Raw genomic sequence first — 57,671 nt, 5'->3', positions numbered from 1 at the left:
GCGTATCGTCTAATATTGAATTTTTAGTGGTTGTTAAATGATTCGAAGGAACGAGTCTCAATGCTACTTACCAATATTTCGATTAAAAATCGGCTGTTGATTTTATGTCTTATCCCGACGTTAATGATTGTCGTGCTTTCGGTAAATGCAGTTCGGGATATTCAAGTTAAGCTCCATAGCAATCATGTTGTTATGGAGAAAATTGAATCGCTGAAATACCTGAAACAGCTGACCAGATATGTGTCTCAAATGCTTGATGGAAGTAATGACAAAAACACCAGAAACAATGGTCAAATTCTTGCGCTAAAATCAGTAAATAAAGTCGCCCAAGTGGCACATACCGAAAAACACAATCATCACGGATTTCATGGCTCCAATGGTACTCTCGCTAACATCAACTCACTTTTACAACTGATACCTGACACTGCTGATCTGGATGATAGCGAGCGCTTGAATAAAGGTCATGACATCTACAACGCCTTATTGTTACTTTACACTTCAGTGCAGTCGATAGAGAGCCACAATTTGGATTTGGATATTCATCAACTTGAATTGGCGATGAGTGATCTCAATTGGTTGTATTTTTGGATGGAACGCGAAGCGTGGCTTGTCCAAGAGATAGAAGTTAACCAACTGACGTATGCACAGTATGTAGAGGACTACTTTAAAATTAGTGAGAGGCAACAATTTTATTTTGAAAGAATTGTCAATCTAAGTGTTCACCTAATTCATACAGAGCCTTTACTGGATGTTTTACCAAAAGTCATGTCACAACGTAGCCAATATTTTGAAAAACGCACTTCGACAAATAGCGAAGGCTTTGTGACGTTTCCCTTTGAGTTGGAAAATCATAATCGAGAAGTAGAAAAACGCCTTGAAGCCTTATCTGACCAGCTTCGTCGTGATTTGATGAGCAACATTAAATGGAATCAATACACTTTGTACTTTTTTGCTACAGTAGGAGCCCTTGTTTTTGCTGCGATGTTTTTCTGGGGGGCGAGTACCTTATACCGTATTAATTCAAAATTGACTGACATTCTTGTGGTATTAGGAGGTTTGTCAAGCAGCAAAAATACCGATTTAGTGTCTGTTGATGGTAAAGATGAGTTTACTCAATTTGCTCAGGGTGTGAATTATATCATCCAAGTGCAGAAAGACTACGAAAAGGCTTTGCTGCTTGCTAAAGAAAGTGCCGAATCAGCAAACCAGACCAAAAGTGCTTTTTTGGCTAATATGTCGCATGAGATTAGAACACCACTCAATGGGATTATCGGGATGACGGAGATTTTATCGGATAGTCATCTCAATTCATCTCAGAGAGAGATCCTATCTGATATTGACGTCTCATCCCAAGCTCTACTGGTACTTATTAATGACATTCTTGATTTATCGAAAATTGAATCAGGAAATCTCGAATTATCTCCAAGTCATACCGATATTCGTGAGGTAACTTTTGAGGTAATGAGCATGGTAAGCACTAAAGCCTTAAAGCAGCAAGTTGAACTGAGCGTCAACTTCGCTTCAAACATACCAGAAAATTTACTTTTGGATGAATTCCGTTTTAAGCAAATTCTTATGAACTTGCTGAGCAATGCGGTTAAATTTACACAAGATGGTAGGGTTTCTGTTGTTGTTGAGCTCTGTAATGAGGATGATCTCTTATTTTTGCACTTTAGAGTCTTGGATACCGGTATTGGAATACAGAATGAAAAATTGGAGGAGATCTTCCAGCCGTTCATTCAACAAGACGAAGGAATTACCCGTCGCTATGGTGGCACAGGGTTAGGCCTGACCATTTGTCGTCAAATCGCCGAACTCATGGGTGGGAAAGTGGCGGTTAACTCGACACTTGGCGAGGGGAGTTGCTTTAGCTTCAAAGTGCCAGCGCACGGCGTTTGTTCTGAGGATAAAGGCAGGCGTATATTTAAGGGCAACGCACTGCTGGTGGTGAATGAAAGTCACTATAGTGCTCTAGTACAAAGTGAAGTTGAGCGTTTTGGTTTGGTATTGGCTAAAGTCTCGAATACACACAGTGCCATCTTGCTTAACGAGCAATTTGATGTGATTTTCTACAGCTACCACCCACAATATAGCTCACGTCAAGATCTTGCTTCATTAAAAGCACATTTTCAGTTTGCAGAGATTATTGGACTTCAACATCACCTGTACATATCATCAGACTACGGGGCCTTAGTATCTTCAAACCTTACTCTTCCATTTTTGGGTCGTCGGCTTGAGTCGGCGATATTCAAAGCAACTCGATCTATAGAGCATAACGCAGCGGATTCAGGGCAGGAGCGAGAGTTAGTCTATCCCACAAGTGGAACAGGTTGTATTTTGATTGTAGAGGACAACTTGATGAATCAGAAAATAGCCAGTTTTTTTCTTGAAAAAATAGGTATCGAGTATCAGATCGCAAGCAATGGGGCTGAAGCCGTTGCAATGGTCCAATCAGAGCAACATTATACGGCAATACTTATGGATTGTATGATGCCAGTTATGGATGGTCTCACAGCGACGAGAAATATTAGGGCTTGGGAAAAGGAATTGGGTAAAAGTCATGTACCTATCGTTGCTCTTACTGCAAGTGTTTTACCGGAAGAAATCGATCGCTGTTTTGAAGCAGGGATGGACGCTTATTTGTCCAAACCCTACAAATCCCAGCAGCTATTTGATGCTCTTGAGCAACTAAATGTCGCTGTGTAGTTCGTTGATAGGTAGCCAATGAACGTCGACACCTGCTTGTAGAAACATTTCTTGACTGACTTTAATTTTATCTCCCCAGCGAGATAGAAAATCTTGGGTTTGCTCAGGACAATAGACAGCGGATATACCTGTTTGAATGATTTTCGCAGCGCAATTAGGGCAAGGGAAATGCGTAACCCAAATCTCGCAGCCATCTAAGTCACGTTTGGCAAACAGAATCGCATTTTCCTCGGCATGGAGAGTCTTAAGGTATTTCATCTCTCGGTCGTCTGTCATTGCACTGTCTGATATACCGTGCGGATAGCCATTGAAGCCGACTGAAACGATTCGATTTTGCTTTGTGATAACCGCCCCGACTTGAGTTGATGGATCTTTACTCCAAGAGCCTACGAGAACGGCCATTTGATAAAATCGCTGCGCCCATTTAGAAATCATGTTGTTGTTCCTCTATGAAAGAAAACCCTATATAGGATAATTAACCGCTTATTCTGAAAGATAATATCCTGTTTTGTCCTGAGTTAGTCCAGAAAAATTCGTTTTGTCGTCAGGTCTTTTGTTTAGTCTTATATTTTGTGTGATTTTGATCGCATTAATCGCTTTGGTAATAATATAGCCTTGTAAGTAAAAGGCTTTGTAGCTTGTGAGATATTTCCTACAAATTCGTAAGCATAGTGATGGTTTTTGATATGATTATAGCCCTGGTTTTATTTTAAGTTGTTGTATAAATTAGAAATTTATATTTTTTAGCTACAAAGGGAGTTAATTGATTTAAAATTCCTCGTTGTTAAATGGCCTCTTTATCATAATCTTAAGTTGTCAGCAGGATGCAGGCATGGAACAGGAAAGACCCACGGATAGGTCATCTTCAGGAAAGAAGATTCGATTGTTTAGGATGAATAATCAGCAGGGAAAGCAAAAAAGGACATTGACTGGACGCAAGTAACTAGGATGGTTACAACAAGGAAAGTTAATGGATGCTTAATGGAACTAGGCAAGAGCTGTCAGGAAGACAGTTTAAAGGACACCGCTTTAGGATAAAGCGAAGAGAGTTAACTAGGAAAGTTAACGAGCTGGACGCTATGGACACCGCTAGGAAGGCGAAGTTAAGGAAAGAGCTGAAGGAATCAGTTTACTATCAGGGAATTGATGCAGGGAGCACTGGTTAGTAGCTGGAATGCTGCGAGTAAGAATAAACCCCATTAGGCGAGAGTCTAGTGGGGTTTTCTTCTATGCAGACTCTACATTTTCCAACCCATCACAAATACAAATTTGAATAAAAAAAGCCAATCTCAAGAAGCGAGATTGGCTTGTAGAATTGTGAACAATGCTCTATTCACTAACAACGTCAGTTGGCTAGGTGACTCTCGACTTACAGAGAGCCACTTTCAATAAAGCATTATATGTGCCAAGTTTTACAGTGCTTAATTGCTTATTTATTGGGCGGTGGTGGTCGCTTTTATATCAATTTTTTGCAAAATAAAAATGCATTTTGCAAATTCGCTTATATTGCTAATAATTTTTGGCAAAGTACTAGCGGAAGATCTATCACCTCACTTTAGATTGAATAAAAATAATATAGCTGTGACTTCATACGTATAATGATGCCTCGTAGCACATCAAGAAAAGCCATAAAGCCGATAGGCTTTTCTGCACTGACCCAAGCCAGACCCACAGAACCAACGGGTATATCGTAACCAAGCGGCTCATCCACCTTTAGGCGTACGAAATGATGTTTGTTTTGTAGATTGTTTCCTGTTGTAAGCCGAACAGAGTCGTCCCAACCGAGCAGATTGCCTTGAGATTCTCCAGTCGCTTCAACGATACCTTCAACATGCGCGGAAAATATTTTTCCTGGATAAACAGAAGACGCGAACTCGGCTACTTGTCCTACTTTGATTTTTCGCAGGGCTTGGTGATTGACGCGCATGAGTACATATTTTTCATTGGTATACATCTGTATTCTAGGTAGCCGAGAGACCAGTTGACCTTCACGAAGAATGAAATTTGTCACGAAGCCATCAATGGGTGCGTATATTTTAGTGCTGTCGAGATCCCACTTGGCTTTCGCAACCTGCTGTTGAGTGGTTTTCAACTGAGTTTGTTTGGTTTTGGCGTTTAATTCAGATGTTTCAATGGCGAGTTTTGCCCTCTCAATATCAATCTGCTGAGTGTTAATCTGTGACTCTATTGTGGTAACATTTTGCTTGGCAAGAGTCATCGCTGTTTCTTGTTTATCGATATCACTGGCCGTAATCGTGTTGTTGACGACTCGGTTTTGCTCACGGTACCGTTTTAGCATTTTGCTTTGCAGTTGGTAATCGGCTTTTGCGGAATTGAGTTCGCTTTCTAAGGTGTCCAACTCTTGAATCACTGCTTGGTATGCGTTTCTGGAAATACTGATATCTTGATAGGCGACATCCAACTCAGCTTGTGCAGAAGCTAGCGTTTGTTGTGCTTGATGATAAGAAATCTCATATTGTGTCGGATCGATTTGGTAAATCAGTTGTCCTTTGTATACGTCTTGATTGGGTGAAATGTGGATTTTTTCTACTTTGCCAGCAACATTGGGAGAATCAGGACGCAGCTGGATGTGCGGAGATTGAACAATCGAACCACCCGATAAATCCATTGGCGCATAATTAATGAGTCCTACCCAGACAAACATCAACCATGAGACACCTCCTAAATACGCGAAAGATTGGGTGAACTTATTCCATGGCATTCCTATCAGTCTGAGGATATAAATGAGTAATGACCAGACAGCGAGACCTTCTAACATTATGCTTCCTCTCGCTCTTGATTAGTTTTTGGTGCGTGGTTCCAAGTATCACGCAAATGAACAATTGCTTTTTCCATGTCGACAAATGCCAAGATTACCGCCACGACCCAAACCCAGTGCCAGATAAATCCAATCCAAGTCAGCGCAGTAATAAGGCCTATCTGGTGGTGTTCTTTACTGTGAGCTTTGTTGATAGGCAGCTCATGAAACTTCCATACTCCAAATAAAGTGGCTCCGAGGGTTGCCACCAAAACGATCGTCGCAAACACATGTAATACGGTATCAGCACCAGTATCGACGAAGGGAACACTCACTAAACTCATAACGACTCCTACATGAATTTTAAAAAAGCAGTTTGATCGTGGCATTGTGAGTAATATTTGTAATTTTATTGTCTATATGACAGATTAATTAAAAAAATGACATTAAGTGATGTGATCTGTTTATGAAAAGAGTAAGGTTTATGCGGGCTTTGGCAATCGGGCATATTCACCGCTCGGCACGATATCGATACAAGATACCCGATAATCGACTCGGCATTCCTGAGTCTGCTTTTCAAAATCCCATGACATTGATACCCATGTCAGAAATTAACTCTTGGTTCAATCAATTGGAGAATGTGACTAACAACGCAAACATCATTCTTGATACTAGCCTCGATGTTGATTTGAGTCGTATTGGTCCTATTTCACGCTGGTTGCTGTCAGGTAGCGATTTAGCCTCGACTATTCGACGAGTCAACTATGGTTTTAGTAGTTTGCAAAGTGGCGCATTTCTTTCAGCGTCGATAAGTGGACCATTGATAAAATGGACGTATCAAAACCCTTTTGTCGACCCTCAATGCAAAGTTCATGACAGTGTCCGCATTGCCGTTGTCTTAACAAAGATCTTGCGCCGATATTTGGGGGATGATTTTACGCCTTTACGCATACAACTTCAGGGCAGTCGTTGTGACAGCGCTGTTTATAAGCACTATTTTGGTTGCGATATTGAGTGGAGTCATTCGATGACTCAGGTCTGGTTTCATGCCGACTTACGTCTAGCGACGAGACAGCAAGCGAGAGCCCAAGTCGGACCCTTGGCAATGAATTTCTTAGATCTTGATGAACTACTTAATATGCCAGACGCTGAAGATGAAATAAAAGTCATTTATGAAATTCTCAACTATAGTCGCCACTACGGTCTACCAACGATAGGATTAGTCTCTAATTTATTGGGACTCTCGATTCAGCAATTTCAGCGCCGCCTGAGAGAGTTAGGTATGAATTTTACTACGGTTAGCGGTTATGTTCTGAGCAATATTGCTGTCGAAATGATGCGTCATGGATTGGAAGTCGAGGATATCTGTATAAGGTTGGGGTACCAAAACCTTGGCAGCTTTATACGTATGTTTAAAAAGCAGCGTGGTTTGACTCCAAATCAATATAGACAGCGCTATTTTGTGTAGCGCTATCTGATTTCTATATTTGCACGTTGCTGAACCAACGTGCCTCATATGCTTGACTGTAATCAGGCACGGCGATGTTGCTGTTGACCTTTTCTGGCTGTAATGGGCCTACAATGGTTCTATACGGTAGTACGCCACTCCAAACTGGTCTATCAAGATCATGCTTTTCATCTCTAACACCGTGACAGCTGATTTTAACCGATGCTTCGGTTAGAGGGATTTTTAGCAACATAGTTGCCGCTAGTTCACGTTGACTACTCAGTCTAATATCTTGAGTTCTACCTGGAGCAATTTGTTCGATAAAGTGGTTGAGTAATGCATCTTTTTCGTGGGCATCGTGAACAGGCTCGAACTTACCGAGGACTATCGCTGAACGATAGTGAGCGCTGTGATGAAATGCTGACTTTGCGAGAACCCAGCCATCAAATAAAGTAAAGGTTAAACAGGTGTGGTGTGATTGCTGTAATTGACGCATTAATCGACTGTTTTGCGCTCCGTGTATATAGACATAATTGTTCACGCGCCATGCTAACATGGGAATCACTATGGGGCCCTGCTCATCGTGGATTGCGATATGCGCGATGAGACTTTCATCGATAATTTGTTCTAAGTGATTCCTGTCAAAACTGGCTTTATGAGCCCCCTTTTTTATTTCAGTTCTCTTGGTGTTGGAAAGCATCGAGTTTCTCTTAATTGTGACATTGTGTTATCAATTTAAATACAAATTGGTATTCTATTAAGGGCCAGTTTGTAAAAAGTGATGGAACCAATTTATGGCTTTAATTGATATTGGAGATCTAAGTCTCCTTGGTGGAGCAGAAACACTTCAGCAGCAGCTGTTTAATGCGATTAAGGTTAAAATTGTCAGTGGTCTATGGCATTTGGGGGGAAGGCTACCCTCCACTCGTACGTTGTCAGCAGAACTGGATGTAAGTCGCAATACGGTTAATGCCGCTTATGATCAACTTCTAGCCGAAGGATATATCGAGAGTAAACCCGGATCAGGTTTTTACGTTTCATTAGAGCTACCGAATGACTTTATCCCAGAAATGCAGGCCCGATGTCCCATTGACAGATCAATCCCAGCCCTAGGAAAAAGAGCCTTGTTTGAACGTGGTGTTCCTGATTTAAAGCAATTTCCAATAAAGACTTGGCAAAAACTCATGCAAAGGCATGTTTTACGTACAAGTTTACTGGGTAGCCAAGATATTCAGGGTAGTCTAGCACTCCGATCTGCGTTGGCTGAGTATTTGTCATCGAGCCGTTCTGTTTGTTGTTCCCCTGGCAATATTCTAATCACTTCGGGTGCTCAGCAGGCTCTTATGATAGCAACAATGAGCGTACTTTCTTCACATGATAAAATTCTGATGGAGCAGCCGGGATATACTCAAATGGCTAAGATTATTGAGCTTAACCAATACCACTTAGAGCCTTTGAGAGTCCATGAAACAATTGGTTTTGACTTGGATGATGTAAAGCGAAGCCGTGCCCGAGCACTCTATATTACGCCTAGTAATCAATACCCTATGGGTACAACACTCAATACAGAAGCTCGTTTGCAACTGATAAAATGGGCTGAAAATCAGCAAGGATGGCTCATCGAGGATGACTACGATAGCGAGTTCCAGTTTGCAAATCGGCCTTATTCTTGTTTGCAAGGCTTAGCTAGCCAAATAGGGCTGTCAAAGCATGTCATGTATATTGGTTCAATGAGTAAGGTGATGTTCAACGGCTTAAGGATAGGTTATCTTGTCGCTCCGGAGCATCATGTACAAAGGTGTCTCGAAATAAAGGACGCTTTAAGTGGTGGCTCTCCTTCTCATACACAAGAGGCACTGGCGGACTTTATTGGGGAAGGGCACCTTATTCGTCATATACGAAAAATGCGTCGTTTATATAAACAAAAGCATCAAAGGGTGGTGGATGGCCTTGCGCGACGTCTTGGTCAACAGGTCAAAGTGATCAGTCAGGCTGCAGGGCTTCATGTCACTATCAAGTGGGATCATGGTATCAGTGAACTAGAATGGTCAAAAAGAGCATCTAATCATGGTATCCAGTTACAGCCTTTGAGCTACTATGAACATAGTGGTGATATAAATAGGTCGTGGCGTGCGGTGGTGCTAGGATTTGGCAATACACCGATGGAGGAAATAGAGCCAAGCATAGAATTGCTTGCTCAGTTGTTTAATTCATGATTTTATGCCACCAAAATTATCACTAGTGTTTAAGGAGTTATTATGTGCCGTTGGTTAGCTTATCAGGGAGAATCGATTTACCTCGATGAGTTAGTATATGAACCAGAGCACTCGCTGGTGCATCAAAGTATTGATGCGAGGAAAGCCGTTACGCGTGTGAATGCTGATGGCTTTGGCCTAGGTTGGTATACAGAACGTGATACTCCTGGACAATTCCATGAAGTTTTGCCTGCCTGGGGAGATGAGAATCTGCGTTCTTTGACGCATCATATTCGTTCTCACCGATTTATGGCTCATGTACGTTCATCTACTGGTACTCAGGTTGCTCGTTCAAATTGTCATCCATTCATCATCGATAACTGGATGTTTCTCCACAATGGACAAATTGGTGGTTTCCAGCAGGTCAAATATGATTTGCATCAGCAACTGCCCGAATCCCTTTTCCTTAAAAGAATGGGAACCACGGACAGTGAGCTTATCTTTCTTCTTATGCTAAAAAATGGTTTGCGAGAGCAGCCTGTTGATGCCATTCGAAAAACATTAAGTGATATCAGTCAACTAATGGTGAGTCGGGGCATTAAAGAGCCATTAAAGGCTTCAATTTGTATCTCTGATGGAGAAAAGCTTTGGGCTGTTCGTTATAGCTCAGACAATGATGCCCCCACGGTGTTTATACGCAAAGAAGGCTCTAATATTGTGTTAGCTTCTGAACCTTTGGAACAAAATCGTGGTTGGAAAAAAGTGACAGAGCAGACTGTTTTAGTCATTGAAGGTGACGCGGTAACATCATATCCAATATAGTGGTCAGTACATAAAACCTATGTCTTTAAACCATATCAATCTTAACTTATTGCGTTCTTTGCAGGTCTTATTAGAAGAATGCCATGTGAGTCGAGCGGCACTTAGGCTCAACATCACCCAATCAGCGGTGAGCCGTCAACTCGCCCAACTTCGGGAGTTATGTGGAGATCCTTTGCTTGTTAGGCAAGGGAATATACTGGTGCCAACACCAAGAGCATTGAGTATGCAAGATCAGCTCTCATGCTTGCTTGAGGAATTTGAACAGCTGTTTCAAGGCAAGCCATTTGACCCCAAAACTTGGTGTCAGGAGTTTGTGTTTTCATCCAGTGATTATGTTGCTCAATATATAATACCTAGTGTGGTATCTGAGCTTGCGAAGCAAGCTCCTAATGTCAATCTGAATTACCGTTTATGGCAGCCAGATTATTTGCAGAGTCTTGGTGAAATGGGGATACATCTAGCGTCTACGATGCAGCCTCATCAGCCAACCCACATAACAAGCATTAAGATTGGTGAAGATAAGTCGGTTTGTTTAATGCGGCGTGGGCATCCTGCGTCGAAGGAAAACACGCTAAGTATTGATGATTTAACACGTTACTCATACATAAAAGTAACTGGTGGCGGGGATAAGGACTCCATAACGGATGATGCGCTTAAAATCATGGGATTAAATAGGCGTATCGCTTTGAAGATTCCTTTCTTTTCTGCGGCGGTTAATGCCTTGTCTTCTAGTGATTATCTTATGCTCGTTCCCGAGCATATTGCTTTGAATCTGACTCAAGATCATCCGTTAGTTTATTTTCCTTTACCTTTTGAGGTGAGGCCTCATCTGTATTGGCTTATGTGGCATCCTAAGTATGATCAAGATAACGCACATATTTGGGTACGTAAGATGGTCCTCAGTAGTATGCGTACATCCAGATACTCCATTGGTATGATTTAAAATCATACCAGATATCAAAAGGTTTGATTTCAAATCATCTATTTGCTTCGATAATCTAGAGAAACATAACTTTCTCGGGAATGAGTATGACACTGACAATTTGGTTATCACTTTTTACAATTTGTATTTTAGGCGCTATGTCACCAGGGCCCAGCTTAGCCATGGTCGCGAAGCACAGCTTAGCGGGCGGCAGGAGAAATGGATTAGCGGCAGCATGGGCACATGCGTTTGGCATCGGCATCTATGCATTTATCACCCTGATTGGCCTTGCTGTCATTTTGCAGCAGTCCCCATTTCTTTTTAAAGCAATCAGTTACAGCGGTGCCGCTTATTTGGCATACCTTGGTTACAACGCACTGCGATCTAAAGGTGGCGTTGCGGCAAAACTTGAATCAGGTGAAGATACGTCGATACAGCAGTCAGCAAAGGAAGGATTGCTTATTTCTATCCTTAGCCCAAAGATCGCCCTGTTCTTTATTGCTCTATTTAGTCAGTTTGTCGCCGTCGGCGATAGTGTATCAGCGAAACTGCTGATTGTTTTAACCCCATTGGTTGTTGATGGTTTGTGGTACACCTTTGTTAGTTTAATGCTGTCGAGTCCGCGTTTATTGGATAAGATTCGTTCCAAAGCACAATTAATCGATCGCTTGTCCGGTTTGGTTCTGATACTTTTAGCATTAAGAGTTATTATGACAGTGTAAACGTGCAGCATTGATTCGAGGAGTCTTTGACTCCTTTGTTGTGCTTGGAGGGTAAATAATGATAAGACTTGCCATCGTGGGGACCAATTGGATTACCGATCAGTTTGTTGAAGCAGCATTGAAAACGGAAAAATATCAATTGGTAGGTGTCTATTCTCGATCGCTTGATAAAGCAAGAGAGTTTGCAGAGAAGTATGAATCTCCTGCTTTGTATAATGACTTTGATATTTTTGCTCAGTGCTCGTCATTTGATACTGTTTATATCGCAAGCCCCAACTCTTTGCATGCGCCTCAGGCAATAAAATTACTCGAATCGGGTAAACATGTTATTTGTGAAAAACCGTTGGCTGCCAACGATGTGTTGGCCAAGACGATGTACCAGACTGCGTTGAATAAACAGGTAATTTTGTTCGAGGCATTCATGTCGCCCCATACACCAAACTTCAAATTACTAAAGCAACATTGCAATAATATAGGTAAGATTCGCAAAGCATTAATAACCTATTGTCAGTATTCATCGCGATACCCGAAATATCTTGCTGGTGAAATGCCCAATACCTTTAATCCAGAATTTGCAAATGGCTCAATCATGGATATTGGTTACTATTGTGTTGGATCTGCTGTGGAATTATTTGGTGAGCCGTTATCGGTTAAGGCGCAGGCTCAACTCTTGGATAGTGGGGTTGATGGCAGTGGCAGTATTATCTTAGGGTATGATGGGTTTGAAGTGGTTCTTCAGCACTCAAAAACCAGCGACTCATATCTGCCGAGTGAAATTCAAGGTGAAGAAGGGGCTTTGTTGATGGAAATGATCTCGACCGGAAGAAAGCTAACCAAGATTACGAAAGGTAGCGTAGGTATTGATTTAACGGTTAAACAAGATCCTAACCCAATGTATTATGAAGCCTTGGTTTTTGCTGAGCAATATGCTCAAAATCAGATTGATGAAGCGTGTATGAAGCGCTCGTTGATCGTTGCTAAGCTGTTGACTGAAATTCGTCAGCAAACGGGTGTGAAATTCCCAACCGATGTATAAGGAAGGTGAACATGCAAGCTGAAGTGAAGTGGATAGAAGATTTCAAATTTCTAGGGCTTTCCCAATCGGGGCACACTATTGTCATGGATGGTAATGGGGGAGAGTCGGCTCCCAGTCCAATGGAAATGGTGCTCATGGCCGCAGGTGGGTGCAGCTCTGTTGATGTTGTTGATGGTTTGAAAAAGCAAGGTCAGCAAGTTTCGGCGTGCAGCGCCAAGTTGACCACTGAACGTCGCGACAGTGCGCCTCGGTTATTTACTAAAGTAAATATTCACTTTGAAATATCTGGGCAAGGCTTAGATACGGATATTATTGAGAAAGTCACCGCAGACTCGCTACAAAAATATTGCTCAGTGTGCTTAATGCTCGGTTCGGGAGTTGAAATGACGCACAGCTGGGAAGTGATTTAATGCTGAATGGATTCTCGCTTACCAACGAATATCAATTGGGGTACCTGGCTGTACAAGAGTCAGTAGCTCATCCATTTCTTCATTTGTAATCGCAATACAACCATTGGTCCAGTCAAAACTTTGCACAAAGTTGGCTGGACGGGACTCGCCATTTCTTAAGCCATGAATTTTAATGTTGCCACCCGGTTCGACTCGTAGTGCATTTGCGTAAGCGATATCTCGCTGGTTGGGGTAACTGATATGAATTGAGCGATAAAACTCGGAGTCATCAATAACAAAGTCAAGATAATAACGCCCTTCTGGTGTTCGTTGATCACCCTCCTGCCTTTTGTGTCCTTTGGGTGACTTTCCCAAGGCTATCCTAAACTCACGTATGATTTGTTGGCCATCAATTAAGTACATCCGACGTTTAGACTTGTCGACTTTGACTAAATCAACTTGTGCTGTCGATTCGCATGTAAAGATGAGTAAGAAAACGATAACAGCGAGTTGAGTGATATTATGCTTCATTATCCTACACTCAAAATGGAAAGGTAGCGTCACCGCTACCTTTCGAGATAAAATATTATCACTAGGGCGAGATAGAATATACATCTCGCTCCGTAAATCCCAGGCTCTTCAATGCTTCGATTGCTTCAGTACGACTCTCCGCATCGACTTCAAGTGAAGCCATTTGGGACCCATCGAAATAAACGATGACATAATGAGTACTGGGATCTGGCTTTTCTATTGCCGACATCATTCCTCCAGCTATCATTTTTCAATGAAATAGGACTTGAATCATGCCTCTTATCATTTTGCCTTCGTCTTGTTAAAGCTTAGCCAATTCCTCCTCAGGCTTGTTATTTGAACGAGGCATCTTGTCCACCTTTTTAATAAGTTTAAGCAGATTTGAAGCATTCCAGCCAGTTTCTTGTGAAGAAAAACGCGATTTTTGCATAAGATCCAGCTCCTCTTTTATTTCTTTTCGCATTTTTTCATCGTCAACATTAACCGGAGTTAACCACTGAGAAGCATAGTGCTGAGCTTTGAAGTAGTCTTCCGATTTAAGCGCATCAACTAACGGGGCACTTGAGTCCAAGTCGAGCTTTGATGTCTGATTGATGGTCTGTTTGGGAGCCCTGCTGCGATAAAATAATCCACTAGTAATTATCCAGAGTGTTGCAAATAGTGCCGTTAGATAAGGCCAAAAACCAGCGTCATTGACGGTAATAGTCTTTGTCTCGATAGGCGCAGAATACTGAGGGGGAGCAACGGAAGTATTCAAGCTTTCGCCGGGGGCAACAGTCAACGTTAAGCTGTCTAAGTGCGCCGTATTTTGCTGTTTGTTTTGGCTATCCCACCAATTGAGATCAAAGCTGGGTAGTTTGATGCTACCGGTTTGTTTAGGGATCAAAACTTGTTTAAGCGTCATCCGTGTCACCCCATTATCCAGCTGTGAAAATTGTGGCTTCTCAGAATATACGCGAATACTCTCTGGATAGCTGATCTTGAATTCAGGTAAACGCTCTTGAGGTAGCCCCTCAACCTCCATTATGATTTCTCGGGTGAGTGAATCACCGACTTTGGTTTCAAGCACAGAGTTGGGAGTAACTTGTTCTCCACTGGCCGTTGTCCACGTTTGCGCTAGAGATAGCCTTGAAGTAGGTAGCCATACACCAGTATACCCATCCGGCTTAGGCTCAACCTTTATATCGAAGGTTTCTGCTGGAGTATCAATAGTGATAAGCTTTGTGGTGCCAATTCTGTCATTGCCATAAATAACGGTGCCTTTAAAAGCGGCGCTACGCAATGTGAAGTCCCCTGGATTGTCCGCCGTGACTCTATAGTTTTGATCAAGGACGGTTACTTCAACACCATCGAGTACACTTTGATATTGATTAGGTTCACCTATTTGAGTCAAAGTCAGTCCATCTGCGTTAGGTGGTAATACCTTTGGGTCCTGTAATCTTCTCGGATCGGCCTTGACTATGAGACGAATTCGTAATGAAGCACTTTCATTTGGGTACAATTGCGTTTTATCTAGGGAAGTGCGTAACTCGACCAAATCTGATGCTTTGGGTTCATCTAAATCTTGTGTAACCTGTATAGCAATAGGCTTTGAACTGTTACCATCAATTGTGAAGGCAGGAATTTTCGCTAAGCCTAATTTTTGTGCTGCTAAGGTAATATTCCACTCACTTCTGATACTTCTATTGCCGTTCACTATATTGATAGATGAGCCAAAACTTGGCCTGCTGACGTAAAAATCCTGCTCCAGTGAGCTAAAGTCGATATCGTCGGATGAGACTTTTTCATCCACAACAACGCGCAGTTGGAAAACTTCATTTTTCACGACTTTGTTTTTGCTTACGGTTGCCCATATATTGGCAGCCATCGAAACAGGGCTAAAAAAGACCATTGCTAGAGCTAATAAGCCCATCACTTTAAATACTTTTTGATTCATGATTACCACTTTTTACCTGTATTCTCGGGTGGTTGCTTTGCTTTTGCTTGTAAGATCAATTGTGCTTTGAGTAAGCGACTAGGATCTCGGGCACTTTCCACTTGTTCAAGCTTTCTCAATGCCGGATCGATAGGCTCAGCGCCTTGTTCTTGAGCGATTTGTTGTGGTTGCTGCTGCGAAATGTCATCAGGTTTTACTTGCTCTTTTTTGGCTGTGTCCTGCTCTGGAGTGACAGGGTCAGACTTGTTTGTTGATTGAGGCTTTTGCTCATCTTGTGCAACGTTTTCCTCATCGGTCTGCTGAGCACTATTTTTTGACGACTTTTCTTCAGACGTAGAATTTTGCTCAGATTGAGAAGTTTGTTGTTGCTCTGAGGATGAATTGTTATCAGACTCTTGTTGCTGTTGCTGTTGCTGTTGCTGTTGCTGTTGCTGTTGCTGTTGCTGTTGCTGTTGCTGTTGCTGTTGCTGTTGCTGTTGCTGTTGCTGTTGCTGTTGCTGTTGCTGTTGCTGCTGCTGAACAATGTTTAGGTTGTGTTTAGCGTCACTATTATCTGGCTGTTCAGCCAACACTTCTTCGTAGAGTTTTATTGCTTGGTCAAAATTGCGATTTTGGGCATACGCATTAGCAAGGTTGTATTTCCCTCGCGGCGATTGTACGCCTTTTAATGATTCAATAGCAGCCGCGAAGTTGCCAGCTTCGTATTGTGCAACGCCTTGCCACTCTTTGTTTTCAAACATTTCTGCTGCTTGTTGGTACTCTTGAGAATCAAATAGTTTTTTGGCTTGCTGATCGTCATTGAGCCAAGGTGAAGCCTCGGCATTACCGAGCGTCATGACAGGTGTGATAATCACCAATAGGGCAAACACGATACCACGACGAAACATCAGAAGTGCAGGTATGAGTAGGAAGGGAACGAGCCAAATACCATTATTTACTCGGTCAGTGATTTGCATTGTCTGATTGAGTTTGCTGGTTGTTTCCACTTTGCTTGTGACATCACTTATTGCTTCGATATCACTGCTGTTGAGCTGAATGGGAGTAAATAAGCCTTTAGAAGCTCGAGCAATTTTAGCCATGTTAGCGAAATTAGATTTTGCAACCACTGTTTGCCCGGAATCAGATTTTAGCAAGGTGCCATCTGAAAGTTGAATAGGGGCTCCGGCTTGAGATCCAACCCCTAAAATACTTAATCGCCATTTTGTACCCTCTAGCCGTTTTTCTATATTGGCGGCTTCTTCCTTGTCGATATCATCACTGATGAGTACCAAGTCACCTTGAGAGAGCCCTGTATTTTTCATCATATTGATGGCTTGCCCAATGGCTTTGTCTGCATCTGCGCCTTGGAATGGCATGAGCTCTGGACTTAGGTTGGGTATGAGGTTGAGAATTGTATGGGTATCGGATGTCATCGGACTGACAACGTAAGCGTCGCCAGCGTAAGCAATAAGCCCAGTATTGCCTTCATCCCACTTTTTTAGTAAATCACTGGCTTTGTACTTTGCCTGAGTGAGTCTATTTGGCTTGATATCTGTGGCGTACATTGACATCGACATATCCATGATAAGTACTCGGCCGCTGTCATTGGTAAAGCTTGGTCTTTCTGATGCCGTAAAACTTGGTCCACTGAGAGCGAGAATGGCAATGATTCCGGTGATTGAAAATATGCCAATACGGGTATTACGCGAACAGAGATGACCAATCCCCATCGCTTTTGCTAAATGAGGTGCAATCAGTGTTTTGGTTTGGCTACGTTTCAATAACCAAATGACTATCACTGTAAAGGGTATGAGAATTGCTAACCATTCAGGATAAAGGAAGCGAAAGTCAGACATGGTTTCTCCTGATAATCATCAAAGATAAGAAGCCAGCAAACGCTATGGCCAGTGGGAATGCAAACCAATCTTGTTGAGGACGCCAAGTTTGAGTTGTTTGACTGATAGGTTCCAGATTGTTGATGGTCTCGTAGATACTGGAAAGCTCTTGGCTATCGCGTGCTCTAAAATATTGGCCACCTGTCATTGAGGCGATTTCTTTAAGGGACGCTTCATCAAGGTCTTTTGCTGTATTTACTTTGCGAGTCATAAAGAGCTCTTTGACCATTATCTCACCAGCTCCGATACCGACAGTGTATATGGTGACATTGTATTTCTTAGCAATTTTTGCAGCTTCTAGCGGGTCAAGGACTCCGGCTGTGTTAGTGCCATCACTGAGTAATATCATTACACGTTGCGGTGCATCACCATCGATAAACGTCTTGGTGGCTAAGCCAATGCCTTCGCCAATCGCCGTTTTATCCCCGATAAGTCGAAGAACGGTCTGATTGAGCTGCTGGCTGATAGTGTGTCTATCTAGAGTTAATGGAGTTTGTAAATAAGCGTGGTCGGCAAATAGAACTAAACCAAGGCGATCACCCTGACGTTTACCAATGAAGTCATTTAATACCTGCTTTACCGCAGTCAATCGATCAATAAAGCTTCCGTTAAATTGCATGTCCTCTTGGCTCATTGAGTAAGAAAGGTCCACAACTAGCATCATGTCTCTGTGCTTGGGCTGGGTTGTCACTGGGTCGCCATACCAGACAGGTCTAGCAGAAGCGGTAATTAAAGTGATCCAAATGAGAGCTGCTAGCCCTTTAGCCATCACACTCCACGACGAGTTACCTGCCGCAGATTGGGGAAGGTAGGGCATGTAAACAGGAGATGATGTCTGAGCTGGTGGTAATAAAAAGTAAATCAGTATTGGCAAAGGTAGTAGAAGGAAGTTCCACCACCATACAAACTCTATGTTAGCCAACTTTGGCTCTCCTTCTTTTGGGTGGAAGTGCTTCATCGACCCATTGTGAGCAATGAGAGACAAGCTCAGACGCATTGATTAATGGCTCTTTTGAGTAAAGAGCGACCTGCCACAGTTCATAGTTGTCCAAAAATAATGGCGACTTAACTTGTGTATCAAGAAAGGCATACCACTCTTTACCCGTTAGTTTGGCGACTTCTTCTCTTGGGTAATAACACAATGCAGCTTGGCGAAGTAACTCAAACGCCTCTGCTGGCTTTCCACCAGCTTGAATTAATCTTAAAGCCGCTTTCTTTGGTGCAAGGCGTTTTTTATTCCAGCGATAGGCAAGCCATAGGGTCAACAAACACAGAAGAGTGCCTCCCACGCTGGCCCACCAACCCCACGCAATTGGAAACCATGATGGGAGTTCTGGTAAGTGCATAGGATTAAGTGGTAACAGAGATTCCTTGTTTGTAGTGCTCATTGATCACGTCCCGATAATTGTTGTAGTAGTGATTTTTGAGTCGAGAGACAAGTAAAGCTCAAACCATGACTGTGAGATAAGCTTTTTAGTTGATGCTGCTTGCTTTCAAAGGCGGCAGCGATCTGATCACGTACTTTGCGAGAAGAAAAATCCACCCACATTGTACTGCGCTTATCGGACACCTGCTCAACTCCCCGATAGTCTGTAATACCTGCCTCTAAAGGGTCGGATATGTGAACTATTCGTACTTGATTGTGGGATCGCAGACGCGAAATTAACAACTGATTTTGCTCGGAAAAACGCAAAAAGTCGCTGATTATCACAACTTCGCTACCTTTGGGGCAAAGACGATTCAATGCGTGAAATCCTTCGCTCATATCTTTTGAAGAAGTCTCTGAGTTAGCATGCAATATGCTTTGATGAAGTTGTACTAAGTGTTGGATCAATGCCAATGGCCCTGAATTTCGGCTAACAGGCTTGAGCTCGGTCAGCTGGTTGCCTGTATCAATAATGGCACCGACACGATCTTTTTGGGCCACTGAAATCCATGCAAGTAAACTTGCCATTTGAGCAGTGAGAACAGATTTGAACATGAGTTGTGAGCCAAAGCGCATGCTGGCGCTTAGATCGACATACAGGACAATTGGCTTTTCGCGTTCTTCAGTAAACAGTTTTGTATGAGGTTTGCCTGTACGGGCGGTTACTCGCCAATCGATACTGCGTATGTCGTCACCTGCTTGATATTGCCTGACTTCTGCAAAGTCCATACCTCGGCCAAGCTGTCTACTTTGATGATGACCTAGTACCTGCGACCATAAGCTTCGTGCAGGAGGCAGCCAATGAATGGCATGTTGCTTAAAATACAGCAACTCATCGAGACACAGGTTAACGCCATCTGAATAGGGGGATAACTGTTGATCCATCGGCAAACCCTATGCGCTTCCTACCAATGATAGTAGCCGGTTGACGGCTTTATTGGTGCAGATACCTTCCGCTTGAGCTTGATAACTCAACAAGATACGATGCCTTAATACAGGGAATGCCATGACTTGAACATCTTCCGCAGTGACATAGTCACGGCCCGACAACCAAGCGTGAGCTCGTGCACATCTATCAAGAGCAATGGTTGCTCGCGGGCTGACGCCCATTTCTATCCAGTTATCGAGTGTGTTGTCATATTGCGCAGGCTGACGCGTTGCCATCACCAGTCGAATAATGTAATTCTCTACTGTGTCTGCCATGTGAGTATTCAATACTTCCTGACGTGCGGAGAAAATATCGCTTTGGCTGATTTTAGGGGCCGGTGTGTGGTGCTCACCTCTGGCTTCTCCACGATTGAGGCGCAGTATATCAAGTTCACTTTCAGCGTCTGGATAGTCGACATTTAGGTGAAGAAGGAATCGGTCCAACTGGGCTTCTGGGAGTGGGTAAGTGCCTTCTTGCTCAATTGGGTTTTGTGTCGCCATAACTAAGAACAGCTCCGGCAATGGATAGGTTTTTCTGCCGGCTGTTATTTGTTTTTCTGCCATTGCTTCAAGCATGGCTGCTTGTACTTTTGCAGGAGCGCGGTTGATTTCATCGGCTAGGATTAATGAATTGAAAATCGGCCCAGCTTGAAAAGTAAATTCGCCTGTCTCTGGGCGGAAAATATCTGTTCCGGTCAAATCTGCGGGTAATAGATCTGGCGTAAATTGTATTCGGTGGAAATCACCTTCAATACATTCGGCAAGTGACTTGACTGCGCGAGTTTTGGCAAGTCCCGGAGGTCCCTCAACCAAAATATGACCATCAGCAAGTAGAGCGACTAACAGCTGTTTGACTAATTCGCTTTGGCCGATAACTTGAGTTTCTAAATACTGTTGCAGTTCGCTAAATGATTGAGAATTCATCAATGCCTATCTCCTGACTTTTTCACTTAGTACTTTAATCGGTGAAAAAGTTCATCCTTTATGTTTTGTTTATCGAATGGTTGTTCAATTGTTAATCAAACCAGCAAGTAAACATAAACACTATTATTTCAGTTAGTTAAAATATGGGGATGGATACTGATGTTGCAAGCGATCAAGAGTGAAAAATTGGTTTTACAAATTTGAAAAATAACAACCCTTTGAATTGGGTAAGAGAGGTGATGATTAAACTAACATTAACTGTACCCAATAAAAATGAGTTAGTATAAAGTATGTTTGAAATTTGTATTGAGTGGCCATTGTCATGAGTGATTTAGAAAAAGAATTGGAACAGATAGCAAGTGAAATGAGTGATGAACCCGAGGTTGCTTTGCCATCATTAGAAGAACAAAAAGCCATTGCAGCAGAGCTAAAAAAGCTTGAACAGGCGGGTGAATTAACGCCTGAAATATTAGAGCAACATTTTGGCAAGTTCTATTCAAAAACAGACAAGCCGGTCCATTAGGCTCTAAAAAGCATTTTTGTTTAGCTTGCCTGTGCAGAGTCCTCTGGCTGAGAGGTATCGTAGCGATGAGATTTCTGAAAGTATTGAAACAGGCTTTTCAACATAGTCTTATCGGCTACCGAAGCGCCTTCAAACTTTAGCCCATAGCTGAAGTAGTCTTCTACTGGCACAACGTGCATGATGTTTGCCTCCACACGCATATTAGCCTTCCCAGATTTTGCCAGCTCTGGTGGAAGCTGGATGTCTAAGTTGACCGTGCTGTTTCCAGCAAACTCAGTGTTAGATCGCACTTTTGCGCCTTCCATACTGATGTCACTAGTCAGACCGTCAGCATTGATTCCGCCTTGTGATATTTTTACCCGAACTTTGTTGTCAGCTCTTGGCTCAGCTCGTTGTTCATCTTTGGGCATTTCCATCGATTCGTTAACTTTAGTCTCAAAGCCTCTAAGTTGCCTGTCCAAGGCTTCTGAAATTTCATGTAAGTCACTCGCAACCAGCGAGGTTGTTTTTGCCTTGCTACTGCTTTCTGATAGTACTTTGAATAGCTCTTTCAGTTTGGTATCTAGATATTGCAGGTTATCCGCTTGTTCTTTGTTAAAGTTGGCAATAACTTCAGCACTTTCAGTGGTTTTACTTATTCCATCCGACATTGTCGTAAAGGATTCTACAGTGTCAGCTGAGGTTTTTTGAGTTTGATGTACTGCGCCAACAACGGCTTGCATTGAATTAACCGAGTTTTCGACTTTTTCCATTAATTGGGTAATGAGGTCAGAAATTTCCTGGCTTGAACTGGATGTCCTTGCAGCGAGATTTCTCACCTCATCGGCTACCACGGCAAAGCCTCTTCCCTGTTCGCCAGCACGCGCGGCTTCTATCGCAGCGTTTAGGGCAAGTAGATTGGTTTGCTCAGCAATATTGTGAATCGATTCGGTAATTTCATTGATCTGGAGTGTGAAGTTCTTAAGCTCTTCTATTTGCTCTGCTGTGTGGTTTACAGAATCCACTGCTTTATTGAGTTCTTGAATGCTATTGTTGACCACAACAATACCAGATTGTGCTGTTTCCATAGTGTTTTTAGAGTTGGTTTCTGTACTTTTAATGTGTTGACTGACCACATCTGAAATGTCTAGCAAGGATGTAATCGCTTCGAGAACTTGAGAGGAGTTTTCTTGCTCCAGTTGGCTGCTTGATGAAATCGTGCAAGGATATGCGCATCTGCTCAATGTTTTTCGTTAAATTGCCCATCTCATTATTGTGATGTTCTTTTTGATTGTAATCCTTCAGATCACCGGTTGTAATACGACGAGTGGTTTTGATTGCTTGATTTATAGGCCCTATCACATTCCTAAGTGTTAGTTCGGCAAGTATCAAGGTTAGTATTACAGCAACAATTGCGACAGTGATTTGGTTGCGTTCCATGGTATGAATCTTAGCGGACGATTCGTCACTGAACATAACGACCGCCTTATTCATATTGGTCAATGTGTCGATGCTTAATTTATTCAATAAGGCAAGGCTTTCTGGAGTACTGCCCTGATTCACAATGTTGGAAATGTGTTTTTTCTGCTGTTCCCATATTTGTTTTACCACCTGCAGCTGCTTTTGTATATGTGGAGGAGCCTTAGGAATATTAACAGGTTTGGTCATGCCGAGATCTAAGTAAGTTTTTCCACCTTGTGTAAGTGCCATTAGTGAAATATCAAACAGTTCTTGAGTTTTCTGGCTGACAGATATGTCGGGCTTACCGCTTTTCTGGCGAGCGATATCCATGGCAAGCAGAAACTCTTTGGTAAATTTCTGAGTGAGCATGCGCTGCCTGCCTGCAATATTGATGACCAAACCGTCATCTTTTTGCTTGTCGAGTGAACTGATTGTGTACCCTATTATGGTAGTGAGGATGAGTGTAAAGAAAACAGTCAGCAGTCTAAGCTTTGCGTTGAGGCTTATACTGGCAAATTTGCACAATATATTTTTGTTATTTGTCATCTCATTTCCTTCAACTCTTCACACATCATTGGTTAATTTACTAGTTAAAAGTTAGAAGGTTACTCTGTAATCATCAAGGTGCTTATTCTTATGACGTTTTTTTATGTAGTGAGGTAGGTAGGCTATGCTTTTAGTCGAACGCGCTCTGTACGAGCGCGTTTGGGGCGTGTTTTGGATTATACCTGTGGTCAGATTATGGTACACCATGACCTTTTGAAGCTACCCACACTCGATACCACTGTTCTCTGGTGAGCGTGAGTGTGAGTGAGTCAACGGCTGCTTTCACTCTATCTATATTCCCTGAGCCAATAATAGGTATAGGCATCGAAGGCAGAGTTTTCACCCATGCATATATGACTTGGTCGATACTCTTGGCATCAATCTCGGTACGGATAGTTTCTAACTCTTCTCTAACGCGTTTAGCTTGGTTGGTGGAACCTGTGAAAATACTCCCTCCACCAAGGCAAGACCAAGCCATAGGACGGATGCGATTCATCTGCAACATATCCAAAGTGCCATCATGGGCTACGTCAAAGTTGAGTGGGTTGATCTCCACTTGGTTGGTGACCAGTGATTTAGATAGTCTGGATTGAAGTAGGTTAAATTGGCTTGGGGTAAAGTTTGACACGCCAAAATGTTTGACTTTACCTACCTTATACAGCTCATTAAATGCATTGGAGACTTCGTCTGCATCCATGAGAGCATCTGGCCTATGGATAAGAAGAACGTCGATTTGTTCTATGTTTAGCCTTGCTAGTGAGTTATCAACGGATTCATAGATATGTTTTTCGCTGGTATCGTAGTGATTTATTTTGCGCATCGGGAATGAATCGCCACGCAGCATAATATCGCATTTAGTTACAATCTCGATCTTATCTCTAACAGATGGCTCAAGTTTCAGCGCTTCGCCAAACAATGATTCACACTGATAGTTTCCGTAGATGTCAGCATGATCGACAGTAGTAATACCGAGGTCGATATGCTGCTTTAAAAACGACAATCTTTTTTGGGCAGTCATTCCCCATTCTGCTAATCGCCAATAGCCTTGTACAAGTTCGGAGAACTCCGGCCCCTGCGAAGCTGTGGTCACTTTTGAAACCATGGTTTTGCTTCCCTAATTAAGTTTGTCTTTACTGTAGGGGTATTTACTATTTCACTCAATTGACTTTGACAGTTAATTGGAACTCGCAAGCAAAATATGCGTTTTTACAGATTTTTTAGCAATACATACTTTATTAATGAATCATGACCGGTATTTTTGAGGTCTAAACCCCAGTGACTTTGGGTTTTGTATAGCAACCGTCTCTCGCAATTACATGGGTAAGATACTGCTCAAACCTAATTTCCTGTTGTATGGTATTGAAAATCTGATAACTAACTTAACTGCCCGCATGTTCAAACTCAGATTTTGTTGTCGATGTATGTTCTACATAGATAAGGTTATTGATATCAAATCCTCGCTGTTTCGACATCCGTTCAAACTTATCAATCACGGTTTGGCTGATGGTCGGCGTTCTTGAAAGGAGCCATAGATAGTCATGGTCTGGTCCTGATATAAATGCGTAGCTATAGTTCTCTTTATCAAGTTCAAACACGACGTAAGAGCCGTAGAAAGGTCCGAAAAAAGAGACTTTCAAATATCCTTCACTAGGGCTGTCGACGAAGAAAGCTTTACCTAGAGCTTCTTGCCATTCCTTGCTTTTAGACGAGTAACCTTTATTGACGACGGACACACCGCCATCACTTCGAAGGGAATATTGAGCGGTGACGTCTGAAAGGCCTCTTTCAAAGGAATGATCCAGTCGTGCGATTTCATACCAAGTACCAAGATACCTATTCAACTCAAAGTTATCGACGGGTTCAACCGATTTGGGCATGCCAAGACAGCCAGATAAAATCAATAGTACGCAAGCAATCAGTATGTTTTTCATCAGTGTCACCTAAGTTAAACAAAGGTTATACGTCACTGGAGTCAATTGGATCAGGGTTAAGGATTATAACTCTCAAAGCACTCCACACTATCGAGAGGTAAAACCTTTAGCCAAATGAACAATGTATGCAGTGATGGCAAGTATTTCAAATATCCAAAATAGTGGGATAAGCCCAAAGGGCTCAATTAAAATGCCATCATCGCTAACGTGAGATCCCAATGCAGCGTAGATTGAAAGACAAATAAAACCGGCAAAAAATAGACCAAGACTGAGTCGATTGGGAATAAGTTTTTTCATAATGACCTTGTTTAGCTTACTGAGTCCATTTTATGTAACCCAATGGATAATTCTGGTCAATGTATATTATGTTAGGCCTTGTTAAAACGGACTTTTCACCTCAAATGTCATGCTTTTTTTGGTATATGGGTGCTCAATAATAAGGCGCTCTGCATGGAGATGTAATCTGTCTGTTCGTTGTCCATACAGTCCATCTCCGAGCATTGGCATATTGAGCCCGAGGTGATGGGCGCAATGGACTCGCAGTTGGTGAGTTCGACCCGTTTTGGGATAGAGGTACAGTCTGCTTTGACCCTGTTTGGTTTCTATACATTCCCAGTCAGTTTCGGCGGGTTTACCATGTTCAAAGCAAACGAGCTGACGTGGTCTATCTTCTGGATCACCTCGCATGGGTAGGCGAATTTGTCCACTTTGCTGTTGGGCTTCTCCCTCAACAATGGCAACATAGCGTTTTTCTACTGAGCGAGTGATAAACTGCTTTTGTAGGCTTTTGTTTGCTCGTTTGGTAAGAGCAAATACAAGTATACCTGATGTGGCCATGTCTAGGCGATGTATCACAAAAGGGCCCTCTGCCGTTGGGTAGCGTTTTTTAAGGCGAGTAAAAGCCGAGTCTTGAATGGTTTTGCCAGGAACAGATAATAGACCTGCGGGTTTGTTGACCACAACGATGGCATCATCTTCAAATACGATGTCCATGACGTTATTCTCTGCCCAAGCTTTTTCTAGAGGGTTGTCATCGACGGCCATGCCTTTAAGCATATGACCGAGAATAGGCTGACATTTGCTGTGACAGGAAGGGTAAAATTTCCTATGCTGGCGTATTTCTGATACGGGCGAAGAACCCCACCAAAATTCAGCCATAGCAAGCGGCTTAAGCTTGTGTTTGAAAGCATGCTGAAGCAATTTAGGCGCTGCACATTCACCCGCTCCAGCCGGAGGTGTTGGATTATTAGTCCCTTCAAAGATTGCATTGAGAGATTTTTCTTGTGAGCAAATATTTAAAAAACGATACTGTTCGAACAATTTATGCTGAAGAGTATTCGAGAGTGTTTTGCGCTGCTCTTTCAGCTTTTCTCGCTTATTGTGAAAAGTCTGCCACTTACTTCTAACCGCCAAGATCTTATCTTGCCATTCTAGCTTGAGGTATTTTAGTGCGTTTTTGTCGGCCACACTTTGTTTGGCAAGAGTGTCTAGAGCCTGTTCTAGTTCTGCCCCAGACAAACAAGACAAGGCCTGTTGACGCAGTGATTTTCTGGTTGCACGATTGGCGACCATTTTTTCTCTGAGACAACGCTCTTCACTCTGATAAGTCGATTCAAGTTGTTGTATTTTGTCTGTCAGCGTGGAAAGCGGTGAATCTTGAGTTAATGCATCGATTTGGTCATTAATCGACATGATTTTGGCATTTTCGGCATGAAAAAAACTTTCTTCAGCTAACAGATCAAACACGGGGGGAACAAAGTGTTTATGTTGGCTTTGGTCTGCCAATTTTCCTGAAAAAGCGGACAGATAACCTATATCGCCTTGAGGTGATTGCACGATGAGTACGCCGAACATTTTTCCAACACCTTCAGGATCGCCTTCAAGACCGAAATTGTGACACCAATCGGTTTGAGTCAGCAAATAGTCTTGAAGTTCTTTAGCGGCCAACTCACATAAGGGGTGAGGCTGATAGAAAAATGGGAAAGTAAATTTTTCGGGCAAGGCATAGCTTTCAATGGACGTATTGAAAAGGGTGAAACTGGGGATGTAGTGACGCATATGACTTGCCATGATGACCAAATAGGAGCCAGATTGTACTTATTTGGCGGCTAATTTCCAGTCGTTCATTATATATAAGGCCTCAGATGTTTGAGGCCTTAAAACGCTATTAGGCTTTTACGTTGTTGTTAAGCTTTGAGTGTTTGAGCTTACGAGCAGAGTGAAATAACGCAACAATAGCGATTGCGACCACAGCTACCGTGACAGCATAAACCACAGATTGTGAAGAGCCATTGTAGAAACTGCTTGCGACGTCAATGGCAATAGCAACAATGATAAGTCGTATAGAAGTCACTAATGACGCTGCCACCCCTGTCATGTCAGGGAAGACTTGCATCGATTCGGAGAAGAAAAGCCCGATAGACAGGGCGGCTCCTACTGAAAACAAGCACATGGTAATGGTAAGAAAACTGGGTGAGTTCAACAGAGCAGTTGGCACCAACCAAAATATTGTTGTGGCGAGAAACATCAAGCCCAGTCCTGTACTTTTTAATTTTTCGATACCGAAACGATCAATGAGTCGCCCATTGATCAAGCTAAAAAATGCAAAAGTACCCAATGTAGCCATTTGGTAAAGTGGAAAATACTCAGATTCGACCTTGAGGTGATCGACATACAAAAGTGACATATTGGAGACAAACACCATATAGCCAGCGAGAATGAAGCTCGTCACCAAAGTGTTATACCAGAAATCATAGGAGGACAGCATGAGCCTATAATCGCTAACAACACGTTTTGGAATTAACCTCTTGCGTTTATTACTTGGTAGAGACTCAGGGATAAACAAAAAACATTTAACCGCTGAAATAAGCACTAGGACAGCAATAAATACAAAGTTTGCATGGTATCCCATGTGAATACTGATCCAACCGCCAATAAGAGGAGCGAAAGCCATGATGCTTACGGTCAGCGTATTGAGATCAGCAACCAATTTAGCCGCGGACTCTTCTTCAAAAAAATCGAAGATCATGGTTGTTCCTACGATTAAACAAGCTGAACTACCAAAGCCTTGTAGTAAACGAAAAGCAAGCAATTGCTCTATGGTCTGTGCAAACACACAGCCAATACTCGATCCAAGGAATATAGAAAAACCGAACATCATGATCGGACGACGTCCAAAATGGTCTGACAGAGGACCATAGATAAGCGAACCAATACAGATACCGATAAAGTTATAACTTAGGATGCGCTGAACCATAACAGCGCTAGTATTTAAATCTTTTAGTATGTCTGGAAAAGTAGGTAGGTAGATATCGGTTTCCATCGACGCTGCAAGAAAGATAAACACCATAAGAAAACGAAACCACTTTCCTTGATGAGAGATAGGGAACATAGTGAATCCAACTGAAATGTGTTTTTTAAATACCACAAGCACCTGCACTAAAGAGTGAAGTCATAGGCTTGAGAATGATTGTTATATAGGGAATGAGGCAGGCAGGAGAGGATTATGTGCCTTAGGATATTGCATCCCCACCACTTAGTTGTGAATAAGTGATGGTGTAATGTAACATGTTATTTTTATTTGACAAGTTACTTTTTAATCAAATGACCTAATAATTGCATATTGTCACCTCCCCAAACATCAAACCCCATTTGATAAATGCTGTCGAGTTCGTTGGCGTTCGCTTTTCTTAATTTCATAGCTTCGTCTCGCAAGGAACCCAATAGCGGGCTACGGGATAAGGGAATACTTTGCCCATCACGATGTCAATAAGCTCGCCGCCATTGGCTTCAATGACACCACGAGAGGCGTGATTTTTCTCGTCGGCGGTGAGTAAGGCTTTTGAAATACCGAGTGATTTTGCAATGGGCAGAGCGAGTTTTAGCATGGTTTTACCATAGCCACGGGCACGATAAGAAGGCGCAATGTCGTATCCAATATGACCACCTTCAAAAGACAGAAATGGGTTATCAATTGTATGACGAATGCGAATGGCGCCAAGTATGTTTTCCTCTGTGTCCACCATCCAGAAATGACTGCAAGGGACATGTCCTTGGCGTAGATTTATACCACTCGCTTCATCAGTCAATCGTTGAATATAAGCATCAAAGTCATCGATACCTTCACGGTAGTAATTGGCTTTACGACTGTCGTTATCAGCAAAATCTTGATAAAAGGACAAAAACGCAGACTGATATTGATATGATGGCGGTTCTAGTTTCATTTTGTGTGCCTTAACTTATTTAGACATATGTTTCGCGTGGAACATCAGATGGTCGTCAATAAAACTCGAAATGAAATAGTAGCTATGGTCATAACCTTCTTGCATACGTAGCTCCAGGTTTGAATCTGAAATTCTTGCCGCCTCGATCAATGATTCAGGCTTCAATTGCTCATGTAAAAAACTATCGGCATCACCTTGGTCGACCAAAATAGGGAGCGGTGATGAATTTTGTTTGAGCAGCTCTGTAGCATCATAAGCCTTCCAAGTCTCCTGATCTTGTCCAAGATAAGCGCTAAACGCTTTTTGTCCCCAAGGGCACTGTGTTGGATGACAAATCGGGCTAAAGGCTGAGATAGATGTGTAGCTGTTGGGGTTGTTCAATCCAATCGTTAATGCGCCGTGTCCCCCCATACTGTGTCCAGAAATGGCTTTGATATTTGATACAGGGAAATTGGCTTCTATTAATGCTGGCAACTCTTGGGTTATGTAGTCGTACATTTGGTAATGTTGAGACCAAGGCTGTTTTGTTGCATTAAGATAGAAGCTGGCACCTTTGCCCAAATCGTATGCTTCACCGTCTGCTACCTCTTCACCTCGAGGGCTTGTATCCGGTGCAACAATTGCGATACCAAGCTTGGCAGCTGCTTTGAACGCTCCCGCTTTGTGCATAAAGTTTTCGTCTGTACAAGTTAATCCTGAAAGCCAATACAGCACAGGAACACGAGATGACAGACTTGCATTTGGTGGCAAAAATACTGCAAAGCGCATAGCACAATGTAATACATTGGAATCGTGACGGTATTGTTTGTGCCAGCCGCCAGCAACTTTGTTTTGACTGATATTCGTTAAATTCATAGTACTATTTCTTAGATAGCCACCATCGCTTGATTTATGGTGGCTATGAGTATTAGATCGAAGGTTTATTTACTCATATGGATAACAGAGCGAATACTCTTGCCTTCATGCATAAGTTCGAAAGCGTGATTGATATCATCCAAACTCATGGTATGGGTAATAAACTCTTCAAGACCAAACTCTCCTGCCATGTATCGCTCAACAATGTTAGGTAATTCAGAGCGCCCTTTGACGCCACCAAAAGCACTGCCACGCCACACGCGGCCTGTCACCAACTGGAAAGGTCGGGTTGAAATTTCTTGTCCAGCGCCTGCCACACCTATAATGACTGACTCTCCCCATCCTTTGTGGCAACATTCAAGCGCTTGGCGCATAACATCGACATTACCGATACACTCAAACGAATAGTCGACGCCACCATCGGTCATTTCAACAATGAACTCTTGGATGGGAACATCTATTGTTTGAGGGTTGATGACATCAGTGGCACCCAGTTGTTTGGCGAGCTCAAATTTACTCTCATTTATATCGATACCAATAATACGGCTAGCCCCCGCCATTTTTGCCCCGATAATGGCTGATAAGCCGATACCACCGAGGCCAAATATAGCCACAGTGTCATCTTTTTCCACTTTGGCGGTATTAAGCACAGCCCCCATGCCAGTGGTGACACCACAACCCAGTAAGCAGACTTCTTCTAGTGGGGCTTTTGGATTCACTTTGGCCAGTGAAATTTCAGGAAGTACAGTATATTCGGAGAAAGTTGAGCATCCCATATAGTGGAAAATAGGTTGCCCATTGATAGAGAAACGCGTTGTCCCATCGGGCATAAGTCCTTTGCCTTGCGTTTCTCGAACCGCTTGGCAAAGATTGGTTTTTCCTGATGTACAAAATTTGCATTCACGACATTCTGCGGTATAAAGGGGTATCACATGATCGCCAACTTCAACACTCGTGACACCTTCACCGACCATCTCAACAATGCCACCGCCCTCATGACCAAGAATGGCCGGAAAAATCCCTTCTGGATCTTCTCCAGATAATGTAAAAGCATCGGTATGGCAGACGCCTGTCGCAACGATGCGTACCAATACCTCACCTTTTTGGGGCAGTTGAACGTCAACTTGTTCCATTTTAAGTGGCTGGCCTGCTGCCCAAGCGACCGCGGCTTTAGATTTAATAAACGTTTGACCGGGTTGGATATCTAATCCCATTCAGGTTTCCTCGTTCTATCTTTAACTAATTGTGTTTATTGATCTTTAGGTTATGAGTTAATCATGAAAAATAGGTTGTTCCCAGTAATTAATCAACTCTTATGCAAGGTTTGTTTGGTTTCTCACTGTTCTGAGAATTTACTCTATGATCATTAGGACTAAAGTGACACTAGACAGAACTTACATCGCTTGGCGACGTTATTATTGGCCAGCGATCCCAGTGAATGCTTAGCTGAGCTAATAAGATTGACATGGGCTTTTCTTACTCATGACATTGATATGTGCTTCATTTATTACCTTGCACAGGTTACATGGTGTTGAACTGGATAGACTAAGTTGACATGAAATTACAAGCGACCACATTATTTATAGCCATCTGTTCTGCACAACCTAGTGCCTTTGCCAATGAGCAAGTCGAACAGCAAGTGTCCGATGAGCTCAATAGCCAAACCGTTTACTTTGATAAAAATGACGATTGGGTGAAACTCAAGTCAGGAGAAGTTATCAAGGGGGAACTTAACGGTACTATTAAAAAAGATTCTAATTCTTATAAGCAGGAAATAGAGTTTGATAGTGATGATCTTGGTGATCAAGAAATTGAACTTGGGGATATCCAAGAACTCCAGACGGCGGGCTACTTCACTATTCGAGTTGCCGACGGTGGAATTTATGACGGCTATTTATCGATTCGCAACAATAAACTTTATTTGACTAACCTTGACCAAGAAATGTCTTTTCCTGTTACAGAGGTTGTCTCTATCTACCGAGGGAAAGAAAAAGACTCTGAGCAATGGAGTGCGGAATTTACCTTTGGTCTGGATATGAGTAGTGGTAATACTGATGAACTGACTCTTCATGGTGATATTGATGCTGAGCGTAATACCGTTGAATCAAGGACTAAGCTAAACGCCAGTCATGAGACCAAAGAGTCGAACGATGAAAAAACCGCCAATAACACCACGCTTGGTGGCTCGTATGATATCTATATTGACAATAGATTATTCTTAAGACCCGTCGATCTTAAAGTTGAAAACGATGAGTTTCAAAACCTAGATTATAAGATAACGGCATCAATGGGTGTGGGTTACTTTTTTATTGCCAATGAGAGCACAGAATGGGACGTAACCATAGGTCCTGCTTATACGTACACCAAATTCACTACGGTTGAAGAAGGTAATTCATCAACGGCGAATAGTAGCGCATTCAAGCTCGAATCCAACTTTGAATATGAACTTACCAAGGATATCGATTTTAATTATGACTACGATATGGTTTGGGAAAGTGAAGAGTCTGGAGGTATCCATCACAAAAATACGATAGGATTTGATATTGACCTAGTGGGTGATCTTGATCTTAGTATTGAAGGGATATGGGATCATGTGTCCGACCCCACGGCAGATTCAGATGGTAAAGTGCCTGAAAAAGACGACTATAAAATGCTAGTCGGTTTAAGCTACGAAATTTAATTAAAACTCTCCTCAAATACCCTTTAGTGCACCCAGATAGTATTATTAGGGTGCACTTTTTTTACCGAAATCTTTTACTTTGTAGCGGCAAATATTTCTTTACTTTCATGTATTGAAGTACGTTTCTTAGACAAGAATCAGTGTTATTCCCTAATTTTTAGCGAAATTTTGTACATCACTTGTTATTTACAATATTACTACTTTTCATGTAGATAGACTGTAATGACATGTTACTTTTTGAGAGATTCAAAATTATGGTCAAGGAAATAATACATGCTCCTTTACAAAGTTCGGATGTGCCTATCGACGTCCATGATGCTGTTCTACCTGCTGAGCTTGATCTAACGCATACGGTCACCCCTCTCACAGCTTCATGGAATGGTCTTGTCGAACAAAGTGAATCAGAAATTGGGCCAAGTAGCCTAGCAGTCGAACATATAGATGAGCCCGAACAGACCATACCTCTGAGTATTGTTCAGCCTCCTTTATCACTTGATGAGAGAATCTCACAAAAAATAGAATTAATTTCTCGAATAAACCTCACAATAGCAGATAAAGATGATGACTTTGAGCGTTATGAAAGCCTAGGAAATGTAGAAGCGGAAAATAATGAATGGCGGAAGCGGCAGGAGGCAATACAAGCTCGTAACAAATTAACCAGTGAACTGATTTTGCTACAAGAAGAAAAAATTAATCAAGAAATCATTTCTTCGCCACTAAGTTCAATCGCTGCAGTGAATCAATTGAAAGAAGAACTTTTATATTTATCCTTCAATACATCAGAAATAGAAGTAGACGTTAACTATAAAATAAAAATATTTCTTGATGCGATAGTGGTCTTGCTTGATTCTGAAATAGACGTAGTGAATAAAAAAATATTGGCGATAACGGCTCGGTTTAAAACTCTGATGTCGGATGATAGGGACCTATACCAAAAAGCACTAGCGGAGCTGGAAGAAAGAAAAGCCTTAATGATCGTAGAAAGGGACAATTTTAAGTTTGATAATGCAGAAGAATTGGCTTTGGGAAGGAGATTTAGGGATTTATATAAAATAAACAATGATCAGGATTTGACTTCATTTGAAGAGTCTGTGGTTTCCTCAATTGACCGGAAATTATCATGGGGAGATGATCGGCTGTTAAGTGAACAGGCCAAAGTTAACCACAGTAAGTGGGCAACCTTTGTCGATTATATCATTGCCAAATCCTCGATTTCGCCCTTTATTTCTCTACCTAGCATTGATGAGGGAGAAGAGGATGTGATGGTTAAGTTCTTTACTGAACTTGATGAGGAGATAGAAAGGCAAGAATTGGACATAGACGAAAGGCTCAACAAGGTTGGCAATATGTTCGATGATCTACTGGAGAGCATGGCGCGGTTAAATCAAGGTGATATTTGGACGAGAGATATGGTCTTGATGAACAATGACCAAGTCGAGCCCACTTATCATTTGAGAGATGCTTACGCTGTTCTTGTCCACGCAGGAGGCTTCGAAAAAGGGCTATTTGAAAAGTTATATTCACAAATCGATTATCCTACGGTTTCTTTATCGGCATTTGCGCAGTGTTCAAGCCCGAGACATTTTGATACCGAGCTGAGTCGTTCTCATTTCATTACTTCCGCTCTTTCGGCACTCAATCCGCCAGTTAAGCCCGACGACCGTTTTCAGGGCTATGAAGAAATACCAAACTATTTTCATCGGACGGCGGATATGACGCCTCAGCTTACTAAGAACAGAGCTTGGTCTGATGATATAAGTGCTTTTGGATTCAAAATGGCTGCTATGTATCCAAACGTGCCAATTAAAGAAAATGATTTTGATGAGATATTTATGTATATCGTTGGAAAATCGCTGAATACAGATGATACAACAAGAGTCATTAGAACATACTGTTATAGGGGAATAGAGGGGACAGTTTTTGTCTATGTAAGGCAAACGGATAGGCTTTATCAATTTGCAGAAGACACTGTCACGCTGCAAAAAGGTCAATCCGCCGAGGTTGATGGATTGCTTAGAAGCCTATTTGTCTTCCCTGATGGACAACAGGCATTAGGCGTTTATTCTGAGCAAGCGACAACAGGGATTATTTTGCCAAGAAAGAAACGCCTTGCAGCTGGGGACTTGGCCCGCAGGCATTACAATGGAGTTTTTTTCCCCTATAGACATGAACAACAGCCCGTAATTGACAACATATTAGCGTTAGGGCTGGAAGAAAAATACGCACAAAAAATTAATGATGTTCTTGCCAACAATAGAGCCTCACTTATTAGTAAAACGAATGATCATTTGAAAATGTTAGAACTGATGGAGATATCGGCGGGGACAAAAGCATTAGACGATGCCCAAAAAAACGAGATCCGGCGTTGGTTAAGGGAGTTTTCTAATGGAACAAGAAAAGCGAGCCTAGGAACCGCGCAATATGTTGGGAAGGAGCAGGTATCAAATCCGGATCTGATTTTTATCAATGTAGCAGAAGAAGAATCCCAAACGACAGAGGGACTATTGGTCAATTTGCGGCTGTCCATGGTTATCCCGATTCCTAGGGAATTTATCGAAAAGCTTGAGTTATATGGCTCAAAGGGCTTCAAAGCTGTGTTTGCCGATGGATTTTACTCAAAAAATAGACAGGAAATAAAAAGCATACCTTTTGTTGATACCGGGTGGTTGAACGCAATAGGAGACCTAGCAAGTTACTCACAGGCGTTAAACGTTCTGGGTGACGATATACCTATGAAGGTTCTCGATAAGGCGTTACGGCGGGTTGCTTGCTACTGTATGAGAGTGGCATTTGGTTTTGAAAGTCCTACAGCGCAAGATATTAGCAATCTTAATGACATCTTCCAACTTAGAAATCAGCATAAATCATATGAGGACTTTTTTAGAGCTCATATCGCTGATGACGGTGAAGTAAATAGTTATATCGGCGCTGTTAACTTTAAAGCGGGAATGAATCAATTTATCTCTTTGCTAAGACTTCACAAAAGCTCGACTTGGAGGGAGTCAAGAGAAGAAGCGGAGCAAAAGACCTTTACATCTGACGCTAAAAGTCGATTTGCAAACATGGTTCTTGATGATATCGAACGTTATTATAAGACAGAATGGGATGATGAAGTCGTGTCATATAGTGAGGAGTGGTGGAAAGATACCATCGAATGGTGGCGTACTCCGCTGCGAATTGGAGGCTATACTATTGCTTCTGTATTGGCAGTGATGTTTCCGGGGTTGTCAGCGGGAATCATTGCAGGAATTGCGACCACATTCATCACAGATACTGCCTTGGATATTGGTCTGCTAGGGGTCGAGGACGACCCTGTCAAAAAAGAAAAACTGATGCAAGGCATTATCGTCAAGACACTTGGTTCGATAGGCGGGGAAGTGCTGGGTGGCGCTGGAGCGCAGCTGACGGCAAAAACCATCAAAAGGCTTCTACTTAAAAGGGCATCGATACAGTTACAAGGAGGCGAATTAGCAAAAGCAAGGCAGAGCATCGAAAGCTATTCTGATGACGCCGTCGAGGAAGTCATTCATGTTGCTAAAAAACGTCCTAAAATGCCGGCTATTACCAAACTTCTGGCTCAAAAGGGAGATGGTTTGCCAAGGATAAACAAGCAAACTGTTGACATGCAAAATGTTATAAACCGTTATGGTGTCCCTGTCGGAGACAAAATCAATCTTTTTAGGAGACTCAAGAATTTTTATAAAAGCAATGATAAAACGGCAACCGTCATGCAAACCCTTGAAGGTATCACTATATTAACCTTGACCGGAGAGATTATCGTTCTCGTCGAAGACTGCCTATCGGACAGTATTAAAGACAATGAATTTTATCAAATTTTCAAGTTGGTTCTACTGTATGGCATCGCTGCAGGTGCAACCACAGTATCTAGCATGCAAAGAAGCCCTGAATTACTTGAGATAGAAGCCAAGGTGTGCTTAGAAAAACTCAACATATCACAAGAGAATATCGCCCTCTTCAGTCAGTCGGCTAAACGTCGTGGCTTGTATAACAAAGATATAATGACTGACCCTGATTTTAGAGATGCGGTTCGACGATTTGATGATATACCACAGGCTAGCTCTGCGAGAGAAAAAGAAACCCGACGGCTACTCAAATTGGATAAGTTATCCAAGTCACCACGCCGAGTACGTTTCGACCCACTGTATTTGAGGCTGGCAAACTTTGTCGATAACGGAAACATAAATGGGATGAATCTCAGATCTGAGTAATGTCATTAGGGTTGAGGTGTGTTACTAATAGCACTTAATTTACTTGATGCAGAGGAAAAAAAATGGATTGGTACTTAGCGGTATTAAAAAAATATGCCGTTTTTCATGGTAGAGCAAGAAGGCAAGAATATTGGATGTTTGTCTTATTCAACTTCATTTTTTCGATTGTTGCTGGATTTGTCGATGGGCTATTGGGCAGTGTTGCTCTAGGTGTTATATACAGCCTAGCGATTTTTATTCCAAGTCTTGCTGTTTCGGTTCGTCGACTGCATGACACTGGACGGTCGGGTTGGTGGCTTCTAATCGGATTAATCCCGTTGCTTGGTATGATTATTTTACTCATATTTGCAGCACAGGAAGGTGATGAGGCGAGTAATGAATACGGTGACAATCCCAAGACTTCTTATGTTTAGGCATTGAAGACTCACATACTGTACGCTGTTAAGCATAAACAATCGCAATTTACCTAAGATAGAGTGCTTTTATCAGTGTATTTTTCATACCGGATACATTAGAATTGATGCTTGGTTCATTGAGAGGTTCATCTGTATTTGTTCCTAAAAGTGAACCAAAATTTTTATTCAAACTTTTCTTGAACTAACTAACTGTTACATAAAGAAAACTAAATGAATCAAGTGTTGCTTGGTGTGCAACACCACTGTAAAGGACAGTTAAATGCCAATTATTACTCTTCCTGACGGCAGTCAGCGTCAATTCGACAACCCAGTCTCTACTCTTGATGTCGCGCAATCCATTGGTCCAGGTCTTGCGAAAGCAACCATTGCTGGCCGTGTTGATGGCAATCGCGTTGATGCATGCGATCTTATTGAGCAAGATGCAAGCCTTGAAATTATTACGGTAAAAGACGAAGTGGATGGTCTTGAAATCGTTCGCCACTCGTGTGCGCATCTTTTGGGACACGCGATTAAGCAGCTTTATCCTGAAGCAAAAATGGCGATTGGACCAACTATTGATAACGGTTTCTATTATGATATCGACTTAGAGCACTCTTTGACGCAAGAAGATCTAGATAAGATTGAAAAGCGTATGCAAGAGCTAGCCAAAACTAAGTATCCAGTTATCAAGAAAAAAGTCAGCTGGCAGGAAGCACGAGACGCGTTTGAAACGCGTCGAGAAACATACAAGATGGAAATACTGGATGAAAACGTCGCGCGTGACGATCGTCCGGGCTTATATCATCATGAAGAATATGTCGATATGTGCCGTGGTCCTCACGTTCCACACATGGGTTTCTGTCAACACTTTACGTTGTTAAACGTAGCGGGTGCGTATTGGCGAGGCAATAGCGACAATAAAATGTTGCAGCGTATCTATGGTACAGCCTTTCACGATAAGAAAGCATTAAAAGCCCACTTAACGCGTTTGGAAGAAGCGGCTAAGCGCGACCACCGTAAAATTGGTAAGCAGCTTGACTTATTCCACATGCAGCAAGAAGCGCCAGGTATGGTGTTCTGGCACCATAATGGTTGGTCGATTTTCCGCGATTTAGAAGTGTTTGTCCGCGAAAAGCTAACAGAATACGGTTACCAAGAAGTAAAAGGTCCTCTTATTATGGACCGCGTGCTTTGGGAGCGTTCTGGTCATTGGGACAAATATTCCGAAGCCATGTTTACGACCGCTTCAGAGAACCGTGATTACGCACTCAAACCGATGAACTGCCCAGGTCATGTACAAATCTTTAACCAAGGCCTTAAGTCATACCGTGACCTGCCACTAAGAATGGCAGAGTTTGGTTCATGCCACCGTAATGAGCCATCAGGAGCATTGCATGGCATCATGCGTGTGCGAGGCTTTACTCAGGATGATGCACATATCTTCTGTACCGAAAGTCAGATTCAAGAGGAAGTGACTTCATGTATCAAGATGGTATATGATACTTACCAGACATTTGGCTTTGAAAATATCGCAGTTAAGCTGTCAACTCGCCCTGAAAAACGAGTGGGTTCAGATGAAATTTGGGATGAATCTGAGAAAGCACTACAAAAGTCTTTGGAAGCGATGGACATTCCATATGAGATCCAAGAAGGCGAGGGTGCATTCTACGGGCCTAAAATTGAGTTTACCTTACACGATTGTTTAGATCGCGCATGGCAATGTGGTACCGTTCAGCTTGACTTCAACCTTCCAAGTCGTCTGGGTGCGACGTACGTTGATGAAAATAATGAGCGCCAAGTACCTGTGATGATTCACCGTGCGATCTTGGGTTCATTAGAAAGATTCATCGGAATTTTAATTGAAGAATACTTCGGTTTCTTCCCAACATGGCTATCACCAGAGCAAGCAGTAATCATGAATATTACTGATAAACAGTCAAATTATGCTCAGGAAGTGGCCCAAAAACTACAAAAATGTGGAATTAGAGCTAAAGCAGACTTGAGAAATGAGAAGATTGGCTTTAAAATCCGCGAACATACTTTAAAGCGTGTACCGTATATGCTGGTTTGTGGTGACCAAGAAATGGAAGCCGGAGAGATAGCAGTGCGTACTCGTAAAGGTAAAGATCTCGGTAAATTTAAAGTGGATGATTTTGTTTCCTATATCCAAGATGAGATCTCAAGCCGTAAGCTCAATCTGGAGGAATAAGCTATTAAAGGCGGAAAACGCGGCCAACAACCGGCCAAACAAAATGCTCACCGTTTAAACGGTGAAATCCGAGGCGTACGTGAGGTTCGACTCACAGGCGCTGACGGTGAATCAGTTGGTATCGTCTCGATCCAAGAAGCGGTTGCTGCAGCTGAAGAAGCTGGTATGGACCTTGTAGAAATCAGTCCAAATGCTGAGCCACCTGTCTGTCGTGTGATGGACTATGGTAAATTCCTCTTTGAGAAGAGCAAAGCTGCTAAAGAGCAGAAGAAGAAGCAAAAGCAGATCCAGATTAAGGAAGTAAAATTCCGTCCTGGAACTGATATAGGAGACTATCAGGTAAAACTACGCAACCTGACGCGTTTCCTAGAAGAAGGCAACAAAGTGAAAGTAACGATTCGCTTCCGTGGCCGAGAAATGGCACACCAAGATATCGGTGTTGATGTTCTAAATCGTCTTAAGGAAGACACGGTCGAATTGGCTGTTGTCGAATCTTTCCCTAAGAGGATTGAAGGCCGTCAGATGATTATGGTGCTTGCCCCTAAGAAGAAGTAATTAACGGCTTACAAGTAATAAACCCTGCCACTTCCTCCTAATGAGGCACCAGTGACAGGGTTTTATTCGCCCTGATTACATGTTTATTAAACTACTACAATGCGGAGTTATTCATCATGCCTAAGATGAAAACCAACAAAGGTGCTGCTAAGCGTTTCAAGAAAACTGCTGGTGGTATTAAGTACAAGCACGCGACTAAACGTCATATCTTGACTAAGCGTACTACTAAGAACAAGCGTCAACTACGTCCAAACGCGATCCTTCCTAAATGTGAAGTGGCTGCTGTTGTTCGTATGATGCCATACGCTTAATTCTTTTTAGTTTAATTATCGTTTAGTTTAGGAGAAGCATAATGCCTCGCGTAAAACGTGGTGTACAAGCTCGTGCACGTCATAAGAAAGTTCTAAAACAAGCTAAAGGTTACTACGGTGCACGTTCACGTGTTTACCGCGTAGCTTTCCAAGCAGTTACTAAAGCTGGTCAATACGCTTACCGTGACCGTCGTACTAAGAAACGTCAATTCCGTCAACTATGGATTGCACGTATTAATGCGGCATCTCGTCAAAATGGTCTATCTTACAGCCGTTTCATCAACGGTCTTAAGAAAGCATCTATCGAGATCGACCGTAAAATTCTTGCTGATATTGCGGTATTCGACAAATCTGCGTTCACAGTACTTGTTGAAAAAGCGAAAGCTGCTCTTTAAGAAGAGTGAGTGATTAGGATTAAGAGAAAGAGGAGCTTAGGCTCCTCTTTTTTGTTTTGGCCCATTCTAAAATGTTTTAAATCACATTTTAGTCATTTAAAGCCCGCAGACATTCACCTCATGCACCGATTGTGCTCCCGATACACGTATTGACGGCTTTTAGCTCATACAATGGTGGCTATAGCCGTAGTAATAGGAAGTGGGCAACATGCATGACTACATTATCGTTGGTGGCGGTATTATCGGAGCATCAACAGCGTGGCAACTCAAGAAAAAATACCCCAACAAACGTATTTTGCTGCTAGAAAAAGAGCACGAGTTTGCTCAACATCAAACCGGGCACAATAGCGGGGTTATTCATGCTGGGGTTTACTATCCGCCCAAGAGTCTTAAGGCTGAATTTTGCAAACAAGGAGCCATAGATACCCTGGATTTTTGCCATCGGCATGGCATCAAAGTCGAGAATTGCGGTAAGCTGATTGTGGCTACGTCTAAGATTGAACTTGAGAGAATGCAGGCACTCTTTGAACGTTGCCAACAAAATGATATTGATGTTGAACTGCTCGATCAAAACCAGCTTACGCTCCTTGAGCCGATGATTCATGGGCTTGGTGCTCTTCATGTGAAAACAACAAGCATTGTTGATTACCAAGAAGTTACCCTAGGTATGATAAAGGACTACATCGAGCTAGGTGGTGAGATCGGTTTATCGACACAGGTGATTGCTGGGCAAGAATTTGAACATGAAATTGAGCTGACTTGCACACATGCAGGTCAGACGATGCAGCTCAACACCCGATACTTGATTACCTGTAGTGGCCTTATGGCAGATAGATTAACCGCGATGTTGGGGATTAAGACTGACTTTCAGATCGTCCCTTATCGAGGGGAATACTACCGACTGGACACAAAACACAACCAGATAGTGAAGCATTTGATCTATCCGGTTCCTGATCCTGACTTGCCATTTTTAGGTGTGCATCTGACCAAAATGATAGATGGTAGTGTGACCGTTGGTCCAAATGCTGTTCAAGGTTGGAAACGAGAAGGCTATTCGAAGCTGAATTTCAGCGCACGCGATACAATTCAAATGCTCAAATTTAAAGGCTTTTGGCGGGTAACACGCCGGCATTGCAAGACGGGTCTTAAGGAATTATTTAATTCTTGGTGGAAACCGGCTTATCTTAAACAAGTTCAAAAATACTGTCCTTCTCTCACGGTTGAAGATTTAAAACCCTATCCTGCGGGAATTCGGGCGCAAGCAGTATTACAAGACGGAACATTAGTTCATGATTTTTTGTTTGCTGAGAGCACTCGCAGCTTGCATGTGTGTAATGCGCCTAGTCCAGCCGCAACATCCGCTATCCCAATTGGTGCTCATATCTGCCAAAAAGTGGCCGATAAATTTGCGCCTAACTCGTAATTTGCTCGTATCAATATGAGTAAGTCAATGTGATAGGGAGGCCGCTATACTACTTATGGTATAGCATGAGGGGTAGGTCATGAAAAAATGGGTGATACTCATACTGAGTCTTGTTTTAGTAGGCTGCGGGACAAAGTTTGTTTATAACAACATCGATTGGATCGTGATTGAGTACGTCGATGACTTTGTTGAATTAACGGATGAACAAGAGACCCTGATCAGCAACACGCTTGAACGTCTAACCGCGTGGCACAAGGCACACGAGCTTCCCAACTACATTGAGCATTTGAATCAACTGATCGAACTTGATCCTAGTACCCTCACGCTCGATGATATCCAGCAACAAGAAACTAAGCTTCAGGCTCATACTCAAAGGTTACTGCACCACCTTGCACCTGATATTTTGCTGTTGGCCAAACAGCTTTCTGATGAGCAAGTTGAAGAATTAATGGACAGCATTCGCGTACGCCACACTCGCTACAAGAAGAAGTACCAAAAGTTATCAGAGCAGGAAATTCGAGCCCATTACGGTAAAAAGCTCACTGAAAATATTGAGGATTGGTTAGGGCCGCTGAGTCGAGAGCAAAAGCAGTGGATTGCAGAATGGACATCTGAACTTTACGTGACGTCCTATGACTGGATAGATCACCAAACCAAAATGAGGGTTGAGATCAGCACTTTACTGAGTCGTCGTTCGGATGAGCGCTATTTTGTGCCCCACTTTGAACAATTGATGTTTGACCCAACCAGTTTTTACGCACAAGCTCTCCAGCAAAAGATTGACCATAATAGAGCGACGGCACATCAGTATTTGGTGAAAATCATCAATTCAGTCTCACCCAAGCAAACACGCCATTACCGACAAGAGTTAAAAGATTGGCGAGATATCGCACTTGAAATACATAACTAAAAAAGCGCCCGAAGGCGCTTAGAAGAGTTTAGAAAAAGCCCATTGGATTGACATCATAACTCACCAGCAGATTTTTGGTGTTTTGATAATGATCCAGCATCATCTTGTGAGTCTCACGGCCAATACCTGACTTTTTATACCCGCCAAATGCCGCGTGCGCAGGGTAGGCGTGGTAGCAATTGATCCAGATACGACCAGCTTCAATTCTTCTGCCCATGCGATAGGCGAGGTTGGTATCACGAGTCCACACACCAGCCCCAAGCCCATACTCAGTATCATTGGCGATGGCTAGGGCGTGTTGCTCATCTTTGAATTTGGTGATGGCAATGACAGGTCCAAAAATTTCTTCTTGGAATACGCGCATTTTATTATGACCTTCGAGCAATGTTGGTTGAATGTAGTAGCCGGACTCTATCTCTCCCGATTGCTGAGCTATGCCACCGCCAAACACAACTCTGGCCCCCTCTTGTCGACCGATATCGAGATAACTCAATATCTTATCGAATTGCTCTTTGGAGGCTTGTGCGCCAACTTGAGTATTAGTATCAAGCGGGTTACCTTGGACAATACTTTTTGCACGTTGAGCGACTTTTTCAACGAAACGATCATAGATAGATTCATGTACTAGAACACGCGATGGGCAAGTACACACCTCGCCCTGATTGAAAAATGCCAGCAGGGTGCCCTCTATGCATTTCTCTAGATACTCATCTTCATGGTCAAAAATATCAGGGAAATAAATATTGGGTGACTTACCACCAAGCTCAACGGTTGAGGGGATCAGGCTATCTGCGGCACATTTTAAGATATGCTGACCCACATCCGTCGAACCTGTAAAGGCGAGTTTTGCGATCCGGCGACTGGTCGCGAGTGCTTGGCCCGCTTCCCTGCCGTAACCATTTACGATATTGATGACACCTGCGGGAATAAGATCGCCTATCACTTCCATCAATACTAAAATCGACGTTGGAGTTTGTTCTGCAGGTTTAAGAACCACGCAGCAACCCGCGGCTAGAGCCGGTGCCAGCTTCCAAGCCGCCATCAACATCGGAAAATTCCATGGAATGATTTGACCTACGACACCGACTGGCTCGGGAAAATGATAGCTTGCAGTATTGGCATCAAGCTCAGCTGCGCTGCCTTCTTGAGCACGAATACATCCTGCAAAGTAGCGAAAATGATCCACCACTAGGGGCAGGTCTGCTGCGAGGGTTTCACGAATTGGCTTACCATTCTCCCAAGTTTCTGCAATCGCGAGTAACTCAAGGTGTTGCTCGATTCTATCAGCGATTTTGAGTAGTAAGTTAGAACGCGCACTAACACTGGTTGTTGCCCAAGCACTTTTAGCCTTATGAGCCGCATCGAGTGCCAGCTCAACATCTGCCTCATTCGAGCGAGCAACCTGACAATAGGTTTGGCCATTGACAGGGGAGATATTGTCAAAATATTCGCCAGATTGTGGTTTAACCCACTCACCTCCAATGTAGTTGTCATAGTGCGTTTTGAATTTAATAACAGAATCAGGGCTATTGGGTTGTGGATAAATCATAAAAATGTCCTTATTTATTATTCAAGTGCGTTGTTTGAACGCATTATTTGCGACGCAACACAACGCAAATCACAGGCCAAATGTTGCAAGCTTGTTGTCGATATCGTGTGAAGCTAGAGTAGCGTTGCTCTCAGGGACAGAGACCCAAAGAAATCTGAGAAAAAACAAGCATGATCGCATTGCTCACTGTGTCATTTTGGTGCAGTAGTTGTGTTCAGTTATGGAACAGATATGGAACAACACATTGTGCAGATGGACTCTTGGTTAGCGTCACCATTGGTTAGAGAACAATACATTGTTAAGTCTTCACCTAGCCTTCATTATGGCGATCCAGAAGTTAGGCAGGCGTGGAATTACGCAACAAAGATAGTCGGATCTGGGATTCATTTACTGATCTTAGGTGACACGGGAGTGGGGAAAGGGGAGTTTGTAAAGGCGCTCCATAAACACAGTCGTTTCTCCCATAAACCGTTAGTGACAGTGAATTGTGCAGCACTACCCGATGATTTGATTGAATCAGAATTATTTGGTTATGCACCCGGTTCATTTACGGGGGCAAACCCCAAAGGTTACTGTGGACGAATTAGGCAAGCAGACAAAGGGATTCTCTTTCTTGATGAAATTGGTGACATGTCTCTGCAGGCACAGTGCCGCCTTCTATCGGTATTGCAGGATAAGCTCGTGACACCTTTAGGCTCAACCCGCTCCTACAGTATCGATGTAGAAGTCATCTCGGCCACACACCAAGATTTAGAGCAGTTGATCGCCAAAGGGCGCTTTCGACAAGATTTGTATTACCGCCTTAATGGTTTGACTGTGGTACTTCCTGCGCTCAACCAGCGTAAAGACAAGGCCCAAATAATTAACCGAATTCATGCCAAACATCGCACGCAGGCGCAGAAAATCTCACCAGAGGTGATGAAAAAGCTTATGGCTTATTCGTGGCCGGGCAATATACGTGAGCTCGACAATTTGCTAAAGGTGGCGACATTAATGGCTAATGACAGCGCTGAGATCGTTTTTGAACACCTGCCACAGCAGTGGCAACGCTCTTTGCAAAAGGTGTATCCTGTCAGTGAATTGCCAAGCACAGATCTAAATACCACCCTGAATAAAACCCTAATTGATGCTTATAACGCCAATCAGGGTAACATCAGCAAGGTAGCGCGCGAATTAGGAGTGAGCCGCAATACGGTTTATCGAAAGTTAAAGGCGCTTGGATTGTTGGCGAGAATGAATCCTTAAAACCCGCCCTTTCTCTGCGCTTCTTTGACCAATGCTTGACGTTCTCTTTCCTTGAGAGAATCGGAATCTTGATTGTTTGCCTTTTGAACTTGTTTTGAATCAGCAAGTAGAGCGAAAAATTTGTTTGTCATCATAGTAACAGCCTCAAATTATGACTTCTTTTTAAGAGGTTTTATGCTGTCCCAAGCTTTCGTTTTTCAACGCCGGGCAGCGACGACCGCTTCAACACCACCTTGTCATTACAGCATAGCTGAACTTACGACATTTGTTGATATTAAGGTTAATAATTATTTTAAATAGATACAAAAATTGTTAATAAGCTGACATGGTTACATCAAAATATTTATTTTTTGAAGCTATTTAAATTATACAGTGATACATTTTTTGGAAAATTTTGATACTAGTCCAAATCTGATTGAAACATTAAAAAAAACCACGATTAACGATATATTAAAAAATCATAACTTATTGTTTTGTAAATGATTATTGTATTTATTATCACATCTGTAATTTGTGTGCATTATGTTTGGAGGAAATGTCACCGAATAAATTATTCACTATTGTAATCGATTGCCTAATTAAATATTTTGAATTCGCCTGATGGCCTTTTAAAACATAATTATAGGTAATGAAATGAAGAAACTAATTTTATCAACATTAGCTCTAACATTATTTGCTTCAAACAGCGCACTTGCAGAAGAAAGATACAGCCCAAATGAACTACTATACGGTGGCGTTAGCATCAGTGCTGATGGTGTATTGAGCTCAAAAGCCAGCTTTGCTTGCGCGGCACCGACAGAAGTTGAGTTCACTATGAGCTCAGACAACAGCGTTCAAGTCGCCGTTAAAGATCGACTCATTGACTGCCGTATGATCCCTTGGGTTCAAGATTTTAGCATCGACCTTAAACCACTACTTCAGCAATACGGCTACCATCAAAGTGAGCTAAGTATTGTTAACAAAATTACGTTTGAGCAAGAGTAATTGACCCAATCGACGAGCCAATCACTCATATCTTAGAACCCACTTTTGTCTGAGATAGGATTGAATAGACAAAGAAGCGATGGTTATATTCCCCCTAAAACCTCGCTTCTTTTTATTTAAGATATCAGACTAGTATTGGCGTCCAAGCATGGCTAGTTTAGTGTCCAAGGATCACCATCAGTAGGTACATTGCCTTGTGACCACCATTTAGCACGATAGGTTTGTCCATGATAAGTCACAAGATCATCGGTATTGTAGGTCTGTGTTGAACTCCACTCGTGAATGAGACCATCATCCTCGGCTTGCCATACAGCATTAGTTCCCGGTTCGTCACCTTGTGTCCACCATTGGGCGGTGTAATTTACACCCTTGTACAAGACCTGATCTCCCGTGTTGTAAATAGCTTCTGGGTCCCAAGTTCCACTCCCCGCTTCATCATCAGTCACGGTAATGATGCGATCCCTAACCGTGGTCTCACCTGCCGCGTCGGTGACTTGATAAGTGAGCGTATATTGGGCAACAACGTTAGTGTTTACTTCTCCGGAAACCTGGATATCAGAATTATTAATATCACCATCTTCTGCATCCGTAGCACTCACGCCTTCCATAGGGTCAAAGTTTGAATGAACCAATATCGTTTCATTATTGATACCGTTGATTTCAGGGGCGGTATTATAAACGGTAACTTGCCTGATCTCTTCGGTGGTATTGTTGTCGGAATCTGTCACTGAGTAGGTCAGAGGGTAGGCACCAACGCTATGGGTATCGACTTCACCAGTTACTGTGATATCGCCAGTTAAATCGCCATCTTCGGAATCGTAAGCAGAGACGCCTTGCATTTTGTCGTAGTTACTACCAAATGGGGTACGGTCATCGCCAATACCGCTAATAGACGGTTTGCCATCGGTAGGGGGAGGTGTTTGGCCATGAACATAAGGGCCGTAGTCTTTGACAAACTGCTCATTGTATTGCTGGCCGCTGCTATTGGCTCCCATATCCCAATTGATTGACCAAGTCATAATGCCACGCAATGGCTGCCCCTGATCTTTTAAGCTATCTAAGGACTTGTACATATCATTAGGGTCAGTCACAAAGCCACTGGCTGCGGCATCTGGGTTAGCCGGAACGCCAAATACCAGCTTTTCATGTGGGATCTGAGTATAGCCACGAGTCCCATTTACAATGCTATCAGCAATGTAATAGATGAATACATCTTGATCTTCGTAATTTTGTGGGACCCAAGTGTTTATTTCATCTACCCAAACGCCATCCCCGCCTTGGTTATAAAACTGTGGGTTGATAAAATCGTAGTACCCGTCAAGAGCCGACAGATATGGTGTATAAGCCCCCCCTGACCGCAGGTATGGGAACTCAGGTGCCATGGTGATCATAAAGTTTTGCCCCTGAGACCTATAGTGTTCTTTCACTATGATGAGGGCGGTAGGTATCACGGTAGCATTATCTGCTGCGGTAATCGCAGCTTGCTCCAAGTCAATATCCAGCCCATCAAAACCATAAGTATCCACTAGACGAATGATTTCATTGGCAAGCGCTTGCTCGTCTCCTTTACGAAGTTCAATATGCGCGTCGGCACCGCCGAGCGCAATCTGTACGCTTCTACCTTGTGCATTGAGCTGGGCTATCTGATCTTTAAACTCTTCCTCAGACATACCTATGTCGGGATCTAATTGAAAAGTTGGAATATGACCTGTCGCTGCATCATAGACCTTCATGAAAGATACATTAACCACATTATATTGTGGGTCTACGTCAGTAAGTTCGACGCAAGGAGCATTTCCCCCTTGATAACCACCACCATCACACCAGTTATGCCAATAACCAACCAACACATTTCCATCTTGGTCAACAAGTTGTTGCCCATTACCAGCGATGGCTTGAGCACTGCCTAATGAAAGTGCAGATAGAATACTTAACGCTAAAGCGGTTTTTCTGTTCATTCCTTTTAACCTCTAACATGCTTATTTTTTAAAGCTAATTAAGTCCTGGGAATGACGCTAACCAAATTTTGGCAAAGAGTAAAATTAAGTTGTGAAATATTCAGCCCTGCTCCAAAGATTTTGCTGATGATGTTATTTTTAAGGTCTGTGTGATAATTAAAATGAATAATTTAGGTGTGATTTATTTTTATGAATGTTTGTTTGGTCTACTAAGAAAATTTAGACGAGATAAAGTTCGGAAAGTTAATTTTCTATATTTAATATCTACATATGTGATTAATTGTTTATTGAACATTAACTTGCTGATTAAGTGATACCAGTGCGTTTTTAGCGTCTGCGGTTTGGCTGGAGATCTGCTCCACGGCCACTTTTTCTGCAAAAATACGTTTCTTTTCAAAATCAATCGGTCGTCCGTCTTTCCAAAGTTCAAAATGCAGATGTGCACCGGTTGTGCGCCCTGTGTTACCACTTGCACCAACGGTTTGTCCTTGAACAACATTGTCTCCTTGACTCACAAAACGTTTCGACAAATGTAAGTAGCGCGTTCGCAAACCATCAGGGTGAAGAATGACAATATAATTGCCAGCTAGAGGATGATAACGCGAGGCAACAACACGTCCAGATGAAATACTCACAACCGGTGTGCCAACTGGGACTGCGTAATCAGTGCCCATATGAGGTGTAACTTTATGAGTGATAGGATGTTGCCTAGAAGGGTTAAACTGTGAGCTAACCCTAAACTGACGTGAAACAGGGGAAAGAAGCAGTTTATCTTTATAAAACCGCTCACCGTCAGAGCTAAAAAGGGCGCCTTTGTCATCACTGTACACATAAAACATTTGTTTATTGTCACGGTACAAAAATGCTTCGAGCTGGTTTTGTTGGTCAATTATAAATGCGAATCGACCTTGGCGAGAAACCGAATGAATAAAATCAAATTTACCCGATACCAATGAGCTCAAATACCCTATGGTATCGGGCGATGCCCCTGATGCCAGAGCTGAACCATAAAAAGAATAACCAATCGAACCACTGAATATGGTGGGTTTGACGATTGCAGTCGGGGGAACTTGCGTGACATTAGCGTCCGTTGGTACTTCCAGTATCACTTCCTCTTGCTCAAAGGGTTCAGTGTTACTGTGATTAAAAGGAATCACTTCGATAATGGCGCACAATGCTAATGGAATGAGCGCCAAATGCCAAAAAGACAGCCAATCTTTATAGCTTTTTTGCTGAATAGACGTTGAATGCATTAAGGGTGCTATTTTAATTTTTTTCCAATGATAGAGGTTTAAATATGAAAATCTAGACAAAAATTAATATAAATCATTAATCATAATCTCGCTAAATAAGTTGCTTTAAATAGAATGTAATACAATATGTCGTTACAAAGCTTAGGTCTATATTCATAACGTATAAATGGCCAGTTAAATTGTGTTTTTTGCCTGTCATTTTGCCATGTTGAGAAATTAAAATTCCCAAATATAATCGGTGACAATTTAAATTGTCATTGGTATCGACTACAAAAATGAAACACTGTACTTATCTGGCTTTATTCGCATCTCTTATTCTTACCGCATGTGGCGGTGGTGGTGGTGGTAAAGGAGATTCATCTCCTCCATCTAGAGCCACAGGTTCAATTTCAGGTGTCGTATTTGATGCTCCTGTCTCTGGCGCATCGGTTAAGGTATGGGAATATAAAAACGGTAAAGTAGGGCGGTTATTAGGACAGGCTACAACAGCCAGCGATGGGCAATACAGTGTTGCAGTCAAAACTGCGTCGATGCCGGTATTAATTGATGTTGAAGGCGGCTTATATGAAGACCCTTTTAGCAACAAAAGAATAGAACTGGTCAAAGGGAGTTCTTTAAAATTTCAGAGCCTTATCAACTATGCAGAGGGTGCCAACCAAACGGCGATGGTAACACCTCTGACTTACGCTGCGGCTGGTCTAGCAAAGTACAAGATTCGCCAAGGAATGGATAGCCAGCAGGCGATTAACGCATCAAATGATGAAATAGCCAGTCGTTATGGATTTAATGCTCTAACGGTCCGGCCCAGTGACGTTATCAAGGCGACTCAAGGGGTAGATATCGAAGGTGGGTATAGCGTTCAAAATCAGTATGGTTTGTTGCTTGCGGCTTATTCTTCTTACGCTCGCGACGTTTTGAGGTCACAAGTTGCAGCCGATTCCAATTTTGTAGACACAGACAATACCTATACATCAGCGTATTTAGCCAGAGTACAATATGAAGATGCTCTGGCGGATGGCAAAATGGATGGCATCTTTTTGTATAGTGGCTTAGACACCAGTAGTACATTTGGGCCTGCTAATGTTACCGCAGATACCTACAGTGAAATACTAGCTCAGCATATTATGATTGCGGCTAATGAACTGGATATCACAACCGATTTTTCAGTTTACAGTAAGCAGGTGCAAGGAAAAGATGATGATACTTCTTTAGACAGTACTCCTCCCAGCATTGATAGAGCAGAAACCAGAGTATTACTTGGCAAAGACTCAATTGAATTTAACCTCTCTGATAATATAGGAGTAAAAAATGCAAGTGCTCGCTTAGCCTATAAATTGGATGAACAGTGGCATGAGATTGACTGTAGTGAGTCAAACGACTTTTGTGAGCTAGACAAAAGTGAGTTCCATGCCAAAAAGCGCGAGACCAAAATAAAGGTCATTGTATATACCAAACAATTGGATGATATTGAACGCGACACATCAGAGTTTCATCGCCCTATTGTTAACCAAGCTAAGCTATACGTTACCGTTGAAGATACCAATACAACCGCTAATCAATCCACAGAAGAATTTACTTTTCAATGGGATAACGAAAAACCCATTGTCACTATCACATCCGCTGACACCATCAGTTCAAACACTGACTATAACTTAGAAGGAAGCGTTGAAGACGAGTTTGGTGATATTTCACAAGTTAAAGTATTTATTAAGGGTGCGGAGCAAGAGACACTAAACTGTACAAAAGATGACAATAATGAGCAGGCAACAGGGCGGCACAAGTGTATATTCGCTTACACATACGAAAATGGGATGTTTAAGAGTGGTAAGACAACAATCAAGGTAACAGCAGCGGACAAACATGAATATATTGGTGAAGCAACGAAAATTGTCAAAACAGATATACAAAAACCAAGTTTATCAATTGGATACCCAAGCGTTGATCTTGATTTCGTTATTGATCGAGAGGTTAGAACAGGCTACAAATATGATGCATATACGTTTACTAACGACAACATAGATGGAGTTCTCTACGCGATTAAAGCTGATAAATATTATGTTGAAAATGGCGTTACCGAACTAAAACCTATAACACCTGAAAAGCTGGTTATAAGTGGACCGACATCAAATACTCGTCAAATCCCCTATATTACGGCCACAGTGTCGGATGAAGGGGATCAAGGTTCAGGCCTCGCGTCAAAGGCGGAAGATATTACACTTTCAGTAACGCATTATACTAAGCAAAAGGGTGGGAACTGGCAGAAGCATGGAGAAGCATTAGAGACATCGATAGATGATGAAGGAAACTCTGCATTACCTTACGCAGTAGTTAATGACGATCTAACCTATTACATCCCATTTACCAAAGACGTAATGAAATCGATGAGTACTAACCGCGCGCACAAGCTTGTGATTAGTGCTAGAGATGAAGCTGGAAATACATCCGAACAGTCTGAAGTATACTACAAGCTGTCCTATAACTTACCGAAAATTAAGGTGGTTACACCTTTTATCAATGCCAGTGTGAACTTGCAAGTGTTTGATGGAGATAACAACTTCGTGTCAACAGGGGATACTTGCGATACCATACCAGATCCAAGCTCACCCGATGTGGCTTCTTGTGTTATCGAAGTCCAAAACCCTAGTGCGTCTCAAATCTATCGTTTACGGCTACTTAGCGATGAAGCTAAGAACACACATTATTATGGTTGGGGAACGTCAAATTCCGATAAACCGACAGTAGATCTAGGCACAGAGGCTTTTGCGGTTTATTTTAAAGGCGCAAGCGACAAAACTTTTTATATCACAGAGTTAGCCTCCTATCACTCGGGACTATTTGATTATCAATGGAATAGGAGCAATGATAAAAATGTGGCAACCGCAGAGGATATTCTTAAGCAGGTTAGTCAAGCATTAGCGGGCACCGACTCCTTTTTTGGCTTTGATCCAACCATAACTCCTTATGAAACCAACCTAGAAGCGTCAAAGAGAGATGAGACGGTTGGTAGTCTAAATAATAGTCAGCGCCATAGACTGTTGGTTGAATCATTAACCAATATGGCGACCATGGCCTCCAGTGCACAGGTTGTGAATTCTGTTGAATTTGCTAAAAGAATCTATGCTGATCTCAGCTCTGATGGTAAAGCTGATGGTAGTTTGGATAGCGAAGGAGAGACTCAAACCGTTGTTTTGGGGCATTATGAGTTTTCTACTGATACCTATACCAAAGACTTAGCGAACTTTTATTATTATGCGATGTCAGGGGAGGACTCTTTTGGCTATTTCACATCCAAATACCTTTCGCTCCCTAAAAGAAATCGACCTTATACTGTTGAGAAAAAAGCAGCACTTATTTATGCGGATAGAGTAGCCACAGCAAACCCCAAGTTTTTTAATAAAGAAGTGATTGATCAGAAGAACTTAAAAAGTATTGACAACAAACCTCCCCAAATTGTTATCGACAGTGGTGTTCATGAAATCACAGTTGCTGATAAAACCTATGTTACAGCCAATAAGATGGTATTTACAGTAACATCAACGGACCCAGCAGAAATTGGAAAGGTTGAAATTAAAGTTTTCTACAAGGAAAACGAAGCGAGTGAAGAATTTATAAAGATTGACACTCTTAATATTGTCAAAGATCCTACCCAGCAGGGCAAATATTCTTTTGAGCTTGATACAAGCTCAGGCCAGTACAGTGCTATCAAAATATTCAAAGTTGAAGTCGATGCAACGGATAACAAAAGTAATGCTGGCAAAGCAACGAAAGAGTACCACCTAGATAAAGCCCCACCAGTTGTAATACTAAAAAGGCCGAACGAGGATGGCGACGAAAACGTCTATTTAAGTGCAGCAGGAAGTCAATACCCAGAACTCACATTCAAAATTGAAGATCAAGTAGGCGATGACAAACAACAGCGTCTTGTACAATTTTCTAATGTGAGCTCCGGTGATATCGAAAAATTTACACATCAAAAATTCAGTGTATCTGCGGAGTCAGAGTTCAAAGTGAAACTTTGTAGCTCAGATAACTGTGATGAAAAAGCAATAAACCTCAATGATGGCGAATGGGCACTAAAGGTCAAAGCCGTCGACCAATTTGGACAGGTCACAGAATTAGATAAGTTTGAGCCATTTAAGATTCTTATCGACTCAACGCCGCCAGTTGTAGAAGATCTGGATGGGACGTTAGTGCTTGCTGCAAATGCCAGCTGGACACCACCAATTGATTGGCAAGATGGCGCTGCTGGAGATGAAGTTAAAATTGAGCTCAAGAGACCAAACGATGTATTTGAGCGTCTTGAAAAATGTGATTCTTCAAATAAGAGTGAGTGCACAGAATCTTATATCACGGGAGAAAAAGACAAAATTAAAGTGCAATTGGTGGCGGATGACCTGCAAGAAGGAGATGGGAAGACGCATAAGTTTAAAGTCACCGCTTCAGACTCAGCCTACCCGAGAAATACCAGTAAACCAAAGGAACTGAGCTTTACCCTTGATGGCTCCGGGCCAGAGCTGAGGCAGAGCCAGCCTTGGATTGAAGATCAAACAACAACAAGCGACAAAGTAATAGGCAAGAACTTTAGTTTCAAATTTGCATCAGCTAAAGACCCATCGGGTGTAAAAGAAGTTAATATATATCAGTTGGTTAACGAAGAGTTGGTAGAGCTAAAAACTTGGATCGGTAATAATCCGGGCTGGTGGAATGAAAGTTTTACAATTGTATATTCGTTAGGTAGGGATCCAAATATCGTAATTGATAGTAACAACAAAGTAACGTTTGTTATAGAAGCTGTTGATAATAATGGATTTTCTACCAAAACCAAACCTCAAGCGGTGACCCTAGATACAGAAGGGCCTAAGTTGCAATTAGGTGGTTATGGTGAGGATGCTTATTATTCATCGGGCTATAAATTTACCGTCAATGCCGAAGATTATGCCCGAAATGGTGTGATAACGTCTGCAGGTGTGGATAAAAGTAGTCTTCAATATTGGTTCAATGACCAAGACAACAATAAAACACAGGTAAAGGAAGAAGAGGGTAATTACTACATCACACTGCCTTCAGTACACGCTGATGATGATATGAAGCTGTTTGTGTCTGGGAAAGATATTAGGGGCAATGAGCGTGTAGAACACTTCCCTCTTAAAATAAGCAATAGCGCTCCCCAGCTTTCAAATTTAAATATTTTCTACGCTAATGGTCAAAAGGTTGAAAAAGCAGTAACCCGAACGGGTGACATAAAAATTACTCTTGATGCCCAAGATAACAGTGGGATAGCGAAGGTTGAGTTATTAATTGATTACAACGGTGGTAAAAGTCGTCAGAAATTCGAGATCAATAACGAGGAGAAGTGGTAAACCACACTCACCTTACAGCAAGATGGTGAATATAGTCTAAACATCAAAGCTTATAATAAGGTCCACGTGACATCGGACCAAAGTGCTATGTTTAGTGAAATGGACCATACCTTACATGTTCAAAGACAAGGCGTTGAGCTTTCGATTACTAAGCCGACACCGTTTTCAAGTCATGTTTCAGGAAAAACGCTCTCCGCTGAGTTTGCTGTGGAAAATCATGTGCAACCCAAACAAATTCAGTGCTGGATCCGAGAAAACTATACATCGACTGAGGCCCCTCAAGATCGTGATATGTACACCTCTGGAACAATCATATTGAATTCAGGTGAAGCTCCTCGCTGTAGCATCACGTCTAACGAAGATTTTAACCAAAACCCTGTACTCATTGTAGAAACACTAGGTCAAAACGATGCGACCAACGTGCAGTTGTTTAGCTTTAAACAATTGGATTCGCAGCCGCCAACTCCGGATTTCACTGAAGAGTATGTTGTTACAAAAGACAATATAGGCCCAGCATCGGGTGATACACCAAAGCAGTTCTTTATGAAGTTAGCATTTAAAGACAATATGTCTGGTGTCAATATCAATGCTGGGACATGGCCGAAATTAGAACAGGGGCTCGGGCTCAAACCGATTGAGCCGACAGGATGTCAAAGTTATCAAAATGGCCAGTTTAAATGCACCTATGGAGGGAATTACTCAAGTTTTATTGGCGGTATAGACCCTAATTTGAACTATCAAATTACGAACTTAGTAGACAATGCGGGTAACGAAGCAGAGCCTTACAATCTCAAATTGGTTCTTCCCAATAAAGCACCTGAAGTTTCTATTAATATCGCTGATAACTCCAGTGAATTACGTCAAGATACAATAGTTAATGGTGGTGAGGAATATACGGTTATTTTGAAGACAAGCTTGGATGAGAACTCAAGCATAGATGAAATCGAGGTTAAAGTTGGAGATAGAGTTTATTCATCGTCTAATTCATACGATGACGCCACGTTTCAGAATGTAAATTGTGATAATGCTACGTGTACAGGATTTACGTTTAAGGTGCCTGACAACATCGAGCGATTTAATCTAACAGTCACTGTGAAAGATGTCTTTGGCTTAAAAGGAGAACGTTCAGTAAACAACCTGAGGGTCGATAAAGACGATCCAACAATAGGCAGTATACAAAGCATCGAAAGGCGTGGTGAGAATATCAGGTTTACACTCGATATTTCAGATCAAACCAGTGGACTAAGTGAAGTTACCTACAAGGTAAAGGGGATAGAAACACCCATCATCAAGCAAGAACAAGGTAATGGAGAAGCACTTTATTTTGAATTGAAAGCCTCAGACCTAGGTCCTGAACCATTAACCGTAGACATAACAGCGAAGGATAAGGTTGGCAGAAGCAGTTTAACTTGGGGTAAAAAGATCAATCTCACTTTGCCTGAGATCAGCTTAACCTTATCACCAGAAACCAATTTTGTTGGAGAGAGACTTGCTGTGAAGGACGAAAAACTCTCCGTTACTCTTAACAGCGAAAATGAAGGCAGTTTAATTACAGCGAAAAGTTACAGCGTCATGGTTGCCGGAAGTGAACTGGAAGGTGAGTTTAGCGGTACGAGCTGGCCGGCGGAGATTGGAATTAACTCTGAACGTCAAGGTCAGTCAAGCTTAATCATAAAGGTAACCGATTCACTGGGCCGTGAAATAACCGAGTTCAACTACTCAGATAAGGAATATGATGAGGGTATCCCGGTATTGGTGGACTTTGAACCACCACAGGTTTCGGCTGTTGATTGGCAGGAGTCTCAAGTCTCAGCGGGTGAGGATGTGGCATTGAAGGTGACCTTCAGTGAGCCGGTGAGTCAGCCGTTGGGGTCAACCTTGGGTGATGCAGCCGTGATTTGGTCTGAGGGTGATGAGCTGCGTCAAGAATGGACAGGTCAAGTGGCGGTGCCAATGGATGTAGACACGAGTCTTGAGTCATTAACCTTATCTGTCAAAGGCTATGCAGACCGTGTGGGCAACAGTGGTAATGCAAATCGTGAATATTCACTGCCTTTAACGCCAGTTCTGAGTGATGTGTCG

Annotated in this window: 48 protein-coding genes; 22 read left to right on the top strand and 26 right to left on the bottom strand. The window is 42.3% G+C overall.

Features of this window, described 5'->3' with window-relative positions; all coding sequences use genetic code 11:
- The first annotated feature begins 60 nt into the window (after positions 1–60).
- Positions 61–2,706, top strand: coding sequence for a hybrid sensor histidine kinase/response regulator (locus tag QQK21_RS11405; protein ID WP_284192318.1), 2,646 nt, complete (start codon positions 61–63; stop codon positions 2,704–2,706).
- Here QQK21_RS11405 and QQK21_RS11400 read toward each other — a convergent pair.
- The 3 genes from QQK21_RS11400 to QQK21_RS11390 form a co-directional block, all read right to left on the bottom strand.
- A complete protein-coding gene (locus QQK21_RS11400; RefSeq protein ID WP_284192317.1) occupies positions 2,689–3,141 on the bottom strand; it encodes a dCMP deaminase family protein in 453 nt (150 codons plus the stop codon). The two genes, QQK21_RS11405 and QQK21_RS11400, sit on opposite strands and share 18 nt — an antisense overlap.
- 1,120 nt (positions 3,142–4,261) lie before the next feature.
- Positions 4,262–5,485 carry an HlyD family secretion protein gene (locus QQK21_RS11395; protein ID WP_284192316.1) on the bottom strand — a complete coding sequence of 408 codons (1,224 nt, stop codon included), beginning with the start codon at positions 5,483–5,485 and terminating at the stop codon, positions 4,262–4,264.
- Positions 5,485–5,808, bottom strand: a complete 324-nt coding sequence (locus tag QQK21_RS11390; protein WP_284192315.1) for an MFS transporter — start codon at positions 5,806–5,808, stop codon at positions 5,485–5,487. Before QQK21_RS11390 ends, QQK21_RS11395 begins: the two co-directional genes overlap by 1 nt.
- A 122-nt stretch (positions 5,809–5,930) precedes the next feature.
- On the opposite strand from QQK21_RS11390, the gene QQK21_RS11385 reads away from it, so the two are divergent.
- Complete coding sequence (locus QQK21_RS11385) at positions 5,931–6,932, top strand: AraC family transcriptional regulator (RefSeq protein WP_284192314.1); 1,002 nt, start codon at positions 5,931–5,933, stop codon at positions 6,930–6,932.
- Between the two features lie 13 nt (positions 6,933–6,945).
- On the opposite strand, the gene QQK21_RS11380 is transcribed toward QQK21_RS11385, so the two are convergent.
- Positions 6,946–7,611 carry a pyridoxamine 5'-phosphate oxidase family protein gene (locus QQK21_RS11380; protein ID WP_284192313.1) on the bottom strand — a complete coding sequence of 222 codons (666 nt, stop codon included), beginning with the start codon at positions 7,609–7,611 and terminating at the stop codon, positions 6,946–6,948.
- 94 nt (positions 7,612–7,705) lie between these two features.
- On the opposite strand from QQK21_RS11380, the gene pdxR reads away from it, so the two are divergent.
- The 6 genes from pdxR to QQK21_RS11350 all read left to right on the top strand — a co-directional run bounded on the left by pdxR (position 7,706) and on the right by QQK21_RS11350 (position 13,018).
- Positions 7,706–9,127 (top strand): MocR-like pyridoxine biosynthesis transcription factor PdxR, encoded by a 1,422-nt coding sequence (gene pdxR / locus QQK21_RS11375; protein ID WP_284192312.1) that lies wholly within the window; start codon positions 7,706–7,708, stop codon positions 9,125–9,127.
- Between the two features lie 42 nt (positions 9,128–9,169).
- On the top strand, positions 9,170–9,928 hold the full coding sequence (locus QQK21_RS11370; RefSeq protein WP_284192311.1) for a class II glutamine amidotransferase: 759 nt from the start codon (positions 9,170–9,172) through the stop codon (positions 9,926–9,928).
- A 19-nt stretch (positions 9,929–9,947) separates the two neighbouring features.
- Positions 9,948–10,871, top strand: a complete 924-nt coding sequence (locus QQK21_RS11365) for a LysR family transcriptional regulator (RefSeq protein WP_284192310.1) — start codon at positions 9,948–9,950, stop codon at positions 10,869–10,871.
- A gap of 86 nt (positions 10,872–10,957) precedes the next feature.
- A complete protein-coding gene (locus QQK21_RS11360; protein ID WP_284192309.1) occupies positions 10,958–11,572 on the top strand; it encodes a LysE family translocator in 615 nt (204 codons plus the stop codon).
- A gap of 58 nt (positions 11,573–11,630) precedes the next feature.
- Positions 11,631–12,608 carry a Gfo/Idh/MocA family protein gene (locus QQK21_RS11355; RefSeq protein WP_284192308.1) on the top strand — a complete coding sequence of 326 codons (978 nt, stop codon included), beginning with the start codon at positions 11,631–11,633 and terminating at the stop codon, positions 12,606–12,608.
- An 11-nt stretch (positions 12,609–12,619) separates the two neighbouring features.
- A complete protein-coding gene (locus tag QQK21_RS11350) occupies positions 12,620–13,018 on the top strand; it encodes an OsmC family protein (protein WP_284192307.1) in 399 nt (132 codons plus the stop codon).
- A gap of 18 nt (positions 13,019–13,036) precedes the next feature.
- Here QQK21_RS11350 and QQK21_RS11345 read toward each other — a convergent pair whose 3' ends face one another.
- The 8 genes from QQK21_RS11345 to QQK21_RS11310 all read right to left on the bottom strand — a co-directional run bounded on the left by QQK21_RS11345 (position 13,037) and on the right by QQK21_RS11310 (position 20,615).
- Entirely contained in the window at positions 13,037–13,528 is a 492-nt protein-coding gene (locus QQK21_RS11345; protein WP_284192306.1) for a L,D-transpeptidase family protein, read from the bottom strand.
- A gap of 61 nt (positions 13,529–13,589) precedes the next feature.
- The gene (locus tag QQK21_RS11340; protein WP_284192305.1) at positions 13,590–13,760 is read right to left on the bottom strand and encodes a hypothetical protein; all 171 of its coding nucleotides are present in this window, start codon (positions 13,758–13,760) and stop codon (positions 13,590–13,592) included.
- 69 nt (positions 13,761–13,829) lie between these two features.
- A complete protein-coding gene (locus QQK21_RS11335; RefSeq protein WP_284192304.1) occupies positions 13,830–15,464 on the bottom strand; it encodes a BatD family protein in 1,635 nt (544 codons plus the stop codon).
- A gap of 2 nt (positions 15,465–15,466) precedes the next feature.
- Positions 15,467–17,299 carry a vWA domain-containing protein gene (locus tag QQK21_RS11330; protein ID WP_284192303.1) on the bottom strand — a complete coding sequence of 611 codons (1,833 nt, stop codon included), beginning with the start codon at positions 17,297–17,299 and terminating at the stop codon, positions 15,467–15,469.
- The gene (locus QQK21_RS11325) at positions 17,292–18,260 is read right to left on the bottom strand and encodes a vWA domain-containing protein (protein WP_284192302.1); all 969 of its coding nucleotides are present in this window, start codon (positions 18,258–18,260) and stop codon (positions 17,292–17,294) included. Before QQK21_RS11325 ends, QQK21_RS11330 begins: the two co-directional genes overlap by 8 nt.
- Positions 18,253–18,726 (bottom strand): DUF4381 domain-containing protein, encoded by a 474-nt coding sequence (locus QQK21_RS11320; RefSeq protein ID WP_284192301.1) that lies wholly within the window; start codon positions 18,724–18,726, stop codon positions 18,253–18,255. Before QQK21_RS11320 ends, QQK21_RS11325 begins: the two co-directional genes overlap by 8 nt.
- Positions 18,723–19,649 (bottom strand): DUF58 domain-containing protein, encoded by a 927-nt coding sequence (locus QQK21_RS11315; RefSeq protein ID WP_284192300.1) that lies wholly within the window; start codon positions 19,647–19,649, stop codon positions 18,723–18,725. The genes QQK21_RS11320 and QQK21_RS11315 overlap by 4 nt, the downstream gene beginning before the upstream one ends.
- Positions 19,650–19,658: 9 nt before the next feature.
- Positions 19,659–20,615 (bottom strand): AAA family ATPase, encoded by a 957-nt coding sequence (locus QQK21_RS11310; RefSeq protein WP_284192299.1) that lies wholly within the window; start codon positions 20,613–20,615, stop codon positions 19,659–19,661.
- A gap of 322 nt (positions 20,616–20,937) precedes the next feature.
- Here QQK21_RS11310 and QQK21_RS11305 point away from each other — a divergent pair, with 322 nt between their 5' ends.
- The gene (locus tag QQK21_RS11305) at positions 20,938–21,138 is read left to right on the top strand and encodes a restriction endonuclease subunit S (protein ID WP_284192298.1); all 201 of its coding nucleotides are present in this window, start codon (positions 20,938–20,940) and stop codon (positions 21,136–21,138) included.
- Positions 21,139–21,158: 20 nt separating this feature from the next.
- Here QQK21_RS11305 and QQK21_RS11300 read toward each other — a convergent pair whose 3' ends face one another.
- The 10 genes from QQK21_RS11300 to QQK21_RS11255 all read right to left on the bottom strand — a co-directional run bounded on the left by QQK21_RS11300 (position 21,159) and on the right by QQK21_RS11255 (position 31,347).
- The gene (locus QQK21_RS11300; protein WP_284192297.1) at positions 21,159–22,205 is read right to left on the bottom strand and encodes a methyl-accepting chemotaxis protein; all 1,047 of its coding nucleotides are present in this window, start codon (positions 22,203–22,205) and stop codon (positions 21,159–21,161) included.
- Positions 22,206–22,233: 28 nt separating this feature from the next.
- Positions 22,234–23,124 carry a type IV pili methyl-accepting chemotaxis transducer N-terminal domain-containing protein gene (locus QQK21_RS11295; protein WP_284192296.1) on the bottom strand — a complete coding sequence of 297 codons (891 nt, stop codon included), beginning with the start codon at positions 23,122–23,124 and terminating at the stop codon, positions 22,234–22,236.
- Positions 23,125–23,317: 193 nt separating this feature from the next.
- Positions 23,318–24,226, bottom strand: a complete 909-nt coding sequence (locus tag QQK21_RS11290; protein WP_284192295.1) for an aldo/keto reductase — start codon at positions 24,224–24,226, stop codon at positions 23,318–23,320.
- Between the two features lie 277 nt (positions 24,227–24,503).
- Entirely contained in the window at positions 24,504–25,055 is a 552-nt protein-coding gene (locus QQK21_RS11285) for a lipocalin family protein (protein WP_284192294.1), read from the bottom strand.
- An 87-nt stretch (positions 25,056–25,142) separates the two neighbouring features.
- Positions 25,143–25,352, bottom strand: a complete 210-nt coding sequence (locus tag QQK21_RS11280) for a DUF3955 domain-containing protein (protein ID WP_284192293.1) — start codon at positions 25,350–25,352, stop codon at positions 25,143–25,145.
- Positions 25,353–25,433: 81 nt separating this feature from the next.
- A complete protein-coding gene (locus QQK21_RS11275; protein ID WP_284192292.1) occupies positions 25,434–27,113 on the bottom strand; it encodes an RluA family pseudouridine synthase in 1,680 nt (559 codons plus the stop codon).
- A 109-nt stretch (positions 27,114–27,222) separates the two neighbouring features.
- Positions 27,223–28,446, bottom strand: coding sequence for a multidrug effflux MFS transporter (locus QQK21_RS11270; RefSeq protein ID WP_284192291.1), 1,224 nt, complete (start codon positions 28,444–28,446; stop codon positions 27,223–27,225).
- A gap of 304 nt (positions 28,447–28,750) precedes the next feature.
- Positions 28,751–29,278: a GNAT family N-acetyltransferase gene (locus QQK21_RS11265; RefSeq protein ID WP_284192290.1), complete on the bottom strand. Its 528-nt coding sequence runs from the start codon at positions 29,276–29,278 to the stop codon at positions 28,751–28,753.
- Between the two features lie 15 nt (positions 29,279–29,293).
- On the bottom strand, positions 29,294–30,133 hold the full coding sequence (gene fghA, locus QQK21_RS11260) for an S-formylglutathione hydrolase (RefSeq protein ID WP_284192289.1): 840 nt from the start codon (positions 30,131–30,133) through the stop codon (positions 29,294–29,296).
- 65 nt (positions 30,134–30,198) lie between these two features.
- Positions 30,199–31,347 (bottom strand): S-(hydroxymethyl)glutathione dehydrogenase/class III alcohol dehydrogenase, encoded by a 1,149-nt coding sequence (locus tag QQK21_RS11255; protein ID WP_284192288.1) that lies wholly within the window; start codon positions 31,345–31,347, stop codon positions 30,199–30,201.
- 341 nt (positions 31,348–31,688) lie between these two features.
- On the opposite strand from QQK21_RS11255, the gene QQK21_RS11250 reads away from it, so the two are divergent.
- The 9 genes from QQK21_RS11250 (at position 31,689) to QQK21_RS11210 (ending at position 43,240) form a co-directional block, all read left to right on the top strand.
- The gene (locus QQK21_RS11250; protein WP_284192287.1) at positions 31,689–32,813 is read left to right on the top strand and encodes a DUF481 domain-containing protein; all 1,125 of its coding nucleotides are present in this window, start codon (positions 31,689–31,691) and stop codon (positions 32,811–32,813) included.
- A gap of 254 nt (positions 32,814–33,067) precedes the next feature.
- The gene (locus QQK21_RS11245; RefSeq protein WP_284192286.1) at positions 33,068–37,042 is read left to right on the top strand and encodes a hypothetical protein; all 3,975 of its coding nucleotides are present in this window, start codon (positions 33,068–33,070) and stop codon (positions 37,040–37,042) included.
- Between the two features lie 62 nt (positions 37,043–37,104).
- Positions 37,105–37,455, top strand: a complete 351-nt coding sequence (locus QQK21_RS11240; protein WP_284192285.1) for a DUF805 domain-containing protein — start codon at positions 37,105–37,107, stop codon at positions 37,453–37,455.
- Positions 37,456–37,717: 262 nt separating this feature from the next.
- Positions 37,718–39,646, top strand: coding sequence for a threonine--tRNA ligase (gene thrS / locus QQK21_RS11235; RefSeq protein ID WP_284192284.1), 1,929 nt, complete (start codon positions 37,718–37,720; stop codon positions 39,644–39,646).
- Between the two features lie 3 nt (positions 39,647–39,649).
- Complete coding sequence (gene infC, locus QQK21_RS11230) at positions 39,650–40,201, top strand: translation initiation factor IF-3 (protein ID WP_284192327.1); 552 nt, start codon at positions 39,650–39,652, stop codon at positions 40,199–40,201.
- A gap of 116 nt (positions 40,202–40,317) precedes the next feature.
- Positions 40,318–40,512, top strand: coding sequence for a 50S ribosomal protein L35 (rpmI, locus tag QQK21_RS11225; RefSeq protein WP_004401085.1), 195 nt, complete (start codon positions 40,318–40,320; stop codon positions 40,510–40,512).
- 41 nt (positions 40,513–40,553) lie between these two features.
- Positions 40,554–40,907 carry a 50S ribosomal protein L20 gene (gene rplT, locus QQK21_RS11220; protein WP_284192283.1) on the top strand — a complete coding sequence of 118 codons (354 nt, stop codon included), beginning with the start codon at positions 40,554–40,556 and terminating at the stop codon, positions 40,905–40,907.
- A gap of 208 nt (positions 40,908–41,115) precedes the next feature.
- The gene (lhgO, locus tag QQK21_RS11215) at positions 41,116–42,330 is read left to right on the top strand and encodes an L-2-hydroxyglutarate oxidase (protein WP_431313111.1); all 1,215 of its coding nucleotides are present in this window, start codon (positions 41,116–41,118) and stop codon (positions 42,328–42,330) included.
- Between the two features lie 79 nt (positions 42,331–42,409).
- On the top strand, positions 42,410–43,240 hold the full coding sequence (locus tag QQK21_RS11210) for a DUF6279 family lipoprotein (RefSeq protein ID WP_284192281.1): 831 nt from the start codon (positions 42,410–42,412) through the stop codon (positions 43,238–43,240).
- A gap of 28 nt (positions 43,241–43,268) precedes the next feature.
- Here QQK21_RS11210 and exaC read toward each other — a convergent pair whose 3' ends face one another.
- Complete coding sequence (gene exaC / locus QQK21_RS11205; protein WP_284192280.1) at positions 43,269–44,789, bottom strand: acetaldehyde dehydrogenase ExaC; 1,521 nt, start codon at positions 44,787–44,789, stop codon at positions 43,269–43,271.
- A gap of 231 nt (positions 44,790–45,020) precedes the next feature.
- Between exaC and QQK21_RS11200 the strand changes: the two genes are divergently transcribed.
- The gene (locus tag QQK21_RS11200; RefSeq protein ID WP_431313110.1) at positions 45,021–46,034 is read left to right on the top strand and encodes a sigma-54-dependent Fis family transcriptional regulator; all 1,014 of its coding nucleotides are present in this window, start codon (positions 45,021–45,023) and stop codon (positions 46,032–46,034) included.
- Here QQK21_RS11200 and QQK21_RS11195 read toward each other — a convergent pair.
- Positions 46,031–46,168: a hypothetical protein gene (locus QQK21_RS11195; RefSeq protein WP_284192279.1), complete on the bottom strand. Its 138-nt coding sequence runs from the start codon at positions 46,166–46,168 to the stop codon at positions 46,031–46,033. The genes QQK21_RS11200 and QQK21_RS11195 overlap by 4 nt on opposite strands.
- A 499-nt stretch (positions 46,169–46,667) precedes the next feature.
- Between QQK21_RS11195 and QQK21_RS11190 the strand changes: the two genes are divergently transcribed.
- Positions 46,668–47,018 (top strand): hypothetical protein, encoded by a 351-nt coding sequence (locus QQK21_RS11190; protein WP_284192278.1) that lies wholly within the window; start codon positions 46,668–46,670, stop codon positions 47,016–47,018.
- A 152-nt stretch (positions 47,019–47,170) separates the two neighbouring features.
- Here the strand turns inward: QQK21_RS11190 and QQK21_RS11185 are convergent, their stop codons facing one another.
- Together QQK21_RS11185 and QQK21_RS11180 are read right to left on the bottom strand one after the other, a co-directional pair.
- A complete protein-coding gene (locus QQK21_RS11185) occupies positions 47,171–48,976 on the bottom strand; it encodes an immunoglobulin-like domain-containing protein (protein WP_284192277.1) in 1,806 nt (601 codons plus the stop codon).
- Between the two features lie 284 nt (positions 48,977–49,260).
- Positions 49,261–50,229 carry a peptidoglycan DD-metalloendopeptidase family protein gene (locus tag QQK21_RS11180; protein WP_284192276.1) on the bottom strand — a complete coding sequence of 323 codons (969 nt, stop codon included), beginning with the start codon at positions 50,227–50,229 and terminating at the stop codon, positions 49,261–49,263.
- Positions 50,230–50,504: 275 nt separating this feature from the next.
- Here QQK21_RS11180 and QQK21_RS11175 point away from each other — a divergent pair, with 275 nt between their 5' ends.
- Together QQK21_RS11175 and QQK21_RS11170 are read left to right on the top strand one after the other, a co-directional pair.
- Positions 50,505–55,589: a hypothetical protein gene (locus QQK21_RS11175; protein WP_284192275.1), complete on the top strand. Its 5,085-nt coding sequence runs from the start codon at positions 50,505–50,507 to the stop codon at positions 55,587–55,589.
- A 66-nt stretch (positions 55,590–55,655) separates the two neighbouring features.
- A partial coding sequence (locus QQK21_RS11170; protein ID WP_284192274.1) for a hypothetical protein occupies positions 55,656–57,671 on the top strand: 2,016 nt, incomplete at its 3' end.

The sequence above is a fragment of the Vibrio zhanjiangensis genome (assembly GCF_030161235.1).
Classification (GTDB): Bacteria; Pseudomonadota; Gammaproteobacteria; order Enterobacterales; family Vibrionaceae; genus Vibrio; species Vibrio zhanjiangensis.
The sequence above is the reverse complement of the archived record's forward strand: the minus strand, read 5'-3'. Positions and strand labels throughout refer to the sequence as shown.

What these genes read in the sequence shown, in the direction of transcription:
- QQK21_RS11200 (WP_431313110.1), top strand. Translation starts at nt 45,021, where the DNA reads ATGGAACAACACATTGTGCAGATGGACTCTTGGTTAGCGTCACCATTG.
- thrS (WP_284192284.1), top strand. Translation starts at nt 37,718, where the DNA reads ATGCCAATTATTACTCTTCCTGACGGCAGTCAGCGTCAATTCGACAAC.
- QQK21_RS11405 (WP_284192318.1), top strand. Translation starts at nt 61, where the DNA reads ATGCTACTTACCAATATTTCGATTAAAAATCGGCTGTTGATTTTATGT.
- QQK21_RS11295 (WP_284192296.1), bottom strand. Translation starts at nt 23,124, where the DNA reads ATGACAAATAACAAAAATATATTGTGCAAATTTGCCAGTATAAGCCTC.
- QQK21_RS11350 (WP_284192307.1), top strand. Translation starts at nt 12,620, where the DNA reads ATGCAAGCTGAAGTGAAGTGGATAGAAGATTTCAAATTTCTAGGGCTT.
- QQK21_RS11255 (WP_284192288.1), bottom strand. Translation starts at nt 31,347, where the DNA reads ATGGGATTAGATATCCAACCCGGTCAAACGTTTATTAAATCTAAAGCC.
- QQK21_RS11365 (WP_284192310.1), top strand. Translation starts at nt 9,948, where the DNA reads ATGTCTTTAAACCATATCAATCTTAACTTATTGCGTTCTTTGCAGGTC.
- QQK21_RS11320 (WP_284192301.1), bottom strand. Translation starts at nt 18,726, where the DNA reads ATGAGCACTACAAACAAGGAATCTCTGTTACCACTTAATCCTATGCAC.
- QQK21_RS11285 (WP_284192294.1), bottom strand. Translation starts at nt 25,055, where the DNA reads ATGAAAAACATACTGATTGCTTGCGTACTATTGATTTTATCTGGCTGT.
- QQK21_RS11290 (WP_284192295.1), bottom strand. Translation starts at nt 24,226, where the DNA reads ATGGTTTCAAAAGTGACCACAGCTTCGCAGGGGCCGGAGTTCTCCGAA.
- QQK21_RS11275 (WP_284192292.1), bottom strand. Translation starts at nt 27,113, where the DNA reads ATGCGTCACTACATCCCCAGTTTCACCCTTTTCAATACGTCCATTGAA.
- QQK21_RS11190 (WP_284192278.1), top strand. Translation starts at nt 46,668, where the DNA reads ATGAAGAAACTAATTTTATCAACATTAGCTCTAACATTATTTGCTTCA.
- rplT (WP_284192283.1), top strand. Translation starts at nt 40,554, where the DNA reads ATGCCTCGCGTAAAACGTGGTGTACAAGCTCGTGCACGTCATAAGAAA.
- QQK21_RS11360 (WP_284192309.1), top strand. Translation starts at nt 10,958, where the DNA reads ATGACACTGACAATTTGGTTATCACTTTTTACAATTTGTATTTTAGGC.
- QQK21_RS11175 (WP_284192275.1), top strand. Translation starts at nt 50,505, where the DNA reads ATGAAACACTGTACTTATCTGGCTTTATTCGCATCTCTTATTCTTACC.
- QQK21_RS11385 (WP_284192314.1), top strand. Translation starts at nt 5,931, where the DNA reads ATGAAAAGAGTAAGGTTTATGCGGGCTTTGGCAATCGGGCATATTCAC.
- rpmI (WP_004401085.1), top strand. Translation starts at nt 40,318, where the DNA reads ATGCCTAAGATGAAAACCAACAAAGGTGCTGCTAAGCGTTTCAAGAAA.
- QQK21_RS11305 (WP_284192298.1), top strand. Translation starts at nt 20,938, where the DNA reads ATGAGTGATTTAGAAAAAGAATTGGAACAGATAGCAAGTGAAATGAGT.
- QQK21_RS11270 (WP_284192291.1), bottom strand. Translation starts at nt 28,446, where the DNA reads ATGTTCCCTATCTCTCATCAAGGAAAGTGGTTTCGTTTTCTTATGGTG.
- QQK21_RS11355 (WP_284192308.1), top strand. Translation starts at nt 11,631, where the DNA reads ATGATAAGACTTGCCATCGTGGGGACCAATTGGATTACCGATCAGTTT.
- exaC (WP_284192280.1), bottom strand. Translation starts at nt 44,789, where the DNA reads ATGATTTATCCACAACCCAATAGCCCTGATTCTGTTATTAAATTCAAA.
- QQK21_RS11340 (WP_284192305.1), bottom strand. Translation starts at nt 13,760, where the DNA reads ATGATGTCGGCAATAGAAAAGCCAGATCCCAGTACTCATTATGTCATC.
- pdxR (WP_284192312.1), top strand. Translation starts at nt 7,706, where the DNA reads ATGGCTTTAATTGATATTGGAGATCTAAGTCTCCTTGGTGGAGCAGAA.
- QQK21_RS11180 (WP_284192276.1), bottom strand. Translation starts at nt 50,229, where the DNA reads ATGCATTCAACGTCTATTCAGCAAAAAAGCTATAAAGATTGGCTGTCT.
- QQK21_RS11185 (WP_284192277.1), bottom strand. Translation starts at nt 48,976, where the DNA reads ATGAACAGAAAAACCGCTTTAGCGTTAAGTATTCTATCTGCACTTTCA.
- QQK21_RS11280 (WP_284192293.1), bottom strand. Translation starts at nt 25,352, where the DNA reads ATGAAAAAACTTATTCCCAATCGACTCAGTCTTGGTCTATTTTTTGCC.
- QQK21_RS11395 (WP_284192316.1), bottom strand. Translation starts at nt 5,485, where the DNA reads ATGTTAGAAGGTCTCGCTGTCTGGTCATTACTCATTTATATCCTCAGA.
- QQK21_RS11370 (WP_284192311.1), top strand. Translation starts at nt 9,170, where the DNA reads ATGTGCCGTTGGTTAGCTTATCAGGGAGAATCGATTTACCTCGATGAG.
- QQK21_RS11310 (WP_284192299.1), bottom strand. Translation starts at nt 20,615, where the DNA reads ATGAATTCTCAATCATTTAGCGAACTGCAACAGTATTTAGAAACTCAA.
- QQK21_RS11380 (WP_284192313.1), bottom strand. Translation starts at nt 7,611, where the DNA reads ATGCTTTCCAACACCAAGAGAACTGAAATAAAAAAGGGGGCTCATAAA.
- QQK21_RS11400 (WP_284192317.1), bottom strand. Translation starts at nt 3,141, where the DNA reads ATGATTTCTAAATGGGCGCAGCGATTTTATCAAATGGCCGTTCTCGTA.
- QQK21_RS11265 (WP_284192290.1), bottom strand. Translation starts at nt 29,278, where the DNA reads ATGAAACTAGAACCGCCATCATATCAATATCAGTCTGCGTTTTTGTCC.
- QQK21_RS11330 (WP_284192303.1), bottom strand. Translation starts at nt 17,299, where the DNA reads ATGTCTGACTTTCGCTTCCTTTATCCTGAATGGTTAGCAATTCTCATA.
- QQK21_RS11390 (WP_284192315.1), bottom strand. Translation starts at nt 5,808, where the DNA reads ATGAGTTTAGTGAGTGTTCCCTTCGTCGATACTGGTGCTGATACCGTA.
- QQK21_RS11245 (WP_284192286.1), top strand. Translation starts at nt 33,068, where the DNA reads ATGGTCAAGGAAATAATACATGCTCCTTTACAAAGTTCGGATGTGCCT.
- fghA (WP_284192289.1), bottom strand. Translation starts at nt 30,133, where the DNA reads ATGAATTTAACGAATATCAGTCAAAACAAAGTTGCTGGCGGCTGGCAC.
- QQK21_RS11195 (WP_284192279.1), bottom strand. Translation starts at nt 46,168, where the DNA reads ATGATGACAAACAAATTTTTCGCTCTACTTGCTGATTCAAAACAAGTT.
- QQK21_RS11300 (WP_284192297.1), bottom strand. Translation starts at nt 22,205, where the DNA reads ATGGAAACAGCACAATCTGGTATTGTTGTGGTCAACAATAGCATTCAA.
- QQK21_RS11240 (WP_284192285.1), top strand. Translation starts at nt 37,105, where the DNA reads ATGGATTGGTACTTAGCGGTATTAAAAAAATATGCCGTTTTTCATGGT.
- lhgO (WP_431313111.1), top strand. Translation starts at nt 41,116, where the DNA reads ATGCATGACTACATTATCGTTGGTGGCGGTATTATCGGAGCATCAACA.
- QQK21_RS11250 (WP_284192287.1), top strand. Translation starts at nt 31,689, where the DNA reads ATGAAATTACAAGCGACCACATTATTTATAGCCATCTGTTCTGCACAA.
- QQK21_RS11210 (WP_284192281.1), top strand. Translation starts at nt 42,410, where the DNA reads ATGAAAAAATGGGTGATACTCATACTGAGTCTTGTTTTAGTAGGCTGC.
- QQK21_RS11315 (WP_284192300.1), bottom strand. Translation starts at nt 19,649, where the DNA reads ATGGATCAACAGTTATCCCCCTATTCAGATGGCGTTAACCTGTGTCTC.
- QQK21_RS11335 (WP_284192304.1), bottom strand. Translation starts at nt 15,464, where the DNA reads ATGAATCAAAAAGTATTTAAAGTGATGGGCTTATTAGCTCTAGCAATG.
- QQK21_RS11345 (WP_284192306.1), bottom strand. Translation starts at nt 13,528, where the DNA reads ATGAAGCATAATATCACTCAACTCGCTGTTATCGTTTTCTTACTCATC.